The 57,671-nt window shown below is 59.5% G+C and carries 48 protein-coding genes and 1 pseudogene (2 of these 49 cut by a window edge); 16 read left to right on the top strand and 33 right to left on the bottom strand.

The window, feature by feature from the left end:
• Together BCM02_RS15005 and BCM02_RS15000 are read right to left on the bottom strand one after the other, a co-directional pair.
• Positions 1-472, bottom strand: the beginning of a protein-coding gene (locus tag BCM02_RS15005) for an ABC transporter substrate-binding protein (RefSeq protein ID WP_425466179.1). Its footprint begins 944 nt before the window's first position; only the first 472 of its 1,416 coding nucleotides appear in the window; the start codon lies at positions 470-472; the stop codon falls past the left edge of the window.
• Between the two features lie 484 nt (positions 473-956).
• Positions 957-1,961: a LacI family DNA-binding transcriptional regulator gene (locus BCM02_RS15000; protein ID WP_148929917.1), complete on the bottom strand. Its 1,005-nt coding sequence runs from the start codon at positions 1,959-1,961 to the stop codon at positions 957-959.
• A gap of 542 nt (positions 1,962-2,503) precedes the next feature.
• Here BCM02_RS15000 and BCM02_RS14995 point away from each other — a divergent pair.
• Both BCM02_RS14995 and BCM02_RS14990 read left to right on the top strand, forming a co-directional pair.
• Complete coding sequence (locus tag BCM02_RS14995) at positions 2,504-2,893, top strand: VOC family protein (protein WP_148929916.1); 390 nt, start codon at positions 2,504-2,506, stop codon at positions 2,891-2,893.
• A gap of 11 nt (positions 2,894-2,904) precedes the next feature.
• Positions 2,905-3,747 carry a phosphotransferase family protein gene (locus BCM02_RS14990; RefSeq protein WP_148929915.1) on the top strand — a complete coding sequence of 281 codons (843 nt, stop codon included), beginning with the start codon at positions 2,905-2,907 and terminating at the stop codon, positions 3,745-3,747.
• Between the two features lie 92 nt (positions 3,748-3,839).
• Here the strand turns inward: BCM02_RS14990 and BCM02_RS14985 are convergent, their stop codons facing one another.
• From BCM02_RS14985 to BCM02_RS14975, 3 genes are all read right to left on the bottom strand, one after another.
• Positions 3,840-4,271 (bottom strand): hypothetical protein, encoded by a 432-nt coding sequence (locus BCM02_RS14985; protein WP_148929914.1) that lies wholly within the window; start codon positions 4,269-4,271, stop codon positions 3,840-3,842.
• A 114-nt stretch (positions 4,272-4,385) separates the two neighbouring features.
• Positions 4,386-5,369: a glycoside hydrolase family 43 protein gene (locus tag BCM02_RS14980; RefSeq protein WP_148929913.1), complete on the bottom strand. Its 984-nt coding sequence runs from the start codon at positions 5,367-5,369 to the stop codon at positions 4,386-4,388.
• 85 nt (positions 5,370-5,454) lie between these two features.
• Positions 5,455-7,572 (bottom strand): alpha-glucuronidase family glycosyl hydrolase, encoded by a 2,118-nt coding sequence (locus BCM02_RS14975; protein ID WP_148929912.1) that lies wholly within the window; start codon positions 7,570-7,572, stop codon positions 5,455-5,457.
• A 94-nt stretch (positions 7,573-7,666) separates the two neighbouring features.
• On the opposite strand from BCM02_RS14975, the gene BCM02_RS14970 reads away from it, so the two are divergent.
• Positions 7,667-8,464: a Nif3-like dinuclear metal center hexameric protein gene (locus BCM02_RS14970; RefSeq protein WP_187434225.1), complete on the top strand. Its 798-nt coding sequence runs from the start codon at positions 7,667-7,669 to the stop codon at positions 8,462-8,464.
• A 358-nt stretch (positions 8,465-8,822) separates the two neighbouring features.
• Here BCM02_RS14970 and BCM02_RS14965 read toward each other — a convergent pair whose 3' ends face one another.
• From BCM02_RS14965 to BCM02_RS14940, 6 genes are all read right to left on the bottom strand, one after another.
• Positions 8,823-9,449 carry a polysaccharide deacetylase family protein gene (locus BCM02_RS14965; RefSeq protein ID WP_148929910.1) on the bottom strand — a complete coding sequence of 209 codons (627 nt, stop codon included), beginning with the start codon at positions 9,447-9,449 and terminating at the stop codon, positions 8,823-8,825.
• Positions 9,450-9,551: 102 nt separating this feature from the next.
• Complete coding sequence (locus tag BCM02_RS14960; RefSeq protein WP_148929909.1) at positions 9,552-10,475, bottom strand: carbohydrate ABC transporter permease; 924 nt, start codon at positions 10,473-10,475, stop codon at positions 9,552-9,554.
• A gap of 13 nt (positions 10,476-10,488) precedes the next feature.
• The gene (locus BCM02_RS14955; RefSeq protein WP_148929908.1) at positions 10,489-11,400 is read right to left on the bottom strand and encodes an ABC transporter permease; all 912 of its coding nucleotides are present in this window, start codon (positions 11,398-11,400) and stop codon (positions 10,489-10,491) included.
• A gap of 163 nt (positions 11,401-11,563) precedes the next feature.
• The gene (locus BCM02_RS14950; protein ID WP_148929907.1) at positions 11,564-13,285 is read right to left on the bottom strand and encodes an ABC transporter substrate-binding protein; all 1,722 of its coding nucleotides are present in this window, start codon (positions 13,283-13,285) and stop codon (positions 11,564-11,566) included.
• Positions 13,286-13,735: 450 nt separating this feature from the next.
• On the bottom strand, positions 13,736-15,523 hold the full coding sequence (locus BCM02_RS14945; RefSeq protein WP_148929906.1) for a sensor histidine kinase: 1,788 nt from the start codon (positions 15,521-15,523) through the stop codon (positions 13,736-13,738).
• On the bottom strand, positions 15,520-17,094 hold the full coding sequence (locus BCM02_RS14940; protein WP_148929905.1) for a response regulator transcription factor: 1,575 nt from the start codon (positions 17,092-17,094) through the stop codon (positions 15,520-15,522). Before BCM02_RS14940 ends, BCM02_RS14945 begins: the two co-directional genes overlap by 4 nt.
• A gap of 166 nt (positions 17,095-17,260) precedes the next feature.
• Between BCM02_RS14940 and BCM02_RS14935 the strand changes: the two genes are divergently transcribed.
• The 3 genes and pseudogenes from BCM02_RS14935 to ant(6) all read left to right on the top strand — a co-directional run bounded on the left by BCM02_RS14935 (position 17,261) and on the right by ant(6) (position 20,558).
• Positions 17,261-18,406 carry a family 8 glycosyl hydrolase gene (locus BCM02_RS14935; RefSeq protein WP_187434247.1) on the top strand — a complete coding sequence of 382 codons (1,146 nt, stop codon included), beginning with the start codon at positions 17,261-17,263 and terminating at the stop codon, positions 18,404-18,406.
• A gap of 284 nt (positions 18,407-18,690) precedes the next feature.
• A complete protein-coding gene (locus BCM02_RS14930; RefSeq protein WP_148929903.1) occupies positions 18,691-19,656 on the top strand; it encodes a copper amine oxidase N-terminal domain-containing protein in 966 nt (321 codons plus the stop codon).
• Positions 19,657-19,701: 45 nt separating this feature from the next.
• Positions 19,702-20,558 (top strand): annotated as a pseudogene (ant(6), locus tag BCM02_RS14925) (aminoglycoside 6-adenylyltransferase).
• A 102-nt stretch (positions 20,559-20,660) separates the two neighbouring features.
• Here ant(6) and BCM02_RS14920 read toward each other — a convergent pair.
• From BCM02_RS14920 to BCM02_RS14900, 5 genes are all read right to left on the bottom strand, one after another.
• Positions 20,661-21,287 (bottom strand): hypothetical protein, encoded by a 627-nt coding sequence (locus tag BCM02_RS14920; protein WP_148929902.1) that lies wholly within the window; start codon positions 21,285-21,287, stop codon positions 20,661-20,663.
• 43 nt (positions 21,288-21,330) lie between these two features.
• Positions 21,331-22,251 (bottom strand): SDR family oxidoreductase, encoded by a 921-nt coding sequence (locus BCM02_RS14915; protein WP_342791310.1) that lies wholly within the window; start codon positions 22,249-22,251, stop codon positions 21,331-21,333.
• A gap of 506 nt (positions 22,252-22,757) precedes the next feature.
• A complete protein-coding gene (locus BCM02_RS14910) occupies positions 22,758-23,216 on the bottom strand; it encodes a VOC family protein (protein WP_148929901.1) in 459 nt (152 codons plus the stop codon).
• A gap of 255 nt (positions 23,217-23,471) precedes the next feature.
• Complete coding sequence (locus BCM02_RS14905) at positions 23,472-24,074, bottom strand: hypothetical protein (protein WP_148929900.1); 603 nt, start codon at positions 24,072-24,074, stop codon at positions 23,472-23,474.
• 85 nt (positions 24,075-24,159) lie between these two features.
• Positions 24,160-24,588 carry an Lrp/AsnC family transcriptional regulator gene (locus BCM02_RS14900; RefSeq protein ID WP_148929899.1) on the bottom strand — a complete coding sequence of 143 codons (429 nt, stop codon included), beginning with the start codon at positions 24,586-24,588 and terminating at the stop codon, positions 24,160-24,162.
• Between the two features lie 155 nt (positions 24,589-24,743).
• Here BCM02_RS14900 and BCM02_RS14895 point away from each other — a divergent pair, with 155 nt between their 5' ends.
• The gene (locus BCM02_RS14895; protein WP_148929898.1) at positions 24,744-25,796 is read left to right on the top strand and encodes an oxidoreductase; all 1,053 of its coding nucleotides are present in this window, start codon (positions 24,744-24,746) and stop codon (positions 25,794-25,796) included.
• A gap of 100 nt (positions 25,797-25,896) precedes the next feature.
• Here BCM02_RS14895 and BCM02_RS14890 read toward each other — a convergent pair whose 3' ends face one another.
• The 4 genes from BCM02_RS14890 to BCM02_RS14875 all read right to left on the bottom strand — a co-directional run bounded on the left by BCM02_RS14890 (position 25,897) and on the right by BCM02_RS14875 (position 28,882).
• The gene (locus BCM02_RS14890) at positions 25,897-26,931 is read right to left on the bottom strand and encodes a zinc-binding alcohol dehydrogenase family protein (RefSeq protein WP_148929897.1); all 1,035 of its coding nucleotides are present in this window, start codon (positions 26,929-26,931) and stop codon (positions 25,897-25,899) included.
• A 119-nt stretch (positions 26,932-27,050) separates the two neighbouring features.
• Positions 27,051-27,635 (bottom strand): DUF1349 domain-containing protein, encoded by a 585-nt coding sequence (locus tag BCM02_RS14885; RefSeq protein ID WP_246183384.1) that lies wholly within the window; start codon positions 27,633-27,635, stop codon positions 27,051-27,053.
• An 85-nt stretch (positions 27,636-27,720) separates the two neighbouring features.
• Positions 27,721-28,398, bottom strand: a complete 678-nt coding sequence (locus tag BCM02_RS14880) for a zf-HC2 domain-containing protein (protein ID WP_148929896.1) — start codon at positions 28,396-28,398, stop codon at positions 27,721-27,723.
• A 4-nt stretch (positions 28,399-28,402) separates the two neighbouring features.
• Positions 28,403-28,882: an RNA polymerase sigma factor gene (locus tag BCM02_RS14875; protein WP_148929895.1), complete on the bottom strand. Its 480-nt coding sequence runs from the start codon at positions 28,880-28,882 to the stop codon at positions 28,403-28,405.
• Positions 28,883-29,422: 540 nt separating this feature from the next.
• Between BCM02_RS14875 and BCM02_RS14870 the strand changes: the two genes are divergently transcribed.
• Positions 29,423-30,034 (top strand): DedA family protein, encoded by a 612-nt coding sequence (locus BCM02_RS14870; RefSeq protein ID WP_148929894.1) that lies wholly within the window; start codon positions 29,423-29,425, stop codon positions 30,032-30,034.
• Between the two features lie 134 nt (positions 30,035-30,168).
• Here BCM02_RS14870 and BCM02_RS14865 read toward each other — a convergent pair whose 3' ends face one another.
• The 3 genes from BCM02_RS14865 to BCM02_RS14855 all read right to left on the bottom strand — a co-directional run bounded on the left by BCM02_RS14865 (position 30,169) and on the right by BCM02_RS14855 (position 32,238).
• A complete protein-coding gene (locus BCM02_RS14865) occupies positions 30,169-30,594 on the bottom strand; it encodes a DUF3995 domain-containing protein (protein ID WP_148929893.1) in 426 nt (141 codons plus the stop codon).
• A gap of 10 nt (positions 30,595-30,604) precedes the next feature.
• Entirely contained in the window at positions 30,605-31,159 is a 555-nt protein-coding gene (locus BCM02_RS14860; protein WP_148929892.1) for a TetR/AcrR family transcriptional regulator, read from the bottom strand.
• Positions 31,160-31,401: 242 nt separating this feature from the next.
• The gene (locus BCM02_RS14855; protein ID WP_148929891.1) at positions 31,402-32,238 is read right to left on the bottom strand and encodes an alpha/beta fold hydrolase; all 837 of its coding nucleotides are present in this window, start codon (positions 32,236-32,238) and stop codon (positions 31,402-31,404) included.
• Positions 32,239-32,480: 242 nt separating this feature from the next.
• On the opposite strand from BCM02_RS14855, the gene BCM02_RS14850 reads away from it, so the two are divergent.
• From BCM02_RS14850 to BCM02_RS14820, 7 genes are all read left to right on the top strand, one after another.
• Entirely contained in the window at positions 32,481-32,744 is a 264-nt protein-coding gene (locus BCM02_RS14850; protein WP_246183383.1) for a hypothetical protein, read from the top strand.
• Between the two features lie 161 nt (positions 32,745-32,905).
• A complete protein-coding gene (locus BCM02_RS14845; protein WP_148929889.1) occupies positions 32,906-37,387 on the top strand; it encodes an endo-1,4-beta-xylanase in 4,482 nt (1,493 codons plus the stop codon).
• Between the two features lie 304 nt (positions 37,388-37,691).
• Positions 37,692-38,426: a response regulator transcription factor gene (locus BCM02_RS14840; protein WP_148929888.1), complete on the top strand. Its 735-nt coding sequence runs from the start codon at positions 37,692-37,694 to the stop codon at positions 38,424-38,426.
• Positions 38,427-38,437: 11 nt separating this feature from the next.
• Positions 38,438-39,553 carry a sensor histidine kinase gene (locus BCM02_RS14835; RefSeq protein WP_148929887.1) on the top strand — a complete coding sequence of 372 codons (1,116 nt, stop codon included), beginning with the start codon at positions 38,438-38,440 and terminating at the stop codon, positions 39,551-39,553.
• A gap of 133 nt (positions 39,554-39,686) precedes the next feature.
• Positions 39,687-40,622 carry an ABC transporter ATP-binding protein gene (locus tag BCM02_RS14830; protein ID WP_148929886.1) on the top strand — a complete coding sequence of 312 codons (936 nt, stop codon included), beginning with the start codon at positions 39,687-39,689 and terminating at the stop codon, positions 40,620-40,622.
• A 14-nt stretch (positions 40,623-40,636) separates the two neighbouring features.
• Positions 40,637-41,761 (top strand): ABC transporter permease, encoded by a 1,125-nt coding sequence (locus BCM02_RS14825; protein ID WP_148929885.1) that lies wholly within the window; start codon positions 40,637-40,639, stop codon positions 41,759-41,761.
• A 1-nt stretch (position 41,762) separates the two neighbouring features.
• A complete protein-coding gene (locus BCM02_RS14820; RefSeq protein WP_148929884.1) occupies positions 41,763-42,911 on the top strand; it encodes an ABC transporter permease in 1,149 nt (382 codons plus the stop codon).
• 142 nt (positions 42,912-43,053) lie between these two features.
• Here BCM02_RS14820 and BCM02_RS14815 read toward each other — a convergent pair whose 3' ends face one another.
• From BCM02_RS14815 to uxuA, 8 genes are all read right to left on the bottom strand, one after another.
• On the bottom strand, positions 43,054-45,171 hold the full coding sequence (locus BCM02_RS14815; RefSeq protein ID WP_148930142.1) for a glycoside hydrolase family 52 protein: 2,118 nt from the start codon (positions 45,169-45,171) through the stop codon (positions 43,054-43,056).
• A 61-nt stretch (positions 45,172-45,232) separates the two neighbouring features.
• Positions 45,233-46,114 (bottom strand): carbohydrate ABC transporter permease, encoded by an 882-nt coding sequence (locus BCM02_RS14810; RefSeq protein WP_148929883.1) that lies wholly within the window; start codon positions 46,112-46,114, stop codon positions 45,233-45,235.
• Between the two features lie 19 nt (positions 46,115-46,133).
• Entirely contained in the window at positions 46,134-47,012 is an 879-nt protein-coding gene (locus BCM02_RS14805; protein WP_148929882.1) for a carbohydrate ABC transporter permease, read from the bottom strand.
• A gap of 251 nt (positions 47,013-47,263) precedes the next feature.
• A complete protein-coding gene (locus BCM02_RS14800; RefSeq protein WP_148929881.1) occupies positions 47,264-48,640 on the bottom strand; it encodes an extracellular solute-binding protein in 1,377 nt (458 codons plus the stop codon).
• A 135-nt stretch (positions 48,641-48,775) separates the two neighbouring features.
• Positions 48,776-49,558: a response regulator transcription factor gene (locus tag BCM02_RS14795; protein ID WP_148929880.1), complete on the bottom strand. Its 783-nt coding sequence runs from the start codon at positions 49,556-49,558 to the stop codon at positions 48,776-48,778.
• On the bottom strand, positions 49,555-51,294 hold the full coding sequence (locus BCM02_RS14790) for a sensor histidine kinase (protein ID WP_148929879.1): 1,740 nt from the start codon (positions 51,292-51,294) through the stop codon (positions 49,555-49,557). The genes BCM02_RS14795 and BCM02_RS14790 overlap by 4 nt, the downstream gene beginning before the upstream one ends.
• Positions 51,295-51,523: 229 nt before the next feature.
• A complete protein-coding gene (locus BCM02_RS14785) occupies positions 51,524-52,372 on the bottom strand; it encodes an SDR family oxidoreductase (protein WP_148929878.1) in 849 nt (282 codons plus the stop codon).
• Positions 52,369-53,457, bottom strand: a complete 1,089-nt coding sequence (uxuA, locus tag BCM02_RS14780) for a mannonate dehydratase (RefSeq protein ID WP_148929877.1) — start codon at positions 53,455-53,457, stop codon at positions 52,369-52,371. Before uxuA ends, BCM02_RS14785 begins: the two co-directional genes overlap by 4 nt.
• Before the next feature lie 111 nt (positions 53,458-53,568).
• Here uxuA and BCM02_RS14775 point away from each other — a divergent pair, with 111 nt between their 5' ends.
• Positions 53,569-54,471, top strand: a complete 903-nt coding sequence (locus BCM02_RS14775; protein WP_148929876.1) for a helix-turn-helix transcriptional regulator — start codon at positions 53,569-53,571, stop codon at positions 54,469-54,471.
• A 254-nt stretch (positions 54,472-54,725) separates the two neighbouring features.
• Here BCM02_RS14775 and BCM02_RS14770 read toward each other — a convergent pair whose 3' ends face one another.
• A complete protein-coding gene (locus tag BCM02_RS14770) occupies positions 54,726-55,460 on the bottom strand; it encodes an MBL fold metallo-hydrolase (RefSeq protein WP_148929875.1) in 735 nt (244 codons plus the stop codon).
• Between the two features lie 253 nt (positions 55,461-55,713).
• A protein-coding gene (locus BCM02_RS14765) for a GH32 C-terminal domain-containing protein (RefSeq protein WP_148929874.1) crosses the window boundary here: on the bottom strand, positions 55,714-57,671 show its 3' portion. Its footprint extends 1,843 nt past the window's final position; the window shows 1,958 of its 3,801 coding nt (coding positions 1,844-3,801); its start codon lies beyond the right edge, outside the window — the gene reads right to left on this strand; its stop codon occupies positions 55,714-55,716.

Below are 57,671 nucleotides of genomic sequence, written 5' to 3'. Positions count from 1 at the left end.
TGAGGAACGACTTCACGTCGATCACCTTGCCGTCCTTGACGAAGCCCTTGAGCAGGCCCGGTTGCGGGAAGTCCGCGATGTCCGGCGCGTTGCCGCCGTTCACGCGCACGGAGATCGTCGCCTCGAACTCCTTGGACCCTTCGTACGCGATGTCGATGCCCGTTTTATCCTCGAATTCCTTGATCGACGCGTTGAACTTCTGTTCGTCGGCGTCCGTGAACGGGCCGAACATCGTTACCTTCGTGCCTTTATAGTCACCGTTCAGCGCCTTGGCCACGTAGGAATCTCCCGCCGCCGTATCCGGAGTTGTCGTATTCGTCCCGCCTTGGTTCGTCGTGTCGGTCGTGTTCGTGCCGCCGCCCGTATTACCCGTATTGTTCGTCTCGTTGTTGCCGCCGCAGGCGCTAAGCGCCGCCGATAACGCGAGAACCGTGCCGAACATTACCAATGCGCTCTTTTTCTTCGTTTTCAAAAGACCTCAACCCTTTCCGAATGGTTGCTAGTGTATGGCGCTAACGCGATTGCTTGTGGAGCGGAATGCCAAAATGTTCCGCATCACCTCCTAAAATGCCATAAAACGCGTTTTTTTATTTGTACCCCGTCTAAATCTATGGAGAAACGAATTTCTGAAAAGCTTTTCAGAAACGCTGATTGGTTTGCGTTCAGCCATTCTCCCTCCCCCTTCCCCCTCCGCCGAGGGGAACCAGAGGACTTTGCCCTCTGGACTCCCCTTTCATGCTTTACGTTTGTTCGCGGTTGGCGGGTTGCTTCGAGCTGGCACGCTCTTGTCCTAGCGGACAAAGCTTCATGCGTATGGGACTTTTAGAGTGAAACATATAACACTTGTATTCGAACAAGAGCCGCGTCGCAAGGAGCCCAGCGCGCGATCGAACTTCGAGCGCGTCAGACGCTCACGATGCGAAGGCCGCCGCGAGCGACGCCGACGCTCCCGTGCTTCAGAGGCGGCGGCTCGACTCGCGCACGACCAGCTTGTGCGGAAGCTTCTCCCGCAGAGTATCCACGTGCCCCCCGATCGCCAGTTCATGCAGCTTGCGCACCGCGCGGACCCCGATCTCGTACACCGGCTGAGCGATTGTCGTCAGCTTCGGGATGAACATGCCGGCCATCCGGATATCGTCGAAGCCGATTACCGACAAGTCATCGGGCACGCTTCTGCCGTGCTCGCGCAAATACGAGATGGCGCCCATGGCGAACTCGTCGGAAGCCGCGAAGATGGCGGTCAGCTCCGGCTCGGCCGCGAGCAGTTCCTCCGTCGCCGCGTAAGCGTCTTCGAATCGATGCGCCGCGTACGCGATCGGAGCGTCCTCGGCCTGCAAGCCGCGATCGCGGAGCGCGCGCCGGAAGCCGTCCATGCGCGGCCCTCCGGATATCGTATCCCCCGGCGGGAAGCTGATCATGCCGATGCGGACATGTCCCGAGTCGATTAAGTAGGCGGCGGCTTCGAAGGCGGCTAGTTCGTCGTCGATGTCGATTGACGGAATGTCGTAATCGGGCGCGTTCGTCGAGGCGAGCACGATCGGCATGCGATAGCGCTGCATCTCCTCGATATATTCGGGATGAAGCGCGTCGCTGGCGAAAATGATCCCGTCGACCTGCTTCTCGTAGAAGCTCTGGATATAGGCGATCAGCCGGTCTTTGTCTCGGTCCGTGTTGCAAATCATAAGGCTGTGCCCGAGCCGTACCGCCTCGTCCTGCATCCCCCTCAGCAGACCGGCATAGTACGGATTCTCGATATCCGGGATCATGACGCCGAGCGTGCCCGACTTCTTGTAGATCAGCCCGCGGGCGAAGCCGTTCGGCTGATATTGCAGCAGGTCGATCGCCTCTTGCACGCGCAGCCGCTTCTGCTCGGTCACCGTCTCCGGCGCGTTCATCACGCGAGATACGGTGCTGATCGAGACGCCTGCAGTTCTTGCCACGTCGTGTATGGTCGGTTTCATGCGTCCAAATATCCTCTTCGTTTAGGATGAAGTAAGGCGGCAAGCTGCTGAAAAGCTTTTCTGAAAAGGTTTTCTGTAAGCCCTTACATTTCGTATTATACCCATCGCGGGTAGTTTTGACAACAACTTCTTGGGGTGGTTTGTCCGACCGCTAACACAATAACCGCCAATACATATTTAAGAGAACGTCCCCCCTTATAGATTAATTCTCTTTCTTCGATAGCATAAAATAGGACATTCCTCAGCGCTATAGGAAGGAGCCCGGGACACTCGTTCGCAGAACCCCGACCAAGCTCCGAACGGACTTCTCATTTTGCGGCTCCATTCTAAGCTCACCTGCCTTATTCGTTTTTTTGATTTGCCTTCGACTGGCATTCCTGAGTTCTATCTCTAACTTTCTGACTATCCCAGTAAAAGTGCATTTCCGTTGAGTTCTTTGTTATGAATTGCATGAAGAACGCTTTACAGACGAACATGCATTCAATAAACTATTGTTGGATTAATTTGTAAACTATGAAAATATCGTGTAGAGGAGAGATTCCATGTCCAGTCATTCCGCCAACGTCAATGCCCTGGCCGTCCGGCCGAAGATCGGCTCCGTCCTCGTCAAGACTTCGGACATGGCCCGTTCCGTCGCCTGGTACTGCTCGCTGCTGGGTCGCCCCTTTCCCAAATCGCCTTACCCGCCGATCGTCTCCATCCCGCTCGAGAATACGGTCTTGTTGCTCGACTCGATCGGGGACGAACCGGTGTCGCCTTCCCAGCACGCGCTGTTCGCGTTCGATTCCGACGATATCGACCGAAGCCTGGAGCAGTTGGGGCGGCTCGGCGTTCGGATCGTCGGCGAGGGCATCGAGCGGTTCCCCGACGTCGCGTTCATCACCGTGCAAGATCCGGACGGGCACCGTCTGATGATCGTCCAATCGTTCTAAAAGGAGGCATTATGATGCTAGGACCGCGCATCGCGGAAGGATCGAGCTGCGAGGTGTACGAATGGGGCGGCCCGGACAAGATCGTCAAGCTGTTCTACGCGGATACGCCGCCGCAAGCGGTCGAACTGGAGTATGGCAATAATAATGCGGTCTGGGAGTGCGGACTGCCGGTCGCAAGACCCTACGAACGCGTGAATTGGGAAGGACGCGACGGAATCGTGTTCGAGCGGGTCGCCGGGGATACGCTCGTCAGCCGGCTGTTCGCCAGATTGAACGCCATGGAACCGATCGATGCGGAGCTGCGTCTGCTCGCGGACGTGCTGCATCGGATACACCGGACATCCCCTCCCGGGATCGTCACCGATCAGAAAGCGAATCTGAAAGGCATCATCGCTCGGCCCCCGAGTCTGACGCCGGATGAGACCGCGGCTCTCCATGCGTACCTCGACCGGCTTCCCGCCAAAAGGCAGCTGTGCCAAGGGGACGCGAACCCGAACAATCTCCTCATTCGGGACGTGGACGGCGAAGCGGTCATGATCGACTGGATGCACGCCTCCCTCGGCAACCCGGCAGCGGATGTCGCGGAAGTATGCGTCATGCTGGAGTATGCCGTCCTGCCCCCGGAGATGCCTGAGGAAGCGAAGCGGTTCTTCGAGGAATCACGGGAGGCGGCTTATCGTCTGTTCATCGACGAGTACTGCCGTTCGTCGGGGATGACGGAGGCGGAAATCCGGGACTGGTATGTCCCGCTCGCCGCGCGGGCGATCGCGTCGGGCGCCATTCCGGAGGAACAGACGGCGCGCTTGGCCGCCCTGATTCGGGAGCGGCTGCACGCGGAGAAGATCGAAGAATAGGACAGACAGGTACCACGAAGGCAGCCATGGGAGATTCGTTCACTCCCATGGCTGCCTTTTCTGCTTGCTATGTATCTCTAGCCGCGCGCCGTTCACTCGGCCAACGCTTGCTGCAGCGCGTGAATTTCCCGGTACAGCTGGAGCAGCTCGGTCTCCTTCATCTGAATAAGCAGCGCCAGCTCCTCGATGCGCGCGCGCATGTCGTTCCGGTCTTCGGAACCGGCTTCCGACAGCGAACAGCCGAAGTTCTGGCTCGCCCAGACGGCCGCGGCCGCCCGGCCGTCCGACCGGTAGATCGCGGCGAAGTTCTCGAAGATGGCGTTCATCGTCTGCCTGCGTTCGTAGCTGAGCACGCCCATTCCGTCCTTCGCGTGCGCGACCGCCTGCTGCAGCTGGAAGTCGTTCAGCTTGCCCCGCAGGCTCTCGCCCCGGTCGATCTCGCGGATTAACGACGTATATACGGTTTGGAATAGCTCGGCTTCCGCACGCATGTCTTCCTGAGTTATGTAGGGGAGGGGTTCCATTGGCCGTTGCCTCCTTGGCATGAAAATCTGCTTGACCCTACATCATTCGGAGACGCCCTTCCATTTGGGACCGTGAAGGCCGCAGGCTTGTGCAGTCCCGGCCATCAGCTAGCTTTATTCGCCGTACGGGTCGATCGTGCGGATCGTGCCGTCCTCGTTGTACGACAGCTCCGCCATTTTCACGCTGCGTTTGTTATCCGCCCCGCCGGAGAGCGAGCTGTCGTGATAGAACAAGTACCATTCATCCTGGAATTGCACGATGGAATGATGCGTCGTCCAACCGAGGACCGGCGTCAGGATCGTGCCTTGGAAGACGAACGGGCCCAGCGGGTTGTCGCCGATCGCGTAGACGATCTGGTGCGTCGTGCCCGTCGAATAGGACAAGTAGTAGCGACCGTTGTATTCGTGCATCCACGGCCCTTCGAAATAACGCCGCTCCTCGTCGCCTGCCAGGATCGGATTGCCTGCATCGTCCACGATCTCGATCTCGCCCGGCTGCTCGCGGAACGTCAGCATGTCGTCGCTGAGCCGAGCCGCGCGAGGACCCAATGCGGGCTCATCGGCCCCCGGACCTTCGCCTGCCGCGTCGTATTCGCCCGTCCGCCACTTCTCCAGTTGGCCGCCCCATAGACCGCCGAAATACATGTACGCCTGGCCGTCATCGTCGACGAACACCGCCGGATCGATGCTGAAGCTGCCCGGAATATAGTTCGGTTCCGCCGCGAAAGGACCTTCCGGCCGGCTGCCCGTCGCGACGCCGATGCGGAACACGTCCTCGTGGTCGCGCGCCGGGAAGAACAAGTAGTATTTGCCGTCCCGGGACGCCGCGTCCGGCGCCCACATTTGCTTCGAGGCCCATGGCACGTCCTTCACATGCAGCGCTTCGCCGTGGTCGACGCATTCGGCGTCCGCGTCTTCCATGGACAGGACATGGTAATCCTCCATATCGTACTGGTCGCCGTTATCATTCGATTCGCGCTCGTTGTCGAGGTCATGCGACGGGTAGATGTAAATTTTGCCTTCGAATACGTGCGCCGACGGATCGGCGGTATAGATGTGTTTCACGAGCGGCTCGCCGCGTTTGGTGCGCTGCGTCATGTTCTCGCTTCCTTTCCTCGTTCCGAAATTGGTTGGTATTGCGGGACATACGTTTGGCACTGCCCGTCGTTCGCTGCAACCGTGCTTAATAAATCGTGCGGCCCCGTTCGTCGGGCACGCCGCTCTTGCGGTAGAAATACGTGTTGATTCGGTCGCGCCACTCCTTGGCGTGCTCGGCCTGCTCGCGGAATCGAGCCAACGCCTCGTCGTAGTCGTCCGCCGGGACGAGTCCCTCAAGCGATGCCCACCGTTCGGCCAGCCCCGCGGCGCGCAGCGCCCCGTCAAAATGCGTATCGTAAATATGCTGGATGACCGTAAGCCCGGACTTCAGCCGATGCCCGTACGGGACGTGGTGGAAGAACAGAAGCAGCTCATCCGGACACTCCGCGAACGATTCGTACGTGCCGGCGTTCGCCCCCATGTATTGACCGGCATAGCCTGTTCCCGAAAGAACGGTACGGTCGACCCCCACGCCGTCGCGATCGGCAAAATGGTACGTGCCCCATTTGTCATACTCGTAGCCGTCCACGTTCGGTCCGTAGTGATGGTTCGGGTTGACCATCCAGCCGACGCCGAGCGGCGCCGTGTACGATTCATAGATGTCGAGAGAGTCCATGAGCATGTCGACCACCGCGTCCGCGACCTGCCGGTTCGAGCCGAACGTCTGTAAAGCCCATTCCTCGGCGATCGCCTCGGCGGACAGCTCCGGGTTCCACGCCAGACGGCCGTAGCCGTACAGGTTCGATTGGGCGAGCGGATGGCCGGTCCAGTTCGTATCGGCGCCGATGTTGGATACCGCCGCGAACCCGCCGAGCGCCCGCCCGTGCACGCTGCCGTCCACGACGCGCTTCACCGGAGAAGCTTCGCCGAGCGCGCGCGTCTCGAAATCCAACACGGTCTTCCACTGCGGCACGAGATAGCACAGATGACGCTGCTGGCCGGTATATTCCTGCGTGATCTGGAACTCGACGACCTGATTCGTCCGTTCCATCGCGCCAAGCAGCGGAGAGACCGGCTCCCGGACTTGGAAGTCCATCGGCCCGTTCTTGATCTGCAGCACGACATTGTCCCGGAACGCGCCGTCGAGCGGCAGGAAGTGATCGTACGCCGCCCGCGCGCGGTCCGTCTTCCGGTCGCGCCAATCCTGCTTGCAGTTGTAGACGAAGCAGCGCCAGACGACCAGTCCGCCGTGCGCCTCCAGCGCCTCGGCCAGCATGTTAGCGCCCTCGGCGTGACCGCGCCCGTACGTGAACGGCCCCGGCCGGTTCTCGGAATCCGCCTTCACCAGGAAGCCGCCGAAATCCGGGATCGCGGCATAGATATCCGCCGCCCGCTCCCGCCACCACCGCTTCACGTCCGCATCCAGCGGATCGGCCGTCGGCAAACCGCCGACCTCGATCGGCGCGGCGAAATTAATGCTCAGCAGCAGGCGAATGCCGTAGACGCGGAAGATCGCCGCCAGCTCGGCGATGCGCGGCAAGTAGTCGCCCGTGACGAACCGGGATTCCAGCCGGTGCGCGTTCACGTTGTTGATCGCGATCGCGTTGATCCCGGTCGATGCGAGCAGCCGGGCGTAATCGCGAATCCGAGCCGGGTCGAAATCGATCTCGTCGTCCTTGTAGAAGATCGACGACCCCGCGTAGCCGCGCTCGATGCTGCCGTCGATATTGTCCCACTGGTTAATCATGCGCAGCTTGTTCGCCGGCCGCTCGACTATCTCCAACTCGCTCTCGTCGATCCCCGTCGCCAGCAGCCGCAGCAAGTGAAAGGCGCCGTACAACGCGCCGACCGGTGTGTGAGCGCCGATCGCGGTGACGCCGTCCTTCGCCCGGATGGCGAACCCTTCGCGGCCTAGCTCCGCAACCTCGACACCGAAGATATCCCGCAGTCGCTCGTTCGCCGCGAAGGTGCCGACGAGAATGCCGGGACCAGCGCCGTAAGCTGCATTCGGCTCGGAGTCCCTTGGACCGTTCTCCCCGGCGGCGTCCGTCGCGGTCGCGCTGATCCGAGGCGCAGCGCCGTACATGGTGCCGATCCCTTCGACGATCTCCGTAATTGCCGCGCGCACCGTGTCGTCCCGGTCGTCCGACGCAATCCACGCGTAACGAAGCGACTCCTCTTTGCTTGCCGCCGAGTCCATGCGCGGGTGATATGCGAGCCATGCCCGGTAGCCCGCTTGCCCTTCCTGCTGCTGTTCGTTCATTGCCAGCCTCTCCTTCTTTTTTGGTTCTTGACAATATCAAGGTCCTTCGCCGTAAAATGTTGGACATATCATCCACTCGCAGGAGGACAGGATCATGTCGATTACGATGCAAGACGTCATCGCCGAGCTTCGGGGCGACGTGCCGCTTATTCCGGACACTGCCGATACGCTGGAAGGCGCCGCGATGGAGACGCCCGTAAAGGGCATCGCCGTCGCGTTCATGCCGTCGCAGACGGTGATCGAGCAAGCCGTCGCCCTAGGCGCCAATCTGCTCGTCGTCCACGAAAGCCCCTACTACAGCCATCGTCCGGAACACGCTTCTCATCTGGCCGATGACCCGGTATGCCGGGTCAAACGAGACTTCCTCCGGCAATCGGGGCTAGCCGTCTACCGGCACCACGATTACTGCCACCGGCTGCAGCCCGACCCGATCATGTCCGGTCTGCTGCAAAGCTTGGCGTGGGAAGCGCAAGTCGAAGCGATGCTCCCGACCGCAGCCGTGGTCCGCGTGCCCGCGATGCGCGCCTCGGAGCTGGCCGCGTACGCGAAAGCGAAGCTGTCGCTCCCGTACGTGCGGCTAACAGGCGACCCGGACATGCGCTGCGAACGGGTCGGCGTGCTCGTCGGCTACCGGGGCGGCGGCGCCAACGCCATACCGCTCTTCCGCGAACATAAGCTGGATCTCGTCCTTGCCGGCGAAGGTCCGGAATGGGAAACGCCCGAGTACGTCCGCGACGCCGCAAGCCAAGGCAGCCCGAAATCCTTGCTCGCCATAGGCCATGCGGAGAGCGAAGAACCGGGCATGCGCGCGGTGGCCGAGCAGCTGCGCGGCCGGTATTCGGAGCTGCCGGTCCATTTCATCCCCGGACAGCCGGTGTTTCGGGTAATCTAAAGGGGCCCCGCCCCTTTGATCCAAGTTTTGTTGCAGCCTCCCCCTTCCCCCTCCGCTGAGGGGAACCAGAGGTCTTCGCCCTCTGGACTCCCTTTTCGTGCTGCCACGGTTGTTCGCGGTCGGCGGGTTGCTTCGAGCTGGCACGCTTTTGTCCTTACGGACAAAGCTTCAGCTGGGCTTTCTTTTCGAGCTAGTTCGCTTGTTCGCGGTCGCCGGCTTAGTTCGAGCGGGGCACGCTCTTGTCCTGGCGGACAAAGCTTCAGTGGGTTGTAGACTACTATTGCAACCACCCGGGGCGTCGATTCGCAATAATGGGCTGTAGCCTACTTTCCCTGTGACCTTCGTTTGCCCAGCGCTTCTATCGCCCTTCCCCCATCTCCAGCAACTCCCTCACCGTCACGAGCCGGAAGCCGTCCGCGACCAGCTCGCGGACGAGCGCGCGGACCGCTTCCACCGACTGCGAACGGTCGCCGTGGCCGTCGTGGAAGAGCAGAATGCCGCCCGGCACCAGATGGTCCCGCGACTTGTCGAGTATATGCGCCACGCCAGGCTGCTCCCAATCATGCGTCTCGGTGTTCAACGCGCCGATCGTCGCATAGCCCATCTCGGCCGCCAGCGCCAGCACCTCTTCGTTCGCGGCCAGATAAGGCGCCCGGAACGTGCGGACCGCCTCTCCCGTCACCTCGCGAATGAGCGCGTCCGTTCGGCTCATTTCCTCCGCCGCGGCCTCGATCTCGATGGCCGTCAAATTCGGATGCGCGTACGTATGATTGCCGATCTCGTGCCCTTCCGCATGAACGGCTTCGGCGACGGCGCGGTTCGCTTCGATCTGCTCGCCGATCATGTAGAATGTCGCCTTTCCGCCGGCTTCCCGGAAGATCTCCAGCATTTGCGGCGTATAAACGGCATTCGGGCCATCGTCGAACGTGAAGGCGATGACCTTCTCCCCCGTCGCGACCTGCTTCACTGTCCTTGGTTGTTCCATGTTGATTCGCTCCTCTCCGGCAGGCGGCTCTTGCATACGGCCGCCGCATGCCTACAAGTTCGCGCTTCGCGTCCCTTAGACCTGCCGCGGCCGCCGCCAGTCTTACCCTTTCACGCCGCCGAGCGTCAAGCCTTTCACGAAATACCGCTGCAGGAACGGATACACCATGATGATCGGCAAGCTCGCCACGATCGTCATCGTCGCGCGGATCGACGTCGGCGTGACATAGTTGGCCGCCGCCGAACCGTTCGCGAAGCCGCCCGCCGGATCAATCGAGCTGCCCGAGGCGTTGGAGTTCTGGAGCATTTTCATCAGCTCGTACTGCAAGGTGCTCAACTCGACGTTCGAGGAGTTGTACAGGAAGACGTCGAACCACGAGTTCCATTGATAGACCGCCGTGAACAGCGACGTCGTCGCGAGCACCGGCAGCGTCAGCGGCAGCACGATGCGCATGAACGTCGTGAACTCGCCGGCGCCGTCGATCCGGGCCGACTCCATGAGGCCATCCGGCAGCCCTTCGATGAACGAACGGATGACGATGATGTTGAACACGCCGATGATGCCCGGGATGATGTACACCCAGAAGCTGTTCATCAGTCCCAGTTCCCGCACGAGCAGGAAGTTCGGGATGAGGCCGCCGTTGAAATACATCGTCAGCACGAAGGCCAGCGTAACGAACTTGCGCAGGACGAAATCCGGCCGGCTGATCGCGTAGGCGATCATCGCCGAGCAGAACGTCGAGATGAGCGTGCCGAGCACGGTCCGCATCACCGAGATGAACGTCGCGTGCACGATCGTGCCTTGATCGAATACATACTTGTAGCTGTCGAAGGACAGCTCGCGCGGCCAGAAGTAGATGCCGCCCTTGACGGAATCGCTGGCGTCGTTGAGCGACACGGCCAGCATGTTGACGAACGGATATACGGTCACGATCATGAGGCAAATCATGAACGCGTAGTTGAACCAGTCGAAGATGCGGTCGCCGATCGGGACGCGCCGCTTGTAGCTTTTCTCCGCGATTGCCATGGTGCTCCCCTCCCTAGAACAGTCTGTCCTGGCCGAACCGCTTGGCGATCGCGTTCGCGGAGAACAGCAGGATGATGCTGATAACGGTCTTGAAGATGCCGGCCGCGACGGACAACGAATAGTTGCCGAGGTTCATGCCGTATTTCAAAATGAAAATCTCGAGATTTTCAGAGTAGTCGACGTTAAGCCCGTTCCCGAGCAAATATTGCGGCTCGAAGCCCGTCTCCAAAATTTGGCCGAGGTTCATAATGACGAGCACGATGATGACCGGACGAAGCCCCGGCAGCGTAATATGCCATATGCGCTGGAGCCGGCTCGCGCCGTCCATCTCCGCCGCCTCGTATTGCGCCGGATCGATCGTGGTCATCGCGGCCAGGTAGATGATCGTATTCCAGCCGATGTTCTTCCACACTTCCGAAGCCCCCATGATGCCCCAGAAATACTTGCCTTCGCCCAGCCACAGGATCGGTTCGTTAATAAGGCCGAGATTCATCAAAATGATGTTGATGATACCGCCGTCCGCGGACAGCGCCGTCTGGATGATCGTGGCGGCCACGACCCACGAAATGAAATGCGGCAGGTAGCTGATCGTTTGCACGAAACGCTTGAATATCGCATTGCGCAGCTCGTTCAGGAGCAGCGCCAAAATGATGGCGGTCACGAAGCCCAGCACGAAATTGATCAAGCTCATCGCCAGCGTGTTGCGCAGCACGAGCAGAAACCGGTCGTCCTCGAACATGAACCGGAACTGCTTGAGGCCAACCCACTTCTGGTCGCCGAACCCTTTGGCCGGCTTATAATTCTGGAAGGCGATCGTCCAGCCCCAGAGCGGCAAGTATTTGAATATCGCCAGCCAGATCAAGAAAGGCACGGTCATGAACACGAGCGCGCGCTGGCTGATCAGCCTTTTCATGAACAGTCTCATCGTTCCACTTCCTCTACTTCGGGTGCTATCGGCCTTTCGTTTGCTCTTGGATGCTTGTGTTTAAAAAGAGCGGCGGGGGCGGCCCTGATGTATCCGGCTCCGATTCGGACCGGACGGTGCCGCCTTCCCGCCCTATGCTCCTTCTCATGCGATGATGGGGCCGTTAATTCGTGCCTTGGATCTTCGCGACCTTCTTCTTGATCTCTTCGGTCATCGTCTTCTCGTATTCGTCGACCGGCGTCTTGCGGTATTCCGTCACGTAATCGTTCCAGACGCTCTCGAATTTATCAGGCGCGGCGAGCACGATCTTCGCGAAATATTTCTTCTGCAGGTCGGTCTGCTTGACGGTGAAAATTTGGGCCGGCGTATCCTGCTCGAGCGCGATGCTCCATGCGGGATACCAAGGACGGTCGTCCGGCGCGGCGAACAGGTCGGCGTACGTCTTGGCGTTGTACTTGGCAAGGCGCTCCTTCTCGGCGTCGGTGAAGGACGCTTGCGCGACCTCCGGCTGGCGGCCGGGATCGACGGCGTTGCCGTCCGGGAATGTGGAGCCTCCGCCGTACATCGGCCAATAGTAGGCGAAATAGCTGATGCCGACTTCGCGGGAGTAATCGTTGTCCTTCAGCTTCTCGATCTGCTCCGGCGTCCGGTACAGGCGGCCATTCGCGTCCACTTCGTACGTCTCGCCTTGGATGCCCCAGCGCGTCAGCTTCTGGTTCTCGTCCGTCAGCAGGTTGTCGAAGAACTGGATGATGCGCTCCGGATCCTTCGCGCTTACCGTAATGCCGATGCCGCGGTTGTTGACGAAGGACGGCGGGTCGAGATATTGATCCTTGGTATTCTCGTCGAACACGATCGGCAGCGGGAAATACATCAGATCGTCATTGCCGGCCTTGTTGACCGTGTTGAACGCCTGCTGCACCTGCCAGCCGTAGTCGAACAGGCCGAGCACTTTGCCGGAAGTCAGCTTGGCGAGATATTGGTCGTAGTTGTCGACGAATGAAGACTTGTCGAGTAAGCCTTTGGCGTTGAGGTCATTCAGCGTCTTCAGCCAACGCTTGGTACCGTCGTTGTCGCCGTACACTTTCGCTTCCATCGTGTTGACGTCGACTTGCACGCCGCCGTCGTTCGGGTAGCCGGCCAGATGGTTCGGCGGGTTCGTCGTCGCGAAGAAGCGCCAGTCGTGCGTCAGCGTCGTCATGCCGATCAGGTCTTCGCTCGCATGTTTGACCGTATAATCCTCGATCAGCTTCACGAATTGGTCGAGCGTCTTCACCTGCGGATAGCCGGCTTCCTTCAGCACGCGGTTCTGGATCCAGAACGCGCCCTGGTCGATCGTCGGGCTCGGCTTGAATTCGCCGACGAGCGGGGAGAACGGCAGGAAGTAGATGTTGCCGTCATCGGCTTTCATCAGGTTGAAGTATGGCTCGTAGACGCGTTTGATGTTCGGTCCGTATTTGTCGATCAGGTCGTTCAGCGGAATGAACGCGCCCGCGTCGAGAATCTTGTCGATGCCCGCGTCCGGCTGGATGACGTCCGGATATTCGTTGCTCGCGATCATCGTGCCGATCTTCGTCTGCAGGTCGCCGACGAGGAATTCCTGCTTGAAGTTGACGCCGGTCTGCTCTTCGAGCTTCTTGCCGATCATCGTCTTGTTCGTCTCGATGTCCTTGTTGGCCGTCGCGTTGAAATACGTGAACGTCACCGGAGCCGGCTTCTCGGCCTCTCCGCCGGCCGCGTTCTGGTTCCCCGCGTTCGCGCTGCCTTCGTTCGCCGGCGCCGGCGCGTTGTTCCCGCCTCCGCTGTTGTTGCCCGAGCAGCCGGTGATGGCTACCGCGAATGCCGTGGCGAGCACCGCCGAACCGAGCCATTTTTTATTCCGCATGAATCGCTTCCCCCTCTGATTCGCCTGGTATTGTAAGCACTTTCAGTATAGAATGCGGACCATGCGCCGCTTAATGGAGAAACTAAACTTGTTACTGCATTATGTTTAGAATTCCCTTTATTAACACGCGACCCAATGTTGTCAGGTTAAGAAGGGCTACGCCCCGTTGACCCCACTTTTGTTGCTCCCTCCTCCCACCTCCTCCGCCGAGGAGGCTCCAAAGGGCTTTGCCCAAGCGTATGCTTCCGAAGTGCGTTTTCCTTTGAAAACGCTCTGGACTCCCTTTTTCGTGCTGGCGCGCTTGTTCGCGGTCGGCGATTTGGCTTGAGCGGGGCACGCTTTTGTCCTGACGGACAAAGCTTCAGGGGGTTTTAAGTCCTTCTTAGTCATAAGCATGTTGAAGCCTGTCAACAATTGGCCGCCGGTGGCCCACCCGGTTTAGATCGCGGTCTAAATCGCGCTCCGGCTCTCCTGCGCAAGCGCGTCGCGAAGCAGAATGTCCACGGTCGTCCCGACGCCCGGCTCGCTGCGCATGCGGAAATCCGCGCGATCGCCGTAGTTAAGCTTCAACCGGTAATACACGTTCGCGATCCCGATATGCTCGCCCATCTCCTCGCCGCCGGCCAGCTCGTCCATGAGCGTGCGCAGCCGCTCCGGCTCGATGCCGCCGCCGTTGTCCGCGACCGTGCATAGCAGTCCCTCCGCCGTCCGCCGGACGCTGACGCGGATTAATCCCGCGCGCTTCACCGCCTCGATGCCGTGAATGCTCGCGTTCTCGACGAGCGGCTGGAGCGTCATCTTCGGCATGAGCGCGCCGTAAGCTTCCGGATCGACGTCGATCTCGTAGCGCAATTTGTCCTCGAAGCGGTATTTTTGGATTTCGAGGAAACAAGCAACGAGGTCGACCTCCTCCTTCACGCTCACCCAATCCTTGCCCCAGGCGAGCGACCGGCGGAAGATCTTCGCCATGTTATGGATAATGTGCGCCGTCTCCTGCTCCTGCTTGATGAGGCTGCGCATGCGGATCGTCTCCAGCGCGTTGAACAGGAAATGCGGGTTGATCTGGCTCTGCAGCGCGTTCAGCTGCGCCTGGTTGCGCCCAAGCTCCAGCTCCTTCTTCTGGATATCCGCGATATAGACGTCGTTGATCAGACGGCGGATTTGCAGCGTCATCTGGTTGAACGCTTCGGTCAGCTGCCCGATCTCGTCGCGCGTCTCCGGCTCGGTAATCGGCTCGAACGTCTGGTTTTTCACCCGCTTCATCTGCTTCAAGATGCGAACAAGACGCGTATTCATCGAACGGTTGAACCAGACGATAATGAGTGTCGGCACGAGCAGGTTCAGCAGCGCGAAGTAGAACAGGAATTGGCGCGACTCCCGCACGTCGGCGAGCACGTCCTCCTCCCGGAATGCACCGGTCACCCGCCAATCGGCCAAATACGACGCCGAGAACGGCTCGCGGAACAACAATGTGCCCCGCTCCTTCGCCGCATCGTTCATCCACGCGCCGCGCGCCGCCTCCCCGTCCGCCTCCGGGTCCGTCGCGTAGAGCAGCCGATCGCCCTGGGACAAATAGAGCTTGCCGTCCAGCGTCGCGTTCTTGAACACGTCTTCCGTCAGCGCCGGGTGAAAATCGATGCGCAGCAGAATCGGACGCCGCACGCCCGCCTCCGACCCGCGAATGCGCCGCAGCAGGCTGATCGTCTTCTGCCCGCCAGGCGTCTCCGGCGCAAGCTCCAGCGCGATGACGTCCGACGGAGCCGCCGCGCTGATCCGCGGATACCAAGGCTGACTGCGGAGCTGGTCGTCGATCGGTTGGACGCGCCCGCCGTAGACGATCGAATCGTTGTTCGTATAGATCGTGATCGCCTGGATCGTCTCGTAGAGCGGGCTGTACTTCTCCAGCATGAGGCTGACGTAGCTATTGTAATGCTCCACGTAATCCGCCGGATTGTCGTATCGTTGGCTGACGTATTCCCACATGAGGGAGTCGTTGTACAGCACCGTCGATATGCCGGCTGCGGCGTTGATGCTGTCTTGCAGCTCGTCGCGGATTTGCTTGACGGCCACCGAGATATCGTTCATTTTCTGATGGCGGATATTGCCGGTCGTAATGGCGTAGAACACGACGTTCGTCGCCACCACTGGGATGAAGACCGAAAGGACGTACATGAGCAGCATCTTATTCCGCAGCCGCACATTGTTCAAATTCAGCATCATGCGCAATCGGCGTCTCATGGCGTTCGCGTCAGCTGCGCCTGCTTGTATTCCGTCGGCGAGCAGCCCTCCACCTTCTCGAATTGCTTGATGAAATATTCCGAGCTGCTGAAGCCGACGAGCTCGGCGATCTCGTAAATTTTGCGGTCGGTCTGCCGCAGCAGCCGCTTCGCTTCGCCGATGCGCAGCTGGAGCAGGAAATCGTTGAAATAGACGCCGTACGTGTTCTTGAACAGCTGCCCCAAGTAGACGGGATTAATGTAGAAGCGCTTGGCCATCCCCTTCAGCGTGATCTCCTCGTTGAAATGCGACTCGATATACTGCCGCACCCGATGGATGCCGCCGGTCGTCTTGCGCTTGCGCAGCTGCTCCATGCAGGCGGCGCTCTCGGCGAGGAACGGCTCCAGCTTCTTGAGCAGCATGCCGAGCGTCTTCGGCGTCTGGTTCCATTGCATAAGCGGCGCGAGCGAGGCCAGCTCCGGCTCCTGCCCCTCGTTCATCCGCCGCAGCGTATCGAGCACGCGCACGACGCACTTGGACAGCGAGGCCATGACCGCGTCGGTCGTGAACGCATGCCGCTTGAAATCCGCGCCGATCCGGGCGACCAGCCCCGACAACAGCGGGATGTCGTTCTCCTCCACGCCCTCCTGCAGCGCGGCATAGACATCTTCGTCCAGATCGCGGAAAGCAAGCCCGGCCTGCGACGCCATGCCGGCCGTCAAGACTTGGCGGTCGTCCAGAGCGAACTTCGCGTTCATCGCGTCCCGCGCCGCCTCGTAGGAACGCTTCAGATCGGCCGGCCGGTCGACGATCGGGCCGAGATAGAGGCGCAGGAAGCCGCCCTCCTCGCCGCCCGCCCGGTGCAGCAGCCGCGCCCCGAGCCGCTCCAGCTGGGCGGATCCGGAATCGGACAGATGGCTCGACGTCAGCAGGAAGCCGAACGTGTACGGGCTCAAGTCATGGACGATAGGCGCGCCGCCGCCGAGCCGCATGAGCGCTTCGCCGATCGCGCTCTTCCATTGCCGCAGCGACTGCGCCTCGGCCTCCGCGCTCTCCCCGCAGCCGTTGCGCTCGGCGATGACGTAGCAGCACGATCCTTGCCCGAGCCGCAGCACCGCCTCCAGATCGGCGGGGGGCGCGCCGTCCGCGCCTTCGAACAGCAGCTCGTTCAGCACCGCGTCCGCCGTCCGCTGCCGGCCGCCCTTCTCGTCCCGACTTGCCAGTCTGCGGTTCATCCTCGTCAGCGTCTCCGTCAGTTCCCCGTCGTCGATCGGTTTCAGTATGAAGTCCTGCACGCCGAAGCGCATCGCGCGCTGGGCATACGAGAATTCGTTGTAGCCGCTCAAGATGACGAACTCCGGCGCGCGGCCGCCGCTTTCCTTGACCGTCTCGATGAGCGATAAGCCGTCCATGACCGGCATCCGGATGTCCGTCAGCACGAGGTCCGGCCCGTGCAGATCGATAAGTTGGACAGCTTCCTCGCCGTCCTCCGCCTCCGCGATAACCTCGTAGCCGAACGCTTCCCACGGAATGAGCTCCTTGAGTCCTTTGCGTACGAACATTTCATCATCTACCAGCAGTACTTTTCGCATGACGTCGCCCCCTTAGGATGTAAGCGCTTAAAATTCTAAAGATAGCACAGCACGATCTATACTTCTTCCATTCCTCCCCCTTCCCGGCGGCGGTAAGCTAACGGTGATTCCATGATCAACTGGAGCAAGAGCGCTCCGAGAGGGAGAGATTGAAGTGTCAACGACAATGAGGCAAGGTGCATATGCGACCGGTCATTACCGGAATTTGCTGCAGGAATACGGGTACGCCCCGGAAGCGATCGACGCCCGGGTCGAAGCTTGCTGGGAAGGGCTGTTCGGGGATGCGCCCGATACCCGAATCTATTACGAAGCCGGCGAAGACATGGGCTACCTGCTGGATACCGGCAACCTGGACGTTCGCACCGAAGGGATGTCCTACGGCATGATGATGGCCGTCCAGATGGACCGCAAGGACGTGTTCGACCGCATCTGGCGGTGGACGATGGCCCATATGTACCTGGAGGAGGGGCCGAACGCCGGCTACTTCGCCTGGTCGTGTTTGCCGGACGGCACGCGCAATTCGAACGGTCCCGCGCCGGACGGCGAAGAGTTCTTCGCCCTGGCGCTGCTCTTCGCGTCCCACCGCTGGGGCGATGGCGACGAGGCGCCGATGGACTACGGCCGCCAAGCGCGGAAGCTGCTGCAAGCGTGCATTCATAAGGGAGAGAACGGCGACGGCTTCCCGATGTGGAACCCGGACAACAAGCTGATCAAATTCGTGCCCAACTGCGAATTCTCCGATCCGTCCTACCACCTGCCGCACTTCTACGAGCTATTCGCGAAATGGGCGGAGCCGGAGGACCGCGACTTCTGGCGTGAAGCGACGAGCGCAAGCCGGGATTACTTGCCGCTTGCCTGCCATCCGGTCACGGGACTGGCGCCGGAGTACGCGCATTACGACGGCACGCCGAACGACGAACGCGGCTATGGCCGCTTCTTCAGCGATTCCTACCGGGTCGCGGCCAATCTCGGCCTCGACGCCGAATGGTTCGGCGGCGACCCGCGCCACGGCGAGATCGCGGAGCGGATTCTCGCCTTCTTCGCGGACAAGTCGCCGGACGATTACCGCCGCTATGAGCTGGACGGCGAGCCGCTGGAGGAGAAGTCGCTTCACCCCGTCGGCCTGTTGGCGACGAACGCGGCGGCCGCGCTTGCGGCGCCGGATTCCGCGCACGCGCGGGCGGCGCTGCGGCTGTTCTGGGAGACGCCGCTTCGCGAAGGCGACCGGCGTTATTACGACAACTGCCTTTATTTCTTCAGCCTGCTGATGTTAAGCGGACGCTACCGGATTTGGGAGCCGAGGCAGGCGTAACAGCAAAGGACGAGTTCGGCTTCGGTCGAATCTCGTCCTTTTTGTGGTTGTAACCCCTTACAAGTTATCGTGTCCGAACCGCGCTGGATGCAACGCTCGTTTTCCGATTTCAGAATATCATGGTCGTCAGGCGGGCGTAAGGCGAGGAATATTGGGGAAAGTTCCACTATTTTTGGGGGAAAACACCTCGCCCGGGCTGGCCGAATTACCGCTGACCGAAACCGCCCAGCATTGTATAATATTACTAATCTTGCGGAAAATACGAGATTGGGAGGTTGCCTGGAATGAAACGAACCATATACACCGCGCTGCTCGCCATTGCCCTTACGGCCGGCGCCGCATCGCCCGGCGTTACAACGTCTGCCGTCGCCGCGGGAGCTTCCACGAGCGTGTACGTCAACGGAACGCCTGCCGCGGCGCTCAAGCCCATTGTCGACCGGTCCGGCGTCTATCTGCCATTCAAGCCGCTGTTCGCTCCGTTTGGCTATACGGCCGCTTACGATGAGACAGCCAAGCTGCATGTACTTGCAAAGCCCGGCACCAAAATCGTCTTCGCCGTCGGGAGCCGCGCGGCGACCGTCAACGGGAAGACCGTCAAGCTGTCGGCGCCCGCCCGCGCGATCGGCGGCACCGTCTACGTGCCGCTCCGCTTCGCGCAGGAGACCGCCAAGATTCCGGTCGTCTACGACCGGGAGGCGGGACTTGTCCAGTTCGGCAGCGCATTCCTCGCCGACCAGTTCTTCCGGGCCCGCTTCGGCATGACCGTCGCGGAGCTGAAGAAGCTCATCAAGACCGCCCCGTCGGAGGAAGGTCAGCAGGACGAAGGCTACGTCGTCGAATACCACGGACTGCCGTTGCCGCAAGAACGCGAGGGATATTACACCTTCTCGTTTGAAGGCGGCAAGCTCGACGCCATGCGCGTCTCGTTCATGGACCATTCCGGAGACTTCGAAGCATCGATGAACGCGTACGCCAAGGACAAGACGTACTTGGACCGTCTCTACAACGGAGGCGACAGCGCCGACGACGTGCAGTGGAACGTGGACGACGAAGAGCGGCGGGATTTTATTCAGGAATACAAGGGCGACGAGTATAAGTTGATCCGGGAAGCGATCACGTTCGGCGTCATGAATCTGGAGGCTCGTTACGCGAGGACCGGATATACCGTGCACATCCATTTCACGAACGTGAATTGGGATGAAGCCGACGATCCGTTCTTTATCGAGACGTTGACGTATGCGAAGAAATAGCCGCTCGGCGCGAGAAAGCAACCGCTGGATCGGAGGAGGGTCGAATTGAGAAGCTCAACCGACATCTTGAGACTTCTGCTGGATATTGCCGAGAGGGACGAACGCATTCGACTCGTCACGCTGGAAGGCTCGCGAACGAACCGGAACGTCCCCGCCGACGCCTACCAGGATTACGATATCTCTTATTTCGTCACCGATATGGAGACGTTCAAGCAATCCGATCGTTGGCTTCAGCCTTTGGGGGAACGGCTGATGATGCAAAAGCCCGAAGATATGGAGCTTTTCCCGCCGGAACTGGGCAACTGGTTCTCCTATCTGATTCTGTTCGAGGATGGCGTTAAGTTAGACTTGACGCTGATTCCCATCGGCGAGACGGACGACTATTTCGCCCAGAGCGACGGTTTGGTCGAGGTGCTGCTCGATAAAGATGCGCGCGTCCCCCGCGAAATCGTCCCCGGCGATCGTCAATATTGGATTCGAAAACCAACCGCGCGAGAATTCGACGCGATTGCTGCAACGAGTTCTGGATGGCATCGATCTACGTGCTCAAAGGGTTGGCCCGACAAGAGATCCTCAATGCCATCGACCATCTGCACGAGGTGGCCCGGCCTAATTTGCTGCGCATGATGGCGTGGCGGATCGGTTCGGAGCATGGATACGACTTCAGCCTAGGGAAGAACTATAAATTGATCCATCGCTATCTTCCGCCTGAAGATTGGGAGACGCTGCTCTCCACCTATTCCGGCGGCGGGTATTCCGACATGCGGCAAGCGTTAACGGCCTGCCTGGCGCTGTTCCGAAAATACGCGAAGTCCGTGGCGGAATGCTTGGATTATCCGTATCCCGCGTACGACGAAGCCGTTACGAAATATTCGGCGCGGCTCTATGCCGAGTGGACATAGACCAGTACGGATGGTGTGCCGAGCACGCTTACGAATGGAAAAAGCAGCAGCCGCGAGCTGCTGCTTTTTTATGGCCGCGCGCATCCAATGAGCGGCGTCCGGTTAAGACGACTCAGCGTTCAGACGGAACCAACGGCGGTAGCTCGAGAACAATGCTTCCCTGAGATCGTCGTCCACGATCGCAAGCGCCTTGTCGAGCGAATGACGATAGAAGTCGAGCAAATCCTGCTCAATTCGCTGCAATTTATCGATTAACTCATCTCGTCGATACGTAATGGCATACATTTTTAAGCGACCTGATTCCGTTACCTCTCTCATCGTCCCCGTAACATCGTCCGACCAGACGTTCACGAATTCACTTTCATACGTGAGTGTAGGAAAAGGATCGTGTCCTAACCATGCGCCCTTCTTACCAAGCACGGCATCCAAGATATCTCTCCACGTCTCCAATCCAGAACAGCAGCTGGGAACGATCCGGTTACGTTCATCCTCGAACGCAATACCGCCTCTTATGGCAATTTCCTCGAGCGCGATTAAATCCCGAACAACCTCATCGGGCTCCCGGTTCACGTCAATATGGTTGTACCCGCATAATAAGGCCAAAAAGAGCGAGGCATCTGCCTGATTCGAAAGCGCCGAAAGGGTGACAACTTCCTTATACTCCACCTTCGGCAGCCAAGGTGGCTGCTCGTAATATGGTTCTTGAACGACTGCATGAACAATAGGCAATTCGTATCCCCTCCATACTTCTTCCTTACCGGAATTACCCATCTTACAACTTCGGCCATTCGAAGCCGGTCGCCTGCTCGCTCCATGCCCAGAAGCGGCGAGCCTGCTCCGCGTCATTCGCCCGCGCCGTAACGGCGGCGGGCTTCTGCTTGTAGTAGTACCCGCCGCTTGCGCCCCGGACATCGCCGGTCGTCGCCAGGTATACCGCGGTCGCCGAGCCCTGCTCCGGCGTCAGGAAGAACGGGCGCAGCAGCCGATGGACCATCTTGCCGAACCCCGTGCGGCGGTCCACGCCGATGTCGGTCGAGACCGCGCCGGGATGAAGCGCGTTCACCGTAACCGTCGTGCCTTCGAGACGGCGGGCAAGCTCTCGGGCGAACCAAATATTCGCCAGCTTGGAGCGGCCGTAAGCGCCCCACACCGTAAATTTCTCCCGCATGCCCGGATCGTCGTAATTCATGCGGCCGATTTTGTGCGCGCCGGAGGAGACGACGACGATGCGCCCGGCCTTGCTGCTGATCAGCAGCGGCAAGAGCAGCCCCGTTAACACGAAATGGCCGAGGTGATTCACGCCCAACTGGCGCTCGAAGCCGTCTTCGGTCTCTTCCCGCTTGATCGTCACGACGCCGGCATTATTGATCAGTACGTCGATATGCGTACAGGAGGCTTTCAACTCCTCCGCCGCGGCTCGCACGCTGGCTAGCGACGCTAAGTCGCACAGGATGAGCTCCGCGTCGCTCCTGCCGCTGCGGCTATTGACGTAGCGGACCGCCTCCATTCCTTTCTCCCGGCTCCGCGCCACGAGGTACACCTTCATCCCGTGCTCGGCGGCGAGCAGCGCGGCCGTCGCCCTGCCCATCCCTCCGCTAGCCCCCGTGACGACCGCGACGGGTCGGTTATGCGCATCCACCATTTTGTTCGCTCCTTCCAAGACGTAGTTAACGGAATCGTGCCTCTTTTTCATGAAATGGTACTCAAGTTCTATCCTTGCAGTTCTCAGGTCGCAGCAGGACAATCATGCTTCTATGCATGCAGTACTTCCTCCCTCTCTTAGTGCAACAATTCCTTGAATTATTCAACACGACTCCTTAATAAAGCGCGTATACGCGTCCGACAGAGCATGCTATATTTTTGTGAATCTATACTAAAGAGTGGTGAACGTAATTGCAATTCGATACCGATTTATTCTGCTGTCTGCTATGCGAGGGCCTGCATGAACGCCGAGATGCCGAGCTTGTCTTATCGACCGGCTGGGTTTGCCTGGGCGATATCCAACACCCGGTCGGGGTGTGCTGCCAATGCGCGCGGCAACAGGATGATTATAGTCCCTTTCTCCGGAGGGCATCGTCCTCCTAAAATAGAACGAGGAAAGGCTCAAGCAGCCTTTCCTCGTTTTGTTGCGAAGGTTCGTCAGCTACGCTCGCAACATGTTCTCAGGTTCAATCTCATCCTAGCGATAGTCAAACCAACCTACAACTCCGCTTGACGCATCGCCCCTAGCACAATGCTGTAACCATCCGGATCCAGCACGTACGCATTCTTGAACTCCCAACCGCCATGCGCGCCGATGAAAGGCTCGATCGCGATTCGGGCGCCGCGCCCGCGAACCTCTTCGACGTAGGCGCTCAGCTCCTCCCATCCCATATGGACAAAGGTGTCCCATCCGTACTCCGGCCCTTCCCAATCGGTCGGGTAATTCGATCGTTTGGCGGAGACGGCGTTCGGCCTCACATCCTGGGCAGATGCCGCTTGCTGGAGAATGACGATCATCTCGTCCCTCTCCGCATGCCCCCAATCGTCCACCAGGCAGCCAAGCTGATCCCGGTAATAAGCTTGCGATCTCGCCAAATCCGACACGAGCCTCACCTGAATCGTCTTGCCCAGCGCTTTCTTCGGTTCAGCCTGCATGCCTGTTAGTTGCGCATCCATTCGCGTAACCCCCATCGTTATTTAATCGTTACTCCTCCCAAACGCGTTCCGATTCTCGTTGTCTCACCTAAGAGTATATTACAACTTTTGGAATTCGGTAAGGCATCGGAAGGCGTCGCGATCAAGCGGATCGAGCGGGCGGTCAGTCGGTTGCTGCCTTCGCCCGGCGAATCGATGGTCAACCGATAATATTTCACATACAAGAACCCCGTTCCCGCGACGACGAGCCCCGCCCAGCAGAATTTCCTGGTCGATCTAATTCGATGCTCCGTTCAGCAAATTGCCAAAGTCATCCACATAATAGCCCTCGGATTTCCACCCTACGTCGGTTTGCTGCAGCAAATCGAGGATAGAGGTTTTGCCCGGACCGAATCTGCGCAGCAACTCAGTTCGATAATAATCCATGTCTCGGCCTTCAAAAACGTAGTCTGTCGCGCAGTAGTTGTCACCCATGTAGACGGCAAACGGATAGCCGAAGTAATTTGCAAATTCTTGGCAGATCGCTCTTAGTTCCGTCTGCAGCTCTTGATTCACAAGAAACGAATGCCACCTGATGAGAGGGCTAAATTCGCAAATATGCGCGTTGAATAGAAAGCTAAATCCGCCGGGGCCTTCAAGCTCTACATACTCCTCTTCCTCGATATGGACGGAATCAAAAGGACCGAAATTAGTGGATTCAATATTACGATCTCTCGTTAATGACCACTCCCGGTCCAAACGGGGATGATGCACGCTTACTTCTCTCAGACAATGCACAACTCTCGGAAATTTGGTCCCTTCGTTTAGGTCCGCTTGAAACCTCTCCATTGCCTTAAAATCCATGCCATGCTTGAGAATAGCCGAGAAATTTACCCCCATTTTGCACGCCTCCATTGGTACAGTTAGCAATCATCCATCGGCTTCTCGCTTCATGACACCGCTTGTTCCCGCATGTGTTCGCGCCTCAGGGAATAAGCCGATCGTGCTTGATCGGCGAGGACAGCACGATGAGCGTCGTCGAGTCGCCGAACTGGCCCAGCTCGTTGATCGCGCGCTCCAGCGTCTGCAGCGATTCCGTCACGAGCTTGACGAGAAAATTGTACTGATGGCCGCTGATGCGATGCAGCTCGACGACGTCCGGCGCCTCCTTACAATAGTCCACGAACCGTTCGCACCCCTTCGTATAAAACAAGATGAAAGCGGCGATCGGCTTGTTGATCTTCTCCGCGTCCACCACGGCGCGATAATGATCAATAACGCCCTTCTCTTCCATGCGCCGCACCCGCTCCGTCACGGCCGGCTGGGACAGGGATACCGCTTTGCCGAGATCGGTCATCGAGATGCGCCCTTGCTCCTGCAGCACGAGCAAAATATGTTTGTCCAATTCGTCCATCGTCACGACTCCTTGTTATTAAAGGTCAATACGGAGAAATACAAGCATTACAAAGGCTGATTCCGTCAAACAACAGGATTCTTCTATGGGTTTGGCTGCCCTCATTATATAAAATACAAATCAACAAAGAAATAAACCCGAGGGAGTGACCGAATATGACCTATAACGAACTGCTGCAACCGGTCCGCATTGGCGATTGGCGCCTCCGCACGCGGATCGCGATGGCGCCGATGACGCGCGGGTTCGCGGACGATGCCACAGGGGCCGTCAATGAGAACATCGCCGCCTATTATAGAAAGCGGGCGGAAGATGGAATCGGCCTGATCATTACCGAGGGAATAACGCCTTCCCCGCTCGGGAAAGGCACCTTCGGGGTACCGGGTCTATACGCGAAGGAGCAGGCGAATTCATGGCGCGGCGTGACGGAAGCGGTGCATGACGCGGGCGGCACGATCATCGCGCAGCTGTGGCATGTCGGCCGGCTGACCCATCCCGATCTTATCGGCGGCCGTGCGCCCCAAGCCCCTTCCGCCTTGCAAGCGGAAGGACTCGTGCACCGCCTGCGCAAGCCATTCGCGATGCCGAGCGCCATGACGGCGGATGAGATCCGGCAGGTCGTATGGGATTATGAGCGAGCGGCCCGATACGCCGTCGAAGCCGGCTTCGACGGCGTCGAGATTCATGGCGCCCACGGCTATCTCATTGACCAATTCGCTTCGACTTCGACCAACTCGCGCGCCGACCGCTATGGCGGCAGCCGGAGCAACCGGCTTCGGCTGATGAAAGAGGCGCTGGAAGCGGTCGGCGGCGCGGTCGGCATGGAGCGCGTCATCCTGCGTTTCTCCGAGCTGAAGGATGATCAGCCCGGCTTCCGCTGGGAGGAACCCGAGGCGGAGATCGAAGCTTTCGTTGACGCGTTCCGCGAAGTCGGCCTGCGCGTCATCCATCCGTCGACGAATTCGTTCGCTCAGCCGATTGCCGGCGGCCGGAAGTTCCATGAACTCGTCCGGCAGCGCTGGGACGGGGCGATCATCGGCGTTGGCGGGCTGACCGCGGACGCCGCGGACGAAGCAATCCGCGCGGGCATTATCGATCTGGCCGCCTTCGGCCGTCCGCTGCTGGCGAATCCGGATTTCGCGGCGCGGCTTCGCGGCGGGCAGCCGCTGGTCGCTTATGAACCGTCCGTTCATTTGAAGACGCTGACGTGATTGCAGCCATGCATGCGGCGGAGCTTCCGGCAGTCTCTATAACAAGCACCAAAGAAGCCGTCGCTCGCAGCGACGGCTTCCGCCTTTTATCCGTATTACGTTATTCGAAACCTTCCAGTACAACCTTGCCGACCGTCCGTCCCGTCTCGAGCATCGCATGCGCCTTGCGCAGATTGGCCGCGTTGATCGGCGAGAGCGTCTCGCTCGCGGTCGTGCGAATGACGTCTTCGTCCACGAGACGCGCGACCTCGTTCAACAGCTTGTGCTGCTCGATCATATCCGGCGTTTGGTACATCGGACGCGTGAACATCAATTCCCAGACGAACGTGACGCTCTTGTTCTTCAACAAGGCCAGGTTCAACAATTCGTCCGTCTCGACGATCGAGCAGATCTTGCCTTGGGGCGCGATCGCTTCCGCCATGTTCGCCCAGTGCTTCTCGGTGCTGTTCAAGCAGAGGATGTAGTCGACCTGGTCATAGCCGACTGCCCTCAATTGCGGGACGAACGACTCAAAGTGGTTGATGATCGCGTCGGCGCCAAGCGCCTTCGCCCACTCGGTCGATTCCGGACGGGAAGCCGTGCCGATAACCGTCAGCCCGGCGTGTTTGGCCAATTGCGTCGCGATCGAACCGACGCCGCCCGCCGCCCCGATGATCAGGATGGTTCGGCCCGCGTTGGCGGCCTTGTCTCGCGAGACGCCGAGCCGGTCATAGAGACTCTCCCAAGCCGTGATCGCCGTGAGCGGCAGCGCCGCCGCCTGCGCGAAGTCCAGCGTGGACGGCTTCGCGCCGACGATTCGTTCGTCCACGAGATGGAACTCGCTGTTGCCGCCGGGCCGCGTAACGCTGCCGGCATAATACACTTCGTCGCCTGGGCGGAACAACGTGCAGTCCGGCCCCGCCTGCTCGACGACGCCGGCCACGTCCCAACCGAGGATCCGCGGCGCGCTCTCGGTGCGGTCTTTCGGCGAACGGACCTTGTAATCCGCCGGGTTGACGGAGATCGCATTCACCTTCACGAGCAGATCCCGGCCCGTCGGCGTCGGCTTCGCCACGGTCACGTCGAGCAGGCTCTCCGGATTGTCGATCGGCAAATAATGATAGAGCCCCACGGCTTTCATCGTCGTTGTCGTCATCGTACACCTCTCCTTAAATCGCGATTGACTTGCGTATAAGGGGAGTATAGTCCGTGATCAAAGGTTTGAGTAGTACGCACATTTTTGTGATCTAGTATAAGTTTGTATACCGTCTGCGCTTATTTAGTCTGCTCCAAGCGAAGAAACGAGAAGGTGACGCGGCAGCCATCGCCGGTCGGAGATTGCGCCACCACGCCGACTTTGACCTCGTCCTCGCAGGGCAGTCCGAAGTATCGGATCGTCCCCCACTTCTGGCCATCCTCGGAATAATAGAAGGTAAAACAATTGCCTGTTCTCGCGATTTTCAAATACGGCTCGGGAACTTCTACTTTGCATGAGATGCAATCATCCGAAGCCGAGTTCGTGACGACGCTAAGAATGGAGGGCTGGTTCTCGTAAAACTCGAAACAAAGCTTCGCCCAACGGGATTCATCCGCCATGATCATCAAACATCCCGAGTCGTAGGGACTTTTCATCTCCGCGCCAACCTTGGTCTGCACCTCGAAATCCCCTTGAACCGGGTAATACAGAAACGGAGCGGACGACCGGACGGAATTCCCGGACGGGTCGATAAACCAATCCGCCTTCGGAGGCGCCATCACCTCTAAAGAACCGTCCTCGTTAAACCGCCATGCCTCCGGTTCGTTCAACCACTTCAACTCCGGGCCGTTCTCGCTCTCCGCGCTGCGATCAAACAAATTCAATCTCCTCACTCCTTTGACGGAATAACAGCAATAACTCTACTATTCATTCCACAAATTGCTAACTACTCCTGCCTGAATCGCAAGGTTACTCGGGACGAAGCTCCGTTTCGACCTTTTCGCTTGCCGGGGGCAATGCCATACCCTGTTTCCAAATCAGGATATCTTCGTCCGACGTCCGAAAATAGACGGCTTTCATTTCGCTGCCATGCTTCTCTTTATACAGATACTGCTCATGTTCTAAAGACTCATACATTTCCGATAGCCGCTCCGATAAGACCTTCGTTTTGATGACGGGACGCAGCGGTGTTAAATAGAAGTTCCCCTTCTCGTCGGTATCGTAGCGGATTCGGTTGACCTCATAGCCATCCGTAAACTTGGCATGATAGACAATTCTGCCGTCCGACAGCCGGCTTACCTCATAGATTTTAATGATGTCCGCCGGCACCTTCACCATCTCCCACTGGGAGAGGGCGACATATCCCCCGAACAGCAGGACGGCAGCGAGCAATCCCATCATGAGCGATTTGACTTTGGAACGTCGCCACAGGACGGCAATTTCTTTGATCGCCGCGGCCTCATCATAATTGTTCGCCACGTCCGCTTCCGGTAAGCGGATCGCCGCCTTGATGGCGTTCAATTCCGCGCTGCAGCGCTCGCAGTCCGCTAGATGGGCTTCGATCAGCGCAACGCTCTCCGTGCTGCACACCTCATCGTGGTACAGAGGCAGCAAGTCTTGGATGATCTCGCATGATATTCTCTTCATTCCCTTAAACCTCCTTTAGCCGGTCTTGCACTTTCCGCTTGGCGCGGTGGAATGTAACCCGGGACCAACTTTCGGTTTTCTCGAAAATTCGGCTGATCTGCGCAAACGTCAATTCGCCGAACACCCGTAGCGTGAACACCTCTTTATAAGGCTCCTCCAAACCATGCAGAACTTTATGGATGCGCAGCGCCTCTTCCTTATCCATCATCGCGGCTTCGAGATTGTACGCGCTTGACGCTTCGGTCGAATCATGGGCGACGAATCGCTTTTGTTTCGCCGAATAGGAGAAGTATGTATGTTTAGCGATTTGGCAAAGCCAGACGTTAAGTTTGCAAGTTCCCTTATACTGATCAATGCCATGTAAAGCCTTAAAGAAGGTCTCCTGCGTAATTTCCTCCGCGATCGCCGGATCTCTGCACAGCGACCAGACGAACCGGTATACGTCTTTGAAATATTGCTTGTACAACTGCTCAAAATCGGTCACATTCTCACCTCCCTCAGCGATATGACTCGGCTAGAGACGATGCGTTACAAGGTTTGTTAAAAAAATCCCATTACGCGCGCCTTCATTCCGCCCCTAACAAAAAAAGGCGGCCGATTGTTACCGACAGCCTCGCGTACAGCAGGTTTGGATTTCGCCAGACGCTTCCCTACGACCCCAAGCCCAAATACACGTCCATCTCGAGTTACTCGTCCTCCGCCTTGCTGCCCCAGTTCCGCGTCATCTCGATCCGCCATGCGTTAATCCGGCTTCATGCCAGCCTCCTTCAACAGCTCGTGCATGCGTTGATAGGTGGCCTGGATATCGAATCGCTTGCATCGAAATCTAATTATTGGGACTCTTTCAATAGAGTTCATTTTATCAAAAGAGGCTCGGCCGGACAGGTCAATTTTTATCATTTAGTAACAAGATCGCCACATTTTCGCGAAAAGCGGGGGACTCTTCCACGTAAATATAGTGCTGCGCTTGGCCATCGTGCGCGAAGCGCTGCCAGCAGTTATTCGTAGGAGGTGAGTTTGAAGCATGGAACAGTGGATCATGGACACGATGAGTCAATTCGGTTATTTGGGCATTTTTTTGCTGATCGCGCTGGAAAATTTGTTCCCGCCCCTTCCGTCGGAGCTGATTCTCTCGTTCGGAGGGTTCATGACGACCTCGACGGAACTCACGATTGTCGGCGTCATTCTTGCTTCGACCGCCGGTTCGCTTATCGGCGCGATCGCCCTGTACGGGCTCGGCCGGCTCATGCCGCTCGAGCGTCAAGTCGCGTTCGTCGCGCGTTACGGCAAAATGCTGCGCCTCAAACCCGAAGATATCCGCAAGGCTCACGCATGGTTCGATAAATACGGCATATGGGCCGTGCTGATCGGCCGGGTCATTCCGTTGATCCGAAGCCTGATCTCCATCCCCGCCGGCAGTACCCGGATGCGGCTGCTCCCGTTCCTGCTCTTCACGACGCTAGGGTCCCTCGCATGGAATACGTTCCTCGTCGTCATCGGCGCGACCGTCGGCGCTTCGTGGGAATCGATCGTCGGCTACATGGACGCCTATTCCAACGTCGTGTACGCGCTGATCGCGTTGGCCGGGGCGGGCGCGATCGCGTATTTCGTTCGCAGGCGCAAGGTGCGCCAATGAGGGCCTCCATCGCGCTGGCCGGGATCAATCCGGCTACCGCCGGAGGCAAACAGAAAGGCTTCGCCGATGATTCATCATCTGGCGAAGCCTTTTGGGGTTCGAGGGCAGGGGAAGTAAGAAGATTCGCTTTCGGTTCATGCCTTGAGCGTAATCCACATCAGACCTATGCCCAAACATACGCACAACGGAGTATACAACGCGGAATCCCATCTCGCGAATGAGGTCCCTTTATGCTTTTTGAAAATACCGACCCAACGAAGGTCTCCGACGGCTCTTAGAATGAAGACAGCCGATAAAGCCCAGCCTCCGAAGGGGAATAGAAAATCGGGGACCATGGAACGATTCGCGACGCCCCCAAGCGCGAACACAAACCAACCTGCAGCCGCCAACGCGATGGCCACAGCCCCCGTGGCCGCCATTGTCGGCCGGAAGAGCGGCTTGGAGCCCGTGCCGGGCAGCGCGGCCGCCATCCCTTTCTTCCCGCCGGCCAGCCAATACAGATGAATGCCGCTAAGCAGCATAAGGGTGAATCCCACGATCCATGCAAGAAGATTGATCATCGTCGCCTCCCTATATCCCCAATAATTGACGTCGCAGCATGTCAATATGCCGGTTCCGTTCATCGTCGCTAACCGGATGATGCTTATGCCGTTCATACCATCCCAAATAATAATGGTAGAGCAGGCTGGATTTATGCTCGGCTATCTCGGGATCCATCCCGGTTTGAATCAGGAGCTGCCTCGCGTACTCCATTCTTGTGCGCTCGATCTGTTCAAGCACCTCGTCATAAGTCGGATTGTCCCGGCCCAATTTACGCAAGTAAAATAGAAAGTCCCCCATGCGGGTCGCGGAAAACATCTGAGTCAGCAGCGCGATCATTCGCTCCTCGGATTGCTCGGCGCCGTCTGCCTTGTTCATCACTTGCTGCGTCGTTACATGGGCCCAATGATCCACGATTTTGGCAATAAACTCGCTTCGGTCGTTGAAATACCAATAGAAGCTGCTTTTGCTGCAGCCAAGCTCCGACGCCATCCGCTCAATCACCAGACCGTCGATGCCGTCCCGCGAGAACCGCCTTATCCCCGATTGGATCCATTGTTCTTCGGTCACGATGATCTTCGGCATGATCATCCCGCCCCTTTCTGTACGGAACCGTACAGAACATAGTTTAACCCATTTTCTGGAACGGATCAATAACCAAATGCGACTTCGAACGCGAAGATAACGATCCTTGTTGTGTTAATGACCTCTCATCACGAGCGGCTCATGGATAACCGTCCTTGCATCCAAACCAAAAGGGCTTCGCAGATGAACCATCATCATGCGAAGCCCTATTTGGATTCGAGGAGTCTCCTTCGTATATGGATTTAGCTCTTCAGGAAATCGATCAATGCGGCATTGAATTCCTTCGGATGCGTCGCATTCAGACCATGCGGAGCGTCTTTGATGACGACAAGCCGGCTGCCCGAAATCGACTCATGCGCGAGTTGGCCGCTCACCTCGATCGGGACGATGGCATCGGCATCGCTATGAATGATCAGCGTCGGCAGGTCGAATTTGGCCAGATCTCCGCGGAAATCGGTCCGCCCGAAGGCGGCGACGCAATCGATCGTGCCTTTCGGGGACGCGAAAGCCGCAATATCGCGATTGTACGTTCGGAACGCCTCGCTGACCAAATCCGTACGGTCGCGTACGGCGAAGAAGTTCGTCGTGAAATTATCGAGGAACGCGATCCGATCGGATTTCAGGCCGTCTTGAAACGCTTGAATGGTCGCTTCGTCCAGTCCGCCTTCCGGATGCTCCGCCGACTTATAGAAATACGGAGAAACCGCGGCGGCGAGCACCGCCTTCGTCACCCGCTTGCTGCCATAGGTCCCAATATAACGGGCCACCTCGCCTCCGCCCATCGAGAAGCCGACCAACGTGACGTCCTTCAGGTTCAAATGCTCCAGCAGCTTGTTCAGATCGGCCGCGAACGTATCATAATCGTACCCGCCCCATGGCTGAGACGACTTGCCGAAGCCTCGGCGGTCATAAGTAATCACGCGATATCCCGCTTCCACCAATGCCGGCACCTGCGCCTCCCACGAGCGCCCGCTCAATGGCCAGCCGTGAATGAGCACGACCGGCTGCCCGGCTCCCTGAACCTCGTAATAAAGATCTACGGGTACTCCATTCTCTTCCGCAACGGTTACAAAAGCCATCGTTCATTCCCCTTTCCGGATATCGGAACAGACCGCGTTACGCGCTGTCCCATTGCTTGCTTTCCATGTACTCATCGTATTGGAACAAGGCGGAACGAACAATGCCGATTTCTCTATAGCAAGGATAGGCAAATGTTATAGGTTCCCAGTTAAACGGGAGGGTTCGAAAAGGATAGGATCCGAACATTAATTCGAGTTACGACCATCTCTCGACACCACAACAAAGTGCACCGGTCATTTCCGTGAAAGACTGGATGATCACGATGCTCCTTGCTGCAATCTCGGTCATGAATATCATTATGCTGCTTATCTGGGCATTCGGCGGCAAGGCGAACCCGAACAAAACAACTTACGCGAAAGCATCGTTAATCTGGGCTTTGATCGGCATCGTATTCTATATTGTCATCCTCGGTCTATTTCTCGGCCCTCTTGCGTCAATGAATTCACTCTCCCCAATCGGTATTCTCCATGGCCTTGCTCTTCGCTGTATACACAGCGCGGGCTAGGCCTTTGTAGCTTGCAGCCAAATTCCATATCGCTGTCTCCCTCCATTGCCCCACTTCCTTTAATTCCTACAGTACGTTCTTTACTTCCTCAAGTGCTTGCCTAACCGTCCCGACGTTATGATGAAAGCGCTTTACTTCATCTTACTAAGGGGGTTTACGCAATGCGCAGCAGCATCAAAAAAGCGGCGTCGCTGCTCTTGGCCGCCGCTCTGCTCCTGCCCGGGGGCTGGGCGCCCGCGAAGGCGGAAGCGGCCGAGACCGGCACGGTCGTCCTGAAGCAGGACTTCGAGGACGGCGCGACCGGCGGCTGGGCGAAGCTGTCTTGGGGCAAAGCCGGCGACGCGGTCGTCTCGACCGAGCAGGCGAGCGACGGCACGCATGCCTTGAAATTTACGAACCGGGAAGCCAGCGACAGCAAGCCTAGCCTGAACCTGACGAGCGTTCTGCAGTCCGATCGCGTATATGACATCTCACTCAAGGTCAGGCATGGCGAAGGAACCGGCACCTACCACATCGGGTCCAAGATCGACTCCCCGGCGCTCGAGAACAAGTACCCCTGGATTATCGGCAACAAACCGGTGACCGCCGATGCCTGGACGACGTTCGAGGCGAAAGCGTACGAGATGCCGAGCGATACGAAGGAAGCGCTTATCTGGGTCGAAGCCGCGGACGGCACGACCTCGACCGCCGATCTGTACATCGACGAAGTGCTCATCGTAGACGTGACGCCTGGCTCGGGCGGCGAACAGCCGGGCGGCGGCGACCAATCCGGCGTCGCGGCCGACTTCGAGCAAGGCGGCCTGCAGGGCTGGGTCGCGCGCAACGGCACCGACCCGATCGAAGTATCGTCGGCCGATAACCATACGGCTGGCGGATCGAAGTCCCTGCTGACGGCGGCCTCCGAGCAATATCAAGGACCGTTGCTGAACGTGCTCGGCAAGATGCAGAAGAACAGCAAATACCGTCTCTCGGCCTGGGCCAAAATGGCGACCGGACAGGAAGCGACCGTCATCCGCATCAGCGTGCAGCACGGCGACAATACGTTCACGAACGTGTCGGCCAACGCGACCGTCACGGATGGCGCGTGGGTTCAACTGAGCGGCGACTTCACGCTGCCGAACACGCCGTCCGTCCTGAACGCGTACGTGGAAGTCGCCAATAATTACGGCGGTCCGCGATCGTTCTATATCGACGACTTCAAGCTGGAATATCTCGGCGCCGTCGAAGGTCCGCTTCCGGTACAGACGGACATTCCGCAATTGAAGACGGTCTATGACGACTACTTCGAGATCGGCGCGGCCGTCGAGCCCGCCCAGCTGGAAGGATCGCATGAAGAGCTTCTGCTGCGGCACTATAATTCCATCGTCGCGGAGAACTCCATGAAGCCCGACTCCATCAGCAAGAACGGAGACAGCGCGACATGGAATTTCGGGACCGCGGACAACATCGCGAATTATGCGCGGGATAACAACTTGACGCTCCGCTTCCATACGCTGCTCTGGCACCAACAAGGCGCGGAATGGATGCTGAAGGACGCGCAGGGACAATATTTCGAGCCGAACGAGACGAACAAAGCGACCGTGCTGAAGCGGCTCTCGGATTACATCGACATCGTCGTTCCGCGCTACGCCGACGTGGCCAAAGCGTATGACGTCGTCAACGAGGTCATCGACGAAGGACGTCCGGACGGCATGCGCGACAGCCAGTGGTACCGCATCACGGGCGACGATTTCATCCGCACCGCGTTCACGCGCACGCGCTACGTTCTCGACCATCTGCAAGCGTTCAAGCCGGACGCCTCGGCGGCGGCCATCGCCAACGCGGAGAACGCGAAGCTCTACATCAACGACTACAGCACGCACAATCCGAAGAAACGCGATTTCCTGTTCGATCTGGTCACCCGGCTGAAGGAAGACGGCGTGCCGATCGACGGCGTGGGCCACCAAACCCACATCAACATTACAGGCCCGTCCATTCAGCAAATCACGGACTCGATCCGCAAATTCGGCGAGGCCGGCTTTGACAACCAAATTACCGAGCTCGACGTCTCGGTATACACGAACAACACCGACGCGTATACGACCGTGCCGGATAACTTGCTGAACAAGCAGGGCTACCGGTACAAAGAGCTGTTCGACGCGCTGCGTAAGCTCGACAACGAAGGACGCTCGGCGCAAAATCCGGGCGGCTGGATCAGCAACGTCACGATTTGGGGCGTCGCCGACGATCACACGTGGCTGACGAACCGCCCGATCACGAGACAAGACGCCCCATTCCCGTTCAGCACGCGCCTGCAGGCGAAGCCGGCCTACTGGGGCATGGTCGACCCGACGAAGCTCCCCGTCGTCGGCAAGCTCGGCTCCGCATTCCAAGGCACGCCGGCGGGCGGCGCGGCAGATTCCGTATGGCAGCTCGTGCCGGCGATGAAGACCGAAGAGGTCGGCACGCTCGGCGCGGACGTGAAAGTACTCTGGGACGAGACGAAGCTGTACGCGAAGGTGCTCGTGAAGGACGCTTCCGTCGCGGCGGACGACAGCGTCGAATTGTTCCTTCAGAACAACGGCACGCAGACGGTGAAGATCGCCCGCGGCGGCCAAGGCGCGACCGAAGGGACCGGCGGCTACGTCGCCTATGCATCCCTGCCGATTCCGGCCGGCTCCGCGATCGGCGGCCAGCTCGCCTTCGACTTGCGCGTCTCGGACAGCGGCGTGAACGACGGCTCCGAGCAAGGACGCAACGGCGCCATCGTCTCCTGGAGCGATCCGCGCGGCGCGCAGGATACGGACGCGATCGGATACGGCAAGCTTACGCTCGCCGCCGCGCCGAAGGTCGCCGAGTCCGCGTTCGGCACCCCTCAGGTAGACGGCACGATGGATGCGGCATGGAACAGCGCCGCCGAGTTATCGACCGGCATCTGGGTCGAGGGCACAAGCGGCGCTACCGCGAAATTCCGCACGATGTGGGACGCGGACAATTTGTACATCTTTGCGGTCGTGACGGACGCCAAGCTATCCGACGCGAGCGCGAACGCCTACGAGGAGGACTCCGTCGAGCTGTTCGTCGACCAGAACAACGGCAAGACCGAGTCCTACGAGGAAGATGACGGCCAATACCGGATCAACTTCAACAACGTCAAGACGGTCGGCGGCCATGCGTCGCAGGATAACTACGTCTCGGCGACCAAGACGATCGAAGGCGGCTACATCGTCGAGACCGCGATCGCGCTCGATACGATCGCGCCGGCGGACGGCACGCTCATCGGCTTCGACTTCCAAGTGAACAACGACGAAGACGGCGACGGCGACCGGGATAGCGTCGCCAACTGGGCCGATCCGTCCGGCTCCTCCTACATGAACACGTCCAAACTCGGCTTTCTCCGCCTGATGAAGACGCAGACGAACACGCCGGGACCAACGAGCGGCGGCGCCTTAACCGTACCGGCGACAGGCGCGAAGATCGAGACGAAAGAAGGTCAAGTCGTCGTCACGCCTACCGTGCAGCTGAAGGATGGACGCGCGGCGGCCTCCCTCGGCGCGGATAGCTTGAACGAAGCGCTGAAGCAAGCGACGCCTGACGCGCAAGGAGGCAAGCAAGTCGTCATCGAGCTGCCGGCCCAGCCGAACGCGGACGGCTATGACGTACAGCTGCCGGCTTCGCTGCTGAACAGCGCCGGCGACTACGCGCTTACCTTGCGCACGGCGGCCGGCACGGTCACATTGCCTTCGGGCATGCTGACCGGCACGAACAACGCAAGCGGCACGGAGCTCGTTACGCTGCGCATCGGCGAAGGCGCCGTTGCGGCGACCGTATCCGACTCCGCTCGCGAACAGATCGGCGAGCGCCCGGTTATCTCGCTCGAACTCGTAGCGGGCGACAAGACGATCGCATGGAACAACACGGATGCTCCTGTCACCGTCGCGATTCCGTATAAACCGACTGCTGAGGAGCTCGCTCATCCGAATCGGCTCTTCGTCTGGTATATGAACGAGGAAGGCAAAGCCGAACCTGTTGCAAACGGACGATACGATGCGGCCAGCGGAACGGTTCATTTCAGCACGACGCACTTCAGTATCTACTACGCCGTCGCTTATTCGACGAAGACGTTCGGCGATCTGCAAACGACGCCATGGGCGAAGGAAGCCGTCGAAGCGATGGCCGCGCGCGGTATCATTAACGGCATCACCGACTCGGATTTTGCGCCGAAGAACGCGATCAGCCGGGCCGACTTCGTCGCCCTGCTCGTCCGCGCGCTGGAGCTGAAGACGGATGCAGCGCCTGCGACGCCGTTCGCGGACGTGAAGCCAACCGACTACTATTATGAAGCGGTGTCCACCGCGCAAGCGCTGGGCATCGCGTCGGGCACGGGTCAGAACCGATTCGAGCCGACGGGTGCGATTACCCGCCAAGACATGATGACCTTGACCGCGCTCGCCTTGAAGGCGGCAGGCAAGCCGCTCCAAGGATCCGGCTCGCTTGAAGCCTTCTCCGACGCAAGCATCGTGGCCGGCTATGCGAAGGAAAGCGCGACCGCGCTCGTCGCGGCCGGCATCGTGAAAGGCAGCGGCAATCAGCTTCGCCCGCAAGCGACGCTGACGCGCGCCGAAGCCGCGATTATCGCGCAAGCGGCGTGGGCGCTTCGGTAAGGGAAACTACGAAACCGCGCGAGCTATCCAAACTTTAGTACTGTTTGAGAGCCATGAACCTGCTTCAGCAGGTCCATGGCTCTGCTTTTGTTACCTGCAAAAAAAATATGTTTCTTGCGATTTGTCGTTCTTGCTCGTATCAGGCGAACCTGACCGTTACGTCTCTCGTTAGAACGATGGTTTCGATCCGTGGCAAAGGATTCGTTCTTCTTCGGCCTATTCGATTGTCGGACAGCGCGCCATTGGTATATTCTTGTATCAATGGATACCATTCGCCAACGCGTTCACGAGGGGGCCTTATCGATTGAAAATTAAAGTGCTGATCGCGGACGATAATTCGTTTATCCGCGAAGGAATGAAGATCATCCTCACCACGTTCGACGAGTTCGAGGTGGTCGCCACCGTCGGCGACGGAGCGGAGGCGGTCGAGTATTGCCGCTCGCACGAAGTGGACGTCGCCCTGCTCGACGTGCGCATGCCGAACATGAACGGCGTCGAGGCCACCCGTCTCCTGACCGAGCAGACGAAGGCCAAGCCGCTGATCCTGACGACGTTCGACGACGACGAATACATTCTCGAGGCGGTGCGGTCAGGCGCCAGAGGGTATCTCCTCAAGAACAACGACCCCGAGAGAATCCGGGACGCCATCAAGAGCGTGTATCACGATCATCACGTTCTCCAAGACGTCGTCCTGAACAAGATCAAATCTAATCTCATGCCGAGCCCGCAATCGAATCCGCAGACCGGCCGCGATACGCCTAACGGTCATGCCTCCGCTTTCAAGCCGGATCCCCCCGCTGCCGCGCCGTCGACCGGATCGGATCGGATTGACCGCAGCCTGTTCACGGAGCGGGAGCTCGACATTATGGCGCAGATCGCGAAAGGGCTCTCGAACAAAGAGATCTCCAAGAAGCTGTTCCTCTCCGAAGGCACGACCGCCAATTACATCACATCCATTCTGAACAAGACGGGACTTGAGCACAGGACGCAGATCGCAATCTATTATTTGACGGGTGAAGTCAAGCCATCGGAAGATTAGGGAGTCACGACATGGAATACTGGATCATGGGCAACAAGGCGGCTTTACTTACTTATGTCATCTTCGTCTCTTATTCGGCGGTGCGCGGGTCGTCTCCCTGGGAGATGCTCGCCTACTTGTCCTACTTGTGCGTGAACATGGCCATTCCGATACTAAGAAAGCAGCGGCGGTTCCAGCTGCTGGGATCGGTCGCTTCGGCCGTGCTGGTCGCGCTGTTCGCCTTTCGTCTGAATACGATCTTCATCCTGCTGCTGCCCGTCAATCTTTATGAGATGGTGCTGCTGTCCGGCGGAAGGAACCGCTTCGCCCTGCTGCTTGGTCTCGTGCCGCTGCTCCTTATCCCGGTCGATGAGAAGCTGGTCTATCTTCTGGCCGCCTCCTTAAGCCTTCTACTCTACTATGGCATGCGGGTTCATACGGAGAAGCTCATGAAGATCGGCGAGGAGAAGGAGACGCTTCGCCTCGATCTGCAGCGTCTGAAGCTATCCCTTAGCATGAACGAGGCCTATATCCGCCAATCCGCGTACACCATCAAGCTGGAGGAGCGCAATCGGCTGTCGCAGCGGATTCACGACGAAGTCGGCCACGCGATGGCCGGGGCGCTCATCCAAATGGAAGCGTCCAGACGTCTGCTCGGGGCGAATCCGGATAAGGCGTCCGAGCTGCTCGGCAACGCGATCGCCATCTCCAGGGAGGGGCTGGAGCGGATCCGACTCACGCTGAAAGATATGAAGCCCCGGTCGGAGGAGCTGGGCATTCACCGGCTTCGGCTGTTCGCGGACGAGTTCTCCGCCAATCACGCGATGAAGGCGACCGTCACGCACGCGGGAGATCTGGATGCGATCACGCCACTTCAATGGAAGATTATCCATGAGAACGCGACCGAGGCGGTCACCAATTCGCTGAAGTACGGAGGGGCCTCCGCCGTCGAGTTCGAGGTTCGCGTGCTGAACCGCATGATCCAATCCGTCGTCGCCGACAACGGCAAAGGCGCGGACAAAATCGTCAAAGGGCTGGGCATCGTCGGCATGGAGGAGAGAGCCGCGTCCGCGGGAGGAACCGTCATCGTCGACGGTACGAAAGGCTTCCGCGTGACCACGCTCCTGCCTTTCCGGAAGGACGAATGAAAGAACTCACGTCTCGCGCACGTTTCGAACATGAAGTTTCTCATATGCAAAGGATGAACTTATGCACTGACATGAGGTCATCCTTTTTTATTAGAATGAAGCCATCAACCTTAACCGAATCGGAGTGATACGGATGAACGTATTGGAAATCCGCAACCTGACCAAGACATTCGGCGACTTCATCGCCGTCGACAACATGAACCTCAGCGTTCGCGAAGGCGAAATCTTCGGCTTCCTCGGCGCGAACGGCGCGGGCAAGAGCACGACGATCAACATGATCTCCTCGCTGCTGCGAATCACGAAAGGAGAAGTCCGGCTGCTCGGCAAAGACATCGTGAAGGAGAATAAATTCGCCAAAATGAACATCGGCATCGTGCCGCAAGATCTGGCGATCTACGAAGAGATGACCGCCTACGAGAACGTGAGCTTCTTCGCCGGACTGTACGGTCTTCGGGGCTCGCTGCTGAAGGAACGCACGGAGGAGGCGCTGGAGTTCGTCGGTCTGGGCGACAAGCACAAAGCGCTGCCGAAGAGTTTCTCCGGCGGCATGAAGCGGCGCCTCAACATCGCTTGCGCCATCGCCCACCGCCCGAAGTTGATCATCATGGACGAACCGACCGTAGGCATCGATCCTCAGTCGCGCAACTACATTCTGAACTCGGTCAAGAAGCTGAATCAGATGGGCTGCTCGGTCATCTATACGAGCCACTACATGGAAGAGGTCGAAGAGATCTGCACCCGAATCGCGATCGTCGACCACGGCAAGATCATCGCGGAAGGCACGAAGGAGCAGCTCAAGTCGATCATCACCGATACGAAGGAGACTTGGATCGGCGTGAAGAACGCCGAGCGTCTTGACTTGGACGCGTTGAAAGGCATCCCCGGCGTGAATGCCGTTCGAATGGAAGAACAGTCGGTCAAGATCATATCGAGAGGCGAGATCAATAATCTCAACTGGGTGATCCAACAGCTGATTCGCGATCAAGTCGAGATCAGCTCGGTCGAAGAGCAAGCGCCCAATCTGGAGACGGTGTTCTTGACCTTAACCGGCCGGAACCTGCGCGACTAAGGAGGACGAGGAACGTGAATGTGCTCAACATAGCGTTATTCGAGATGAAGAGGGACTTGCGGGATAGGCGGACCTTGCTCTTTATGCTTGCTTTTCCGATCGTGCTTATTCTGATCCTCGGAACGGCGCTCACGAACGCCTTCCATACCGGAATCGAAGTCGGGGAGATGAAGCTGCTTGTTAACAACACCGCCCGGAGCGAGCAGCTGCAAAGCTATTGGAACGGCTTCGCTCATACGATCGGCAAAGAAGGCGTCGAGTTGACGCCCGCCGCAAGCGGAATCGACGGCAAGAAAGCCGTTGCAGATAATCAATTCACGGCGTACGCGGAGATCGACGACAACGGCATTCGCTTCTACGGAAGCAGCCGCGATACGATCGCGAGCAATATCATCCAAGGCATGCTAACCTCGTTCGCCGACAAGTACAACTTGGCCGCGGCAGCCGTTCGAAACAATCCCGAAGCGGCGCATGCCATCATCGCGGGATCGACGTCGGCCGGTTCGTTCGTCCAAGAGTCTTCGCTCGATCCTGACCGCAAACCGAGCTCCATCGATTATTACGCGATCGCGGAATCGACGATGATCGCCTTCTATGCCTGCATGTCGGCCAGCTGGCTCATCCGCGGCGAAGTGAAGCGGAAGACGGCGATCCGACTGGCCGCCGCCCCCGTCGGGAAGATGGAGATCTTCGCGGGTAAGGTAATCGCGAGCACGATCATCAACTTCCTGTGCATTCTCGCGGTCGTCCTCTTCAGCAAATATGCGTTCAACGCCAATTGGGGCGATCACCTCGGCTCCGTGTTCCTCCTGCTGTTCACCGAAGTTCTGCTGGCGGTTAGCTTCGGCCTTGGCATCGCCTTCCTATTCAAAGACGATGCGGTCAACGCCGTCATGATGATCTTCGTTCAAGTCGCCTCCATGATCGGCGGCGCCTACTTCCCTGTCGACGAGGCATCCGGCTTCTTCGGCGCAATCGCCAACATCTCGCCTCTTCGCTGGGCGAATGAAGCGCTCATGAACTTGATCTACAACAACGACTTGTATGCCGTGTTCCCGGTCATCGGGCTCAATACCGCGATAGCGGCGGCGTTCCTCGCATTCGTCGCCATCGCCATGCGCAAAAGGGAGGCGTTCTGACATGAACAACATGCTTTGGATTGCACGCAGGCTGCTCCGCTCGACCTTCCGCAAGAGATCGAGCTGGGTCGTCTACTTCGGATTGCCGATCGCCGCCATCCTGCTCTCCATGCTGATCTACGGAAGCGCAAGCGGCGGCAGCCTGCGCGTCGGCGTCCTCAACCAGGACGGCGACAAACCGATGACGCAAGATACGATTCATTTCGTCGAAGGGCTGAACAACGTGAAGATCACGATGACGGACGAAGCGTCCATGAACAAGGATATCGCTTCCGGCAAGCTGGACAGCGGCCTTATCTTCGAGGAAGGATTCGCGGACAGCGTCCGGGACGGTCAGCCGGCCCATCTGCGCCTCGTCTCCGCCAAAGGCGCGGAAGTGACCGCTTACGTGAAGGTTCTGCTTGACGGCTATCTCGTCAACGTCGCCGCGATCGGCCAAGCGACGAAGAACGACGCGGATGCGTTCGACGCCATCTATGCGGATTACAAGAAGTCCAGCTTCAAGCTCGACGCCGAGTCGCTTGAAGACGCCGCGAAGTTTAAGGATATGACGTATCAATCGATCGGCTTCCTGCTGATGTTCCTCCTCACTTCCGCGGTCAACCTGTGCGGGCTTATTCTGAAGGAGAGAGAAGATCGCACCTTCCTGCGTCTGCTCTCGTCGCCGCTGTCGGCCAGGGGATTCGTGCTGGCGAACGTGATGGTGACCTTCCTCATCCAGGCGCTGCAGATCGTCATTACGCTGCTCGTCTTGAAGTACGCCTTCGGCATCGACTCCGGCGTTCCGTTCGGCGTTATGCTCGGCACGCTCCTCCTGTTCTCGCTCGTCGCCATCGGCCTTGCCCTGCTGCTCACCGCGTTCTCGAAGAACAGCAGAGGCGCCGCTGCGCTGCAGACGCTGATCATTACGCCGACCTGCCTGCTTGCCGGCTGCTTCTTCCCAGCCGAGATTATGCCGGATACCGTTAAGAAAATCTCGAGCTTCCTCCCGCAGCACTGGCTGCTCGACACGATTACGAAGCTGCAGGACGGTCAAGCGCTCGGAAGTCTCGGACTCAACTTGGCCATTCTCGTCGCCTTCGCCGCCGTCTTCGCCCTGGTCGCCATCTACCGCTTCAGCCGCAACAACGACGTAAGGCAGTTTATCTAAGCACGCCAAAAGCGCCCTCACCTGCTTAGGAGAGGGCGCTTTCTTCGCTTTCTTCGCGTTCTTGCAATCGGAGGAGAGCGTAAGATGATCCGCTATTTTAGCGCGGAACCGATGGCCAAGGTTAATGGGCAAGCTAGGCCGCCTACTTCCCTTCCTCCAGCCAAAGAATGCTCGTCACCCCGCGCGGGTAATACTTGCTGCCCGCAATTTCCCCGGCAATAATCTGGTCGCTCCAGCTCCATACCGACAGCGCCTTGTGCGTCAGCCAGCGGACATGCGCCGCGTCGGCGGAAGCGCCCCTCTCATCCCATTCCAGCCCGAGAATTTGACGGGCGATGAACTGGCACAGGTAGACTTTGCTCAGCCAGGAGTTGTTGCTCGTCGACGAGATTTTCCAGCCGCCGTCGGGGAACAAGCAGACGCCCTCCTGCAGCACGGTGTCCAGATGCATACGAAGCGCCTTCATATAATCGGCGTACGGTCCGTTCGCAGCCAGCGCGTCGCGGCGGTTCGTGAAGTACGGGAAGATCAGCCCTTCGATCGCCGGGATGATGCGCGAATCGTTGCCCTCGCCGATGACGGCCGGGATATATCCTTCCGGCTTCAGATGGCTCGTAATCGTCGCCGCGCATCGCGCCGCCTGTTCGCCTGCTTGCCTGGATAGCACCGGCTGGCCATAGTCCGCGAACAGCTTCTCGAGCGCGACGTAAGACGCCCAGCTTTTGCCCGCGAGATAGATGTTGTTGCGCGCCTGGCCGAGCGAGACGTCGAGGCTGTCGTACGTCGTGATCTCCGCTCCGCCCATGACGCGACTACTGTCGAGTCCCATTATGCCGTTGCGCTGCGCCTGGTCCGGATGGTCGCGGTTCAGCATGCTGTCGAAGCAGAGAACGAGGATATCCAGCTTGGATTTCATCCAGTTCCGGTCGCCCGTCTGCTCGGCGTAGACGGCCGCGCACAGCACCCAGTTCACGAGCTGCTCGTGCGTCATGTGCGAGAAGCAGCCGTCCAATCCGTACAGCTCGTAGGACGAGTAGCCCGGCCGCGAGATCGTGTTCGCGACGCCCATGTCGTGCGTGAAGCTGAGCCCGCCCGGATATTCGGCGTCGTCGCCCGGGAAGCGTACCGTATCCTCGTAGCTGAAGCGCTTCACGAACATATTCAGCTCGTTGCGCACCGTCCACGGGTTCATCTTCAGCTCGAAGAACAGCTGGTCGACGGTCAGGTCGAACGTGTTCATCATCCGGTATTCGCCTTCGTTCACGACCCAGAACGGCTCCCCGTCCGCGTCCAGCAGCTGGGTCGAACCGTAATAGCTGCGGATCGAATGCGCCAGCATGAAGCGCTGGTCCTCCGACAGATGCGGCGCTTCCGCCAGCGCGTTCGACGCCAGCGCCTGGTCGCGCAGCATATCGTAATTCGCATGCGCGTAGCCCGCGACCGCTTCGATATTCCGGAAGAGGCGCGTGTAATAGTAAGACGCGTCCATGCCGGCGGTCACGAGGCCGCCCCGGTAGAAGCTGACCGCGAACCGGTACGTGCGCCGCTCGCCGGCCGGCACGTCCATGAGGAGCACGCCGACCGGGCCGAGGCCGAACGTCCAGTTCTCCTCCTGCGGCGTTGTCAGGATGTTCTCAACGCTGAAGTGCAGCGCCGACCGAACGCCGGGATCGGCGCACGTGATCGCGGTCAGGCGTCCTTGGCCGATGCCCGCGACGCCCGGCAGCGTGTCGTCCACCCGCCGCATCGAGCTGTACGGGTCGCTCCCTTGGTAGCCGAAGAAGGCGCGGCGAGCGCGGGTGCCTTGTCGGTTATCGATCGTTAGCTCCGCCAGCACGGACGGCACGAGCGCCAGCTTCAGCTCCTCCTCCGATGCGGTTGCCGGATCGGGCACCGGCTGCGCCTGCGACAGAATCGCGAACGTCAGGTCGCCCGCTTCCCACGTATCGGTACCGAGCCGGAAATCCCGCTTCACCGCCTCCTTCGCGAACGCCCGAATGATGCGCGGCTTGTTCGGCTCCGGGTCCATGTTCTCGATATCGTAGCGCTTGCTCTCGTCGTCAGCCGCCGCGAAGAACGGCAGCGCGTCGTACAAGCCCGCCTCGTCCTTCGACTCGACGCCGATGTACACGTTCTGCTTCGGCGAGCGGCCAAGCTCCAGGTCAAGCCCGCCCCCGCTGCCGGGGAATCCGAGCGTGAAGCTGGCGAACGCGCCGATCGGCGAATGGTGGGCGTTGAAGAACTTGTTGTGCTCCTGCATGGTGTTTCTCGTCACGGTCGTTCCCTGCTTTCCTCTCTAGTTCGGCGATGCGCCGCAAATATTACCCTTTGACCGAACCGGCCGTCATGCCTTCGACGATCCGGTTGCTGAGGATGAAGAACACGATCAGAATCGGCAAAATGCTGATCATGAGCGTCGCGCCTATCGCGCCCCAGTCCGTCGTATATTGGCCGATGAAGTTCTGGATGCCGACGGTGAGCGTCTTGAGCCCGTCCGAGCTGATGAACGTGTTGACGAATACGAACTCGTTCCAGTTGTAGATCATGTTGATGATAACCGTCGTCGCGATTACCGAAGCCGTCATCGGCAGAATGATTTGGAAGAATATTCGATTGACCGAACAGCCGTCCATGACCGCCGCCTCTTCGACCTCGCGCGGCAGCGTCTGGTAAAAGCCGAGCAGAATCATGATCGTCAGCGGCAGATTGAAGGCGGTATAGGTCAGAATGATCGACAGCGGATGGTCCGTCAGGTTCGCTTTCATGAACATTTGGAACAACGGAATGAGCGTCGAGTGGATCGGAATCATGATGCCGACCATGAACAGGCCGAGCACCGGCTTCTTCAGCTTCCAGTTCATCCGCGTCAGCGCGAACGTGACTAGACTCGCCAGCAGCACGGTCAAGACGACCGCCGCGACCGTGTACCAGACGCTGTTGAAGAAATACCGGCTAATGTTGCCTTCGGTCCACACCTTCGCGTAATTTTCCCACTTGGGATCGGTCGGCAGGGCGAAGGGAGACATATTGAACACTTCCTGGTTGTCCTTCAAGGAGAAGAACAGCAGCCAGATGAGCGGAAAAACTTGCAGGACGGCGATCGCGCCCAGCACGGCGTACAGGAGCGCCATGCCGAATACGCGTCCGGCGGGACGGCCAGCGGCGCGCGCGGCCGACCCCGGCGCGGCTAATGTTTGTGCCATAATACGGTCGCTCCTCTCGTTACGAATATTGGATCTCTTCGCCGGCGGTCAGCTTGCGGATCAGCCACGTGACGACGAGGCAGATGAGCAGCAGGAAGAAGCCGATCGCGCTGCCGTAGCCGAAGTCGAAGCTGCGGAACGCCTGGTCGTACATATAAGACGCCATCACTTCGCTGGCGCCGTTCGGGCCGCCGTCGGTCATGACGTAGATGAGGTCGAAATACTTGAGCGAGCCGACGATGGCGAGCACCACCGTCACCTTCGAGACGCTCGCGATGAGCGGCAGCTTGACGCGAAGCGCGATCTGAAGCGGGTTCGCCCCATCGATCCGCGCCGCCTCTACGAGCGAAGACGGGATGTTCTTCAGCGCCGCGTAGTAGATGAGAATATAGAAGCCCGCGTACTGCCAGATGATCGGAATGAAAATCGCGATGAGCACGATGCGCGTATCCGACAGCCACTCGATTGTCCCTTCGAATCCGAGCGAGGCGAGCAAGCTGTTCACGACGCCGTTGGTCGGGTGATAAATCTTCAGCCACAACTGCGCGATAGCCACCGACGAGAGCAGCATCGGGATGAGGTATATTTTGCGCAGCAGGTTCGCGCCCTTGATCTCGCCGGAGAGGACGAGCGCCACCGCCAAGTACGCGATGAGGCTCAGCGCGGAGAAGAGCGCGAGCAGCAGCGCGTGGTAGGCGCTCTGCCAGAAGGCGGAGTCTTGGACGAGCCTGCTGTAGTTGTCGAGGCCGACGAATTCCATGGCGCCGATGCCGTCCCACTTCATGAGGCCGTAATAGCCGGTGAGCACGATCGGCACGTAGATCAGCGCGAGCACCAGCGCCAGCGCCGGCAGCACGTACAACGCGATCATTTTTTTGTTCGACATGACTTTATCCATTCGAGACACGCTCCTTCGGGTGAACGTTACGCAGCCCTGCCAAGGTTCAAGACCAGTCCGGGCATGCGCCTTCACCGGTTGCCGGTTGCTGCTTGATTTGAGGGTGGTTGCACGCCAGCGGGACGCGTTTTCGCGCGTTTTTGCCCCGCTATCGGGCTTTTTGGGTGCAGAAAAGGACATATCGCGCACCTAAGGGGGGATATGTCCTTTTCCTCGGGATTCCTTGTTGACTTGCGATTACACGACCGCGGTTACTTGCCCGCTTCCTGCTTCAGCGCTTCTTCGTGGTTCTTCGCGAAGTCCGCCGGCGATACTTCCTTGCCGAACAGCGCCTGGATCATGTTCAGGTGGGTCTGGGCGACGGCCGGGCTCATCTGCACGTCCGCGAACAGCGTGATGTTGCTCGCCTTGCCCAGCTCGTTCAGAATGTCGATGTACATTTGCGGCAGCTGCACCTTGGACGTGTCGACCTTGGTCGCCGGGATGACGCCCGCCTTGGTCACCGACTGCTCGCCCCACTTCTCGACGAAGAACTTGACGAATTTCTTCGCCTCTTCCTTCACCTTCGAGTTCTCGGCGACGAACAGCCCGACGCCCGGTCCGCCGACCCAGCTGTCGATGTTGCCCTTGCCGCCCTCGATCGTCGGGAACTTGAAGAAGCCGACGCTGTCGCGGAATTCCTGCGGAACCGATTCGTTCGTCGTGAAGTTCGGCAGCTCCCACGTGCCCATCAGGTACATGGCCGCCTTGCCGTTCATGAATTCGGATTTGCCCTCGTCGTTGGAGAGGCCGTTGAAGCCTTTGTTGAACGCGCTGCCGTTCACGAGCGCCTGCACGTCTTCGGCCGCCTTCACCAGGCTCGGATCCTCGAAGGAGCCGCTCCGGTTGATCGCGTTCTTCAGCGTCTCCGGTCCGCCCAGCCTGTCGGCCAGATACATGTACCAGAGCGAGCCGGTCCAGCGGTCCTTGTTGCCGAGCGCGATCGGCGCGACGCCGTTGCTCTGGAGCGTCTCGACGACCTTCTGGAAGTCGGCGTACGTCTGCGGCACTTCAAGATTGTATTTGCTGAAAATGGCTTTGTTGTAATACACCGGCGTAATGTTCAGTTCCAGCGGCAGCGCATAGGTCTTGCCGTCCACCGCGTACGCCTCGGTCGTGCCGGAGACGAACGAATCCTTCAGGCCGCCTTCGAGCGTATCGTCGAGCGGCGCGAACAGCTGGCCTTTCACGTACGGCGTCAGGAAGCCCGCCGCCCACGTCATGCCGACGTCCGGCAGGTCGTTCGAGGCGGAGAGCACTTTCAGTTTGTTCTTGTACTGCTCGTTCTCCAGAATCTCTTGCTTGATCGTCACGTTCGGATTCGCTTCCTGGTACTGGGCGATGATATCGTTGACGATCATGTTCTGCTGCTTGGAGCTGCCGGCCGGCCACAGGTGCATCATCTTGAGCGTGACCTTCTCCGCCGTTGCGGCATTGCCGCCCGCATTGCCCTCGGCCGGCGCGTTGCCGCCCGTATTGGTCTCGCCTGCCGCGTTGCCGTTGTTATTGCTGCTGCCGCACCCGGTCAGCGCCAGCGCGGAAGCGAGCGCGACGGTCATGGCGACCGTTAATGGTTTTTTCTTGAACATGTTTTTCTTCTCCCCTTTGTCGCTAAGGATAGCGGTTACATTTCCAATGATAGCGCTTCATGGGCTACCCGATAAGGTCACGGCGATTAGGGAAAAGTCCGATATTTTTAGGTTGGCGTCTTCTTCACCGGACTTCTAGCGATCCGGCAGCTCCTTGCGGTACTGGCTCGGCGTCATGCCTTCGTATTCCTTGAACAGCGTGATGAAATATTTGGCCGTCGCGTAGCCGACCTCTTCGGCGATGTCCGCGATCGGCATGCCCGTCGAGTAGAGCAGCTTCTTGGCCGCCTGCATCTTGCCGCGCACGACGAACTCGCTGAACGTCATGCCCGTCTTCTCCTTGAACAAGGAGCTGAAGTAGCTCGCGTTCAAATGGACATGCTCGGCCACCTCGCGCAAGGTCACGGCTTGCTTCACGTTCGCCTCGATGTAGCGAATCGCCTCCTGGATCGGCTGCGGGACGAGACGGTCCTCCTCGCGCATCGCGGCAAGCTCCTTGTCCACGATTTTCTCCATGGCGCCCGTCCGCAGCCGCTCCTTCGCAACCCGCAGCGCTTCCTCCACCGCCTCCAGCAGCTTGGCCTTCTGCACCGGCTTCAGCAAATAATTGACGACCCCCAGCCGGATGCCCTCCTGCGCGTATTCGAATTCGGAGTAGCCCGAGAGCAGGACGACGACGGGATCGCTCCCGCCCGCGCGGATCGCCTTGATCAGCTCCAGCCCGTTCATCTCGGGCATCCGGATATCGGTCAACAGCAGATGAACCGGCCGCTTCGACGCGATATCGAGCGCCTCGTCGCCGTTCTCCGCCGTGACGATCTCGCAGCCGCTTGCCGCCCACGTCTCCAGCGTTTTCTTCAGTCCTTGCCGCGTCCGCGGCTCGTCGTCCACGATCAAGATCGTCGTGCCGTTCTTCATGGCGCACCTCCCGGTATTTCGAATCCGACGACCGTGCCTTCGCCGGGGACGCTTGCGATCGTCAGCCCGCCCAGCTCGTCGTCTTTATAATACAGCTGTATCCGCTTGTTCACGTTGGCGAGCGCCAGTCCGCTGCCCTTGCCGGTCGAGAATCCGCCCGAGCCGAGCGAGCGCATCAGCTCCTGCACGAGCGCGCCGTCCATGCCGGGTCCGTCGTCCTGCACCCGGATCGTCCACTTCGCCCCGTCCTCCGAAGGGCGGATGACGAGGGACACCGAGCCCGCTCCCTTCTTGTTGCCCGCCCCGTGGAGAATGGCGTTCTCGACGAGCGGCTGGATGAGCAGCTTCGGCATCCGCACGGACAAGCACGCCTCCGGCGCGGCGATCCGCCACGCGAGCTGATCGCCGAAGCGCAGCTTCATGAGCGCCATATAGCGCTCGACATGCTCCAGCTCTTCCTTGACGCTCACCCACTCGCTCTGGTTATCGTTGCCGATCGTATAACGGAACAGCTCCGACATCGCCACGACGAGATCGGCCAGCTCCTCCTCGTCCTTGTCCTGGAGCGCCCAGTAGAGCGCCTCCAGCGTGTTGTACAGGAAGTGCGGATTGATCTGCGCCTGCAGCGCTTTCAGCTCCGTTCGGCTGCGCACCAGTTCCTTTTCGTAGATGACCTGGATGAGATCGTTCATATGGCCGACGAGCCCGTTATACGTCTTCGTCAGCTCGTTCAGCTCGACCGTCGAATGCATCTCGGGGCTGGGCCGCAGCTCGCCGAGTCGCGCGCCGCGCATCGTCTTGATCAGCCGCAGAATCGGCCGGGTAATCATCGCCGAGAGGAAGAACGAGCAGACAAGGCAGATCAGGAATCCGACGGCCCCCGAGACGACGATCGCCGTCCGCAGCACGTTAATGCCTTCGGTCAGACTGCTGACCGGCGACAGAATGACCAGCTTCCAGCCCGTCAGCACCGAGCTGCGGTCGACGCGGATATATTCCTCTTGGCCAAGCGTCAACTCTCGCTCGCCGGCGGTATTGAATCCAATCTCCTCGGCACGCTCGTAGTTGGAGGCGATCAACCCCTCCCGCTCGTCGAACAGCATCATGTACTCCCGCTGGCTGTCCGCGTTCTCGTCGCCCAGCTGGAAATAGTCGCGGTTGATGCGCACGAGCAAATACCCGCCGGGCTCGAACCAATGATCCATCAGCCGCACCTGGCGCAATGCGAGGAAATACGCCGGGTCTCGCGGGTCCTCCCCGATCCAGACCAGCCTGCCGCGCGCCTCGTCCGCCTGGCGCACCCGGTCGGGTCCGATACGGGTTATAAGCGTCGTATCGTCCAGCGGGAACAGGCTGCGGTAATCGTCCGTGTACAAGTCGAACGCGTGGATGCCGTCCGAATACACCTGGAACGTGCCGACGCTCTGCATGACGGCTTGCCTCTGCTGGAAGCCGGCTTGGCGCCCCTTCGCCTCCTGCAGGAGAAGCTGCTGCACGTCGCCGGTCGTCATCACTTGGCTGGAGAGCATGTCCACCTGCCGATAAAGCGTTTCCAATCTGCCGGTCGCTTCGAAAGCGGTCTGCTGCAGCTGGCGCTCCGCGTTGTTCGTGATCAGCGCGGACACCCGGTTGTAGGTGACCAGCCCGACGAAGCAGAGCACGAGCGCCATGACCAGCAGGCAGACGGCTAATATCTGATTGCGCAATGTATTGTAATTTTGAAGCCATGCCCGCATGCATTTCCTTCCTTTCGCCCGCTTAAGTCCTCGTTCATGGGAATGTGCTTTATTATAGGGGCGTCCCGGGCGCAGCGACAAGACCTGTCCGAGAAAAATGTACGCACGTACAGTATTTTCCAAGCGAGCACCGTCCATGCAGCAGAAAAACCCTGCCTTGGCGGCAGGGTTTGGAATCGCGCGCGGCGGTAGGCCGCGCGGCGGGAATATCGAGAGGCGTTAGGCGTCCTCACACGCCCGAATACGCCATGAATCCGCCGTCCACCGGGACGGTCACGCCGGTAACGAAGCCGGAAGCGTCGGAATCCGCCAGCCACAGCAGCGTGCCGAGCAGATCCTTCGGCTCGCCGAACCGGCGCATCGGCGTGTGGGCGATGATTTTGCGCGAACGCTCGGTCAACGAGCCGTCCTCGTTCGTCAGCAGCCGGCGGTTCTGCTCCGTCAGGAAGAAGCCCGGCGCGATCGCGTTCACCCGGATGCCGGCCTCGGCCATATGAACGGCCAGCCACTGCGTGAAGTTGTCGACCGCCGCCTTCGCCGCGCTGTAAGCCGGCACCTTCGTCATCGGGCTCGGCGCGCTCATCGACGAGATGTTGATGATGACGGCGCCTTCTCGCTCGGTCATTCCGCGGCCGAATACTTGACTCGGGATCAGCGTGCCGAGGAAATTCAGATGCAGCACGTCGGAGAAGCCCGCCACCGTCAGGTCGAAGAACGTCTTGACCTCGGGATCGTCCAGGTCGGCCCGCTCGAAGATCTCCTTGCTCGTAATGCCGTCCGGATGGTTGCCGCCCGCGCCGTTGATCAAGATGTCGCACGCGCCCAGCCGCTCGCGCACCGTCGCCTCCGCCGCGGCGACGCTTGCTTGATCCAGCACGTTGCAGGCAACGGCGATCGCCTCTCCGCCCGCTCGACGGATTTCCTCCGCCACCGCCTCGCCCTTCTCGGCCGTCCGATTCAGCACCGCGACCTTGACGCCATGCGCGGCCAGCTCCTTCGCCATCGCCGAACACAACACGCCGCTGCCGCCGGTAATGACCGCGACGCGGCCGCTCAAACTCTCATGCCGTCCGCTCATACGCTAAACGCCTCCCTTTTCGTTTGCTTGCCGCGCCCCAACGAATCCCAGATACCCCAGAGATACATGATGCCGAGCGCGCGGTCGTACAGCCCGTAGCCCGGCCTGCATTGCTCCTCCCAAATGTGCCGGCCGTGGTCCGGTCTGGCGTAGCCGCCAAATCCGGTCTCGTGGAGCGCCTGCACGATGCCGCACATATCGACGGTGCCGTCTTCGGCGCGATGCGACGTCTCGATGAAATCGCCGTTCTCGTATACGCGCACGTTGCGGAGATGGGCGAACGGGATGCGTCCCGCGAACTCCCGCGCCATCGCCGGAATGTCGTTGCCTTGGCGGACGCCGAGCGATCCGCTGCACAGCGTGATGCCGTTGGCCGTACTGTCCGCGAAACCGAGAATGGCCCGAAGATCCGCCGCGTGCTTGACGACGCGCGGAAGCCCGAACACCGAATACGGCGGGTCGTCGGGATGGATCGCCATCCGGATGCCGCACCGCTCCGCCGTCGGGATGATCTGCTCCAAGAAGTAACGGAGATTGTCCCGCAGATCGTCCTCCGTCACCTCGCGGTACGCGTCGAACAGCTCGCTTAAGCGCGCCAGCCGCTCCGGCTCCCAGCCCGGCATCGTGAAATCCGGATTGCCCGCTATCGCGCGCACCAGCTCCCGCGGGTCCATCGCCTCGATCTTCGCTTTCTCCAGGAATAAGGCGGTCGAACCGTCCGCAAGCTCCTTATGCATATCCGTCCGCACCCAATCGAATACGGGCATGAAGTTGTAGCAGACGACTTTGACGCCGACGCTCGCCAGCTTCTCGATCGTCTTCTTGTAGTTGTCGATATAGCGCTCGCGCGTCGGCAAGCCGAGCTTGATGTCTTCGTGCACGTTGACGCTCTCGACGACCTCCAGGTGCAAGCCGTACGTATCGGCCAGCTCCTTATACGCCGCGATCTTGTCCATCGGCCACTCTTCTCCGGCCGGCACGTCGTGCAGCGCCCATACGATGCCTTCCACGCCGGGAATCTGCTTGATCTGCCGAAGCGTGACCGTGTCGTTGCCTTCGCCATACCACCGAAATACCATTCTCATCGCTTGACGCCTCCTTTTTTGCGCTTGCAATTCCGAACTGCCGCTTTATACTAACGCTAGAACCTATCCGCTCGATTACACGAGATTACGCGACATGGAGGCCGTGACCGCATGACGTACATCCAGCCGATCGATCTCAAAGAAACGCCACTCTATTACGCGCACCGGCGCACGAGCCAGAACGCCGACCAGTTCCGAGGCACGTTCCACGCCCATCAAGGCGTCGAGCTGCTCCTCGTGCACGAAGGCCGCGGGACGATCATTCTCGACGGCGTCCATTACGAGGTCGGCGCCGGCTGCATATGCGTCTTTCAGCCGTACCAGCTGCATCACGTCCAAATGGAGCTTGGCGAGGGCCAGCCCTTCGTGCGCTCCATCGTCCATTACGAGCCTTCCTCCTACGACGCCTATTTGACGCCGTGGCCCGCGCTCCAAGCCTTCTTCCGGCATCTGCACAAAGGAAAGCTGGCCACCCGCGTCTGGCACGAACCGGACCTGGAATCGGTCGCGGGCACGCTGCTCGACTTGGACGAGCGAGTCTTCGGTCTGACCCGGGACCGGCGCATGGAGGAATGCTCGCTCTTCCTCGTCGCCTTCTTCCGCGCCTTGAAGCCGCTGTGGGAGAAACGGCATCAAGCGGCGAAGCCGGAGGAACTGCGGAAGCCCCATCAGGCCGAGCGCATGATGGAGTGGCTGGACCGGCACTACCGGGAGCCGCTGCGGCTTACGAGCATGAGCCGGGATCTTCATCTGTCGACCTACCACTTGTCCCATCTGTTCAAGGCGTGCACGGGCAGCAGCATCACCGACTATTTGACCGCCAAGCGGATGCAGCAAGCGGTGCTTCTGCTGCAATCGACCGACATGGCCGTAGCCCGAATCGCGGAAGAAGTCGGCATGACGAGCGCCTCCCACTTCTGCAAAGTGTTCAAGGACCGATACGGCATGACCCCGCACCGCTACCGCAAGCAGTGGAGCGAGCAGCCGCTTGGCCGGAAGACCGGCCGTCTCTAGTGAAATCGTAGCAAGCGCCGGCGGCCGGCGGTGCATGCGGGTTGCGCAAAAATGCCGCTATATTGCGGGCGCGGCGGCTGCGGGATGCAGTAAAATCGAACAACAAACAGGCCATGCGGACGACAATCGTCCTGCATGGCCTGTTCTGTTCGTTTGCCCGTATCGGCATATCCTCCTTGAGCGCCTGCCCGCCGAGCGTGATGATCTCGACCTGCTCCTCGACCGACTTCAAATTGTATTGCGCGATGCCGCGCTCATTCACACGCCCGCAGCAGCTGCAGGAGCGCGGCGCGGACATGGCCTGAATACCGGCCGCCGTGGTAGCAAATCAACTCGTCGATCTCGTAATCCAGCATGCGCCGAACGGAGCGGACGGCTTCCTTGAGATCGAGCGTATACTGCGGATTGGCGATCGCAAGCGCGCCCTGTTCGATGACGACGGCATCGGCCGCGATCATCGTTCGGCTTGCGGGCACATAGAGCGAGATATGTCCCGGCATATGACCGGGCGTATGGACGACCTCGATGCCGCCGCACCAGGGCAGCTTCTCGCCGGAGGCCAGCTTATGGTCAACGCGAACCGGTTCGATCGCGCCAAGGAAGGCGATGAAGCCGGACGCCGCTTCTCGCGCCTCTTCCGGCAGCGCGTCGTACGCATCTTCCGCCTGCGCGAGCCGCAGCGACTTCGCCTCTCCCGCGATATAAGGCGCCTCCGCTTCATGCGCGAGGATCTGGACATGCGGGTAAGCCCGCTTCAATTCGGCCGCCGAGCCGATATGATCCATGTCGTGATGGGTCAAGATCAGGCGTGTAAGAGACGATAGGGCGATGCCGTGATCCGCCGCGGCCGTCTCCAGCAGCGTCGCGGACTGCGGATAGCCGCAGTCGACGAGAATCGTCTCGTTCCCGTCTCGCAGAATAACAGGCGATAGATGTTGGCCCCGATCTCCGTATGGGATAGGCAGGTCTAATAGATAAAGGTCGTGCATGACAGGCTCTCCTTTCAATACCAACGGAGCGGACAAGCGCGTCGCGCCGCATCTCCGCCTCGAATTCGCTCCCGTATACGCATTGTCTTGCCAAACGGAAGCCCCTTCCACTGTATATGGCAGCATGCGGGCTCGCAAGGGACGAGTTGAATATAATCAAATTCACCCCGTAACTAACGGCGGACACGAGCCTCATGAACGGCTAAGGACAGAAAAAGCCCTGACCGCGATGCGATGGTCAGGGCTTTCCCGTTTATCGTACCGTCTCCAGCCGCCACTTCTGCCTCTCCTGCGCCGGATCGGGATCGCTCAGCGTCAAGCCGTCCCCGGTCTCCGCCGCTTCCAGCGCCTTGCCGTGATGCGCCGAGAGGATGCTAACCGTGCCGTCTTCATGCCGGCGAACGATCCACCGCTGGTTGTTGAAGCCCAAGTAGGCGTACAGCTGGATTTTGTTCTGTCCGGTATCCAGATCGAGCACCTTGCCTTCCGACGTGCGGATCGAATAGGAGCCTTGCTCGTCGCCCGTCGGCACGAGCACCCACGTCCGACCGCTCGCGCCTGCCTCGGCTTCCTTGGCCGTAACCGGCTCTCCGTTCCGCGAAGCCGCGACATAGAGGAACTTGGTCGTTCCCGCGTTCGCAATGCTTGCTCGCTGCAGGCTCGCCGGCTGCATGGCGCTCGCGTTTACCTCTTGGTAATAAGCCTGACCGCCGAACACATTCACGCCGAAATGCCCCTCCGCGAACGTACCGTCCCGCAGATCGATGATTGTCGCCCCGTCCACGTCAATTCGCAGATGCGGCCCTTCCGCGACGATCTTCACGCGGTACGTTCGTCCTGGCTGCACGAAAGCCGGCACTTTGGCGAGCACTTGCCTGTCGGCAAACGCGCCGTCCGCTTTGTAGAATAGCCGGAACGCCTTCATGTTCGGATCGAGATTGAAATAGTAGCCGCTGCGTCCGTCCCGGCTGGCGCGGAAGAGCAGGGAGCCCGCTCCGCCGCTCTCGCCAAGCCGCATGTCCGCCTCATACGTGAAGTCGCCGGCCTGCTCTTGCGCCATGTAATTGGCGTCGCTGCCGTAGCTGCCTCGGATGCCGTACTCCGTCGCGATCCATCTGGAAGCGGACAGATCGGGCTCCCAGCCGGTCAGGTTCGAGCGGAATTCGCCGTCCGACACGCTCACCGGCACGCGTGCCGACGTCTTGCCGTTCGGGGTCGAGACGGTGACGACCGCCTCGCCCTCGCCCGCCGCCCGAATGACCGCGTGCTTGTTGTCGGCCTTCTCGATCCGGATGACGGCTGAATTGGAAGAGCGCCATTGGAGCGGCTGCGCGCCGCTGCCCTTGCCCTTATCGAGCGCCGCGTTCAGCGTCTCGCTGCTCCCCAAGCTCAGCTCGCGGCCCGCCGTATCCATCATGACCCGGGTCGACTCGCCGGCAGCCGCGTTCCACACGTTGGAGAGCGCGTACGCCTTCAGCGACACCACGTTCACGCTGCCGCCCTTGGCGTAGAAGCGCATCCCTCGGCTGGCCGGGTCCGGGAAGATCAGGTCGCTGAAGACGACCGTGCCGTCGCCGGCGAACAGCTCGACCGACGATTCGTCCACGAAGATGCGCAGCTTGACGCGGCCGCCCGTCGGCGCGAGCGGCCCCTCGTGCCGCGTGGAGAAAAGGCTCGAGAAGTCGGTCTCGCCCGAGGCCGAACGATCGACGATCATCCGCGCGCCGGCGACGTCGTATGCCGCAACGGTACGCTCATCGGCGCCTTCGCGAAGGTGGAAGCCGAACTCTTGCACGCTGCTGCCTGCCGGAATGGCGATCTCGGCTTCGATCTCGTACGCCCCGCTCGTTAGCCCCTCCAGCAAATTCGCGCTAGTCGGGCGAACCTCGCGGTTCGCGGCCGAATAGATTTCCTTGCGCAGCGATTGCAGTTCCTTGACAGGCGCCTGCGCGAGCCGCAGCCCCTCGGCCGTCCGCTTCAGCGTGACCTCGCGCGGCAGCGATATTTCGCCCTTCCAACCCGCCGTCGGGAACGCGAACGGGTAATCCCAGTTCGTCATCCACGCGACCATGACCCGGCGATCGTTCGGCAATCCCGCGAACGACATCGAGGCGTAGAATTCCTTGCCGTAATCGGTGCGCAGCACGCGTCCGGCCGGGTTGTCATTGACGAATTTCCCTTCGGCGGTGAGCGAGCCGACGAAATATTCCG

Source organism: Paenibacillus methanolicus, assembly GCF_008124765.1.
Lineage (GTDB): Bacteria > Bacillota > Bacilli > Paenibacillales > Paenibacillaceae > Paenibacillus_Z > Paenibacillus_Z methanolicus.
This window is presented reverse-complemented; position numbering and strand designations above follow the sequence as displayed.

Bases quoted from the DNA above. Each gene is read 5' to 3' on its own strand.
- BCM02_RS14990 (WP_148929915.1), top strand. From the start codon at position 2,905: ATGATGCTAGGACCGCGCATCGCGGAAGGATCGAGCTGCGAGGTGTAC.
- BCM02_RS14950 (WP_148929907.1), bottom strand. From the start codon at position 13,285: ATGCGGAATAAAAAATGGCTCGGTTCGGCGGTGCTCGCCACGGCATTC.
- BCM02_RS14830 (WP_148929886.1), top strand. From the start codon at position 39,687: ATGAACGTATTGGAAATCCGCAACCTGACCAAGACATTCGGCGACTTC.
- BCM02_RS14800 (WP_148929881.1), bottom strand. From the start codon at position 48,640: ATGTTCAAGAAAAAACCATTAACGGTCGCCATGACCGTCGCGCTCGCT.
- BCM02_RS14775 (WP_148929876.1), top strand. From the start codon at position 53,569: ATGACGTACATCCAGCCGATCGATCTCAAAGAAACGCCACTCTATTAC.
- BCM02_RS14810 (WP_148929883.1), bottom strand. From the start codon at position 46,114: ATGGCACAAACATTAGCCGCGCCGGGGTCGGCCGCGCGCGCCGCTGGC.
- BCM02_RS14880 (WP_148929896.1), bottom strand. From the start codon at position 28,398: ATGAAGAGAATATCATGCGAGATCATCCAAGACTTGCTGCCTCTGTAC.
- BCM02_RS14805 (WP_148929882.1), bottom strand. From the start codon at position 47,012: ATGGATAAAGTCATGTCGAACAAAAAAATGATCGCGTTGTACGTGCTG.
- BCM02_RS14970 (WP_187434225.1), top strand. From the start codon at position 7,667: ATGTCGATTACGATGCAAGACGTCATCGCCGAGCTTCGGGGCGACGTG.
- BCM02_RS14835 (WP_148929887.1), top strand. From the start codon at position 38,438: ATGGAATACTGGATCATGGGCAACAAGGCGGCTTTACTTACTTATGTC.
- BCM02_RS14995 (WP_148929916.1), top strand. From the start codon at position 2,504: ATGTCCAGTCATTCCGCCAACGTCAATGCCCTGGCCGTCCGGCCGAAG.
- BCM02_RS14910 (WP_148929901.1), bottom strand. From the start codon at position 23,216: ATGGATGCGCAACTAACAGGCATGCAGGCTGAACCGAAGAAAGCGCTG.
- BCM02_RS14860 (WP_148929892.1), bottom strand. From the start codon at position 31,159: ATGCCGAAGATCATCGTGACCGAAGAACAATGGATCCAATCGGGGATA.
- BCM02_RS14940 (WP_148929905.1), bottom strand. From the start codon at position 17,094: ATGCGAAAAGTACTGCTGGTAGATGATGAAATGTTCGTACGCAAAGGA.
- BCM02_RS14905 (WP_148929900.1), bottom strand. From the start codon at position 24,074: ATGGGGGTAAATTTCTCGGCTATTCTCAAGCATGGCATGGATTTTAAG.
- BCM02_RS14945 (WP_148929906.1), bottom strand. From the start codon at position 15,523: ATGAGACGCCGATTGCGCATGATGCTGAATTTGAACAATGTGCGGCTG.
- BCM02_RS14895 (WP_148929898.1), top strand. From the start codon at position 24,744: ATGACCTATAACGAACTGCTGCAACCGGTCCGCATTGGCGATTGGCGC.
- BCM02_RS14965 (WP_148929910.1), bottom strand. From the start codon at position 9,449: ATGGAACAACCAAGGACAGTGAAGCAGGTCGCGACGGGGGAGAAGGTC.
- BCM02_RS14900 (WP_148929899.1), bottom strand. From the start codon at position 24,588: ATGGACGAATTGGACAAACATATTTTGCTCGTGCTGCAGGAGCAAGGG.
- BCM02_RS14785 (WP_148929878.1), bottom strand. From the start codon at position 52,372: ATGAGCGGACGGCATGAGAGTTTGAGCGGCCGCGTCGCGGTCATTACC.
- BCM02_RS14820 (WP_148929884.1), top strand. From the start codon at position 41,763: ATGAACAACATGCTTTGGATTGCACGCAGGCTGCTCCGCTCGACCTTC.
- BCM02_RS14870 (WP_148929894.1), top strand. From the start codon at position 29,423: ATGGAACAGTGGATCATGGACACGATGAGTCAATTCGGTTATTTGGGC.
- BCM02_RS14865 (WP_148929893.1), bottom strand. From the start codon at position 30,594: ATGATCAATCTTCTTGCATGGATCGTGGGATTCACCCTTATGCTGCTT.
- uxuA (WP_148929877.1), bottom strand. From the start codon at position 53,457: ATGAGAATGGTATTTCGGTGGTATGGCGAAGGCAACGACACGGTCACG.
- BCM02_RS14985 (WP_148929914.1), bottom strand. From the start codon at position 4,271: ATGGAACCCCTCCCCTACATAACTCAGGAAGACATGCGTGCGGAAGCC.
- BCM02_RS14915 (WP_342791310.1), bottom strand. From the start codon at position 22,251: ATGAAAAAGAGGCACGATTCCGTTAACTACGTCTTGGAAGGAGCGAAC.
- BCM02_RS14955 (WP_148929908.1), bottom strand. From the start codon at position 11,400: ATGAGACTGTTCATGAAAAGGCTGATCAGCCAGCGCGCGCTCGTGTTC.
- BCM02_RS14935 (WP_187434247.1), top strand. From the start codon at position 17,261: ATGAGGCAAGGTGCATATGCGACCGGTCATTACCGGAATTTGCTGCAG.
- BCM02_RS14815 (WP_148930142.1), bottom strand. From the start codon at position 45,171: ATGCAGGAGCACAACAAGTTCTTCAACGCCCACCATTCGCCGATCGGC.
- BCM02_RS14960 (WP_148929909.1), bottom strand. From the start codon at position 10,475: ATGGCAATCGCGGAGAAAAGCTACAAGCGGCGCGTCCCGATCGGCGAC.
- BCM02_RS14890 (WP_148929897.1), bottom strand. From the start codon at position 26,931: ATGACGACAACGACGATGAAAGCCGTGGGGCTCTATCATTATTTGCCG.
- BCM02_RS14975 (WP_148929912.1), bottom strand. From the start codon at position 7,572: ATGAACGAACAGCAGCAGGAAGGGCAAGCGGGCTACCGGGCATGGCTC.
- BCM02_RS14795 (WP_148929880.1), bottom strand. From the start codon at position 49,558: ATGAAGAACGGCACGACGATCTTGATCGTGGACGACGAGCCGCGGACG.
- BCM02_RS14930 (WP_148929903.1), top strand. From the start codon at position 18,691: ATGAAACGAACCATATACACCGCGCTGCTCGCCATTGCCCTTACGGCC.
- BCM02_RS14855 (WP_148929891.1), bottom strand. From the start codon at position 32,238: ATGGCTTTTGTAACCGTTGCGGAAGAGAATGGAGTACCCGTAGATCTT.
- BCM02_RS14845 (WP_148929889.1), top strand. From the start codon at position 32,906: ATGCGCAGCAGCATCAAAAAAGCGGCGTCGCTGCTCTTGGCCGCCGCT.
- BCM02_RS14770 (WP_148929875.1), bottom strand. From the start codon at position 55,460: ATGCACGACCTTTATCTATTAGACCTGCCTATCCCATACGGAGATCGG.
- BCM02_RS14790 (WP_148929879.1), bottom strand. From the start codon at position 51,294: ATGCGGGCATGGCTTCAAAATTACAATACATTGCGCAATCAGATATTA.
- BCM02_RS14980 (WP_148929913.1), bottom strand. From the start codon at position 5,369: ATGACGCAGCGCACCAAACGCGGCGAGCCGCTCGTGAAACACATCTAT.
- BCM02_RS15000 (WP_148929917.1), bottom strand. From the start codon at position 1,961: ATGAAACCGACCATACACGACGTGGCAAGAACTGCAGGCGTCTCGATC.